This is a genomic window from Pseudomonas sp., assembly GCF_030147005.1.
GTDB lineage: Bacteria > Pseudomonadota > Gammaproteobacteria > Pseudomonadales > Pseudomonadaceae > Aquipseudomonas.
This window is the reverse complement of the sequence record NZ_JASLAW010000022.1, coordinates 1-46,564: the sequence shown is the minus strand read 5'-3', so window position 1 is coordinate 46,564 and position 46,564 is coordinate 1. Positions and strand designations below refer to the sequence as shown.

Sequence of the window (46,564 nt, the reverse complement as noted above, 5' to 3'; positions counted from 1 at the left end):
GAGGGAGCTTGCTCCCGTTGGGGCGCGAAGCGGCCCCAAAAATGGGACTGCTACGCAGTCCAGCGGGAGCAAGCTCCCTCGCCACAGGTCGCAGGTTTTTCTGCTTTAGCGCTTAACTGACCGGCATTAGGGCTTGCCCCCGATAGTGGCCTTACAGTCGACTCATGCATTGACTGATCCGCCGCCATTGGGAGCAAGCCCCCTCCCACTTTCGTTTGTGGCGTCTTTAGAGATATTTCTTGTCGCAGTTCTTTTTCAGACATTTGTTGCAAAGATCTACAATCCCGCCGCTTTTACCGCTAGTCTGCGGACATCTGCAATGCCGACCACAGCCTTCTACAAGAGCCCGGCGATGACTGATCTGTCCCGAATTCAGGGGCCTGCCGGCGCGGTGATTCCGAGCCTGGAAGGTCGTTTCTACAGGCCGCCACTGCCTGACGGCTACGTGCTGCGCCCCCGCCTGTGCGAACGCCTGGGTGCCGGCCTGCAAGGGCGATTGCTGCTGGTCAGCGCACCGGCAGGGTTCGGCAAGAGTTCCCTGGCGGTAGAGTTCTGCCAGAGCCTGCCCGCCCACTGGCAAAACCTGTGGCTGGGCCTGAGCCCGCGAGACAGCGACCCTGGCCGTTTTCTCGAGCGCCTGCTCGAAGGCTTGCGCCAGTATTTTCCGGATATCGGCGCGCAATCCCTGGGCCTGCTGAAAATGCGTCAGCGTCACCAACCCTTCGCCTTTGAAGAATGGCTCGACGGCCTGCTTGATGAGCTGACCGCGCACTTGTCCATCCAGGCGCCGCTGTTGCTCGTGCTGGATGACTACCACTTGGCCCAGGGGCCGGTGCTGGACCGTTGCCTGCAATTTTTCCTCAACCATTTGCCCGATGGCCTGGTGGTGCTGGTCACCAGCCGCCAGCGTCCGGACTGGCACCTGGCGCGCCTGCGCCTGTCGCGGCACCTGCTGGAATTGAGTGAGCAAGACCTGCGCCTGACCCATGACGAATCCCTGGCCGTGCTGGATCGGCACAGCAGTTCGTTGCGCGGTGAGGCCTTGGAAAACCTGATTCGCCGCAGCGAGGGCTGGGTCGCCGGCCTGCGCTTCTGGCTGCTGGCGGCTTCCGAAGCCGGCAACGACAGCGCCCTGCCGCAGGGCCTGAACGGTGGCGAAGGGCTGATTCGCGATTACTTGCTGGAAGAAGTCATCGACTGCCTGCCTGCGCAGGTGCAAGCGTTCCTGTATGACACCGCGCCCCAGGAGCGCTTTTGCAGCGAGCTGTGCGATGCGGTGCGCGAGGCCCATGACAGTCCGGAAATCCTGCGCTACCTGCAAGCCCATCAGGTGTTCCTGGTGCCGTTGGATGAACACGGTCATTGGTACCGTTATCACCATTTGTTTTCCGACCTGCTGCGCACTCGCCGCGAAAAGAGCGCCACGTTACCGCTGGCCAGTCTGCACCTGCGGGCCTGCCGCTGGTTCAATGCCCAGGGCTTGATCGATGAGGCAGTGGAGCAGGCTCTGCGGGCCGGTCATCTCGATGTGGCGGCGAACCTGGTGCAGAACCTCTCCGAGGAACAACTGCTGGCCGAGCAGAATATCGGCATGCTGCTGCGCTGGAAAATGGACTTGCCCGACAGCCTGCTGATCAGCACGCCGCGCTTGATCGTGCTTTATAGCTGGGCGCTGGGGCTGGCGTGCCAGTTGGATGCGGCGCAGGAATTATCCAGCTACCTGAGTCGCTTCCTGCCGGCGCCGTCGGCCACCGCGCAGAAATCCATGCTGGCGCAATGGCTGGCGCTGAGCGGGATCATCGCCCGTGGGCGAGGTGACCGCGAATTGACCCTGCGCTATTGCAACGAGGCGCTCGAGAGCCTGCCGCACAAGCGTTACGGCCAGCGGTTGATGTGCCTGTCGACTCTTTCCAACCTGGCGATCGTCGACGCCGATCTGTGGCGCGCCCGTGGCCTGAATCGCGAATCCCTGGAACTGGCGCAGCGCGTCGGTAACCCGCTGTTTGAAGCCTTGGCCCATTACGACCGGGCGCGGGTGTTGCAGGCGCGGGGCGAGATCCTGCGCGCCCTGGAGGAAGTGCGCCACGGTCTGCAGCGTCTGCACGGGCTGGCAGCCCAGCGGCTGTATGCCGTACGCGCACGCTTGTCGCTCTATGAAGGCTACTTGTTGCTGTTGCGTTACCAGCCCGAAGCCGGACTTGCACGTTTGCGTGCCGGCTTGATCGAAGCCCGCGCCTGCCGGGATATCAGCGTGCTGATCGGGCACTGCGTGATCGCCAACTTCGAAGGGCGGCGCGGCGATTTCGCCACGGCCTTTGCCGAGTTGGCCGAGGCTGAACGCTTGATGCACATCTGGGATGTGCCGCCGATCTACTACCTGGCGATGATCACCTTGATCAAATGCGAGCTGTGGCTGGCCCAGAGCCGTACCGATCTGGCCGATGCCTGGCTGACCCGGCTGGGGCAGACCTACACCGGCGAACAGGCCGCCGCCGCACCGGAGTTTCATCCACACTTGCCGCAACATGTGGAATTGCAACAGGCCGCGCTGGATGCCATTCGCCATCAACCCGACGTGGCGCTGCAACGGCTTGAGGACCTGGCGCAACAGGCGCTCAACAGCGGGCGCCAGATGATCGCCCTGATGGCGTTGGCCCAGCAGGCGCATTTGTTGCTGACATGTGGCCAGGAAGCCAAGGCCGGGCCGGTATTGGCCCGCGCACTTGAAGCCGCCGCCGGGGGCGCGTTGCAGCCGTTCCAGCGGTTGCTGGAGCAATACCCGGATTGGATGCGCGAGCAGTTGGGCAAGCACCCGCATGGCCTGCTCAACCAGGCTTTGCTGGCGCTGCTACCGGCAATCGCCGCCATTGGAGGCTCGCCTCACCCTGAAACCCTGAGCACACGGGAGCTGGCGGTACTGCAACTGATCGCCCAGGGGTGCTCGAACCAGGAGATCAGCAACCAGCTGTTCATTTCCCTGCACACGGTGAAAACCCACGCCAGCCATATCAACAGCAAGCTGGGCGTGGAGCGCCGCACCCAGGCGGTGGCGCGTGCCAAGTCGATGGGCTTGCTGGGCTGATTGCGCGGCCGCTCATTGGGCGTTCGGACACTGCTTCAGGGACGAGCCGGCGGCGCTGTTGATCAGTGCGGCGAAGCGCTTGAGGTTGTTCTGATGCGCCACTACCACATCATCGATGCTCGGGCCCGCTTGCGTTTGCAAGGTTGAGCGGCAGGTCAGCCCGGAGCGATCACCGCCGCCGGCCGGCCTGAGGCGCCAACGCACGTCGAGCAGCGCGTACTGCCCGGGCACCGAATCGAAGCGCTGCACCTCCACACGCAACGACACGGGTTGTTGGGCATCGCTGCTGGCCAACTGGTCCACCAGCGCGCTCCTCAGTTCATCGGCAAGGCTGGCGGCCCACCATTGGGTTTCCAGAATCGCCAGGCCGCTGTCGCCCTGGCGGATCACGATCTGCGCCCGGTCGACCTGAGGCGGCACGCTGATGCTTTCAACGCGGATGCCGCCGGTATCCGAGCGCGTGGCGTGATTCCAGTGCGCCGGGGTCAGGGTGTGGAATGCAATCGGCTCGCTGCGGCACGCCGCGAGCAGCAGCAGGGCGGTCACCAGGGTGATTTTCAACGGCAATGTCATGGCGGCTCCAATGGTCATTTGCGAGGTGGCCCTTGCAGGTCCAGGGGCGCGGCATTCTCGGCGCGACCGCGGATCAGCGACTCCGGATGCCGGCCCAGGTAATCCGAGAGTTCGCGCAAGGAGCGCGACATGCGCGCCAGTTCGTCCAGGGTCTGGGTCAGTTGCTCGCGTTGCGGCGAGTCTTCGGCCAGGGTTGAACTGGCCGACTGCAGGGTCTTGCTCACGTCGCCCAGGGTTGTCTGCACGCCGGGCAGGGTCTTGGCATTGAATTGGGCGAGACCCTTGCGCAGCTCGACGAGGCTGGCGTCGAGGTTGCCGGCGATGCGCTCGACTGGCAACTGGCTGATCTTGTTGACGATGCCTTCGAATTTCTCCTGCAGTTGTTCGAGGTTGCCCGGGAGAGTGGGAATGCCCACGGGGCGCTGGTTCGGGTCAAACGCGACTTTCTCGGCCTTGGGGTAAAAGTCCAGGGCGATGTAGAGCTGGCCGGTCAGCAGGTTGCCGCTGCGAGCCTGGGCGCGCAGGCCGTTTTCGATGAAACTGCCGATCAGGCGCACGCCGGCCGCCTCATCATCAGGTTTGTGGTTCATCGCCTTGAGCAGCTTGGTATGTGCCTGGCCAAGCAGTTGCGGATAGATCACGATGCCGACGTTGACCGGAAAGCTGCGTTTGCGGGCATCGAAATCCAGGTTGATCGAAACGACCCTGCCGAATTCAACACCGAGAAATTCCACCGGCGCGCCGACTTTCAGCCCGCGCAAGGCCTGATCAAAACGAAGCACCATGTATTGCCCTTCGCCATTGGGCGGGGCGAGGGCACTTTGCTGGTCTTCGAACAGCTCAAAGTTGCGACTTTCCTCGGCGGGCTTGTCGTTGGGGCTGTAGGGCGGTGCCAGGAAGGAGATCCCGCCCATCAACATGGACGACAACGATTCGGTCTTCATCTCAAAGCCGTTGGCACCGACGCTGAGATCGACACCGCTGGCGTTCCAGAAACGTGTGTTTTCGGTGACGTACGCATCATTGGGCGCATGCACGAACACCTCGATATTCACGCCCTTGCCTTCGCTGTCCAATTGGTAGGCAACGACCTGACCGACCGGGATTTTGCGGTAATAGACCGGCGAGCCGATATCCAGCGACCCCAGGTCCTGGGTATGCAGGGTAAAGCGTTTGCCGGGCTCGCCGTAGGTGATCGGCGGTGGGTTCTCCAAGCCGATGAACTGCCTGGCACGGGTATTGGATTGGCCAATATCCGCACCGATGTAGTCGCCGGACAGCAAGGTATCAATGCCGGACACGCCACCGGCACCGATGCGCGGGCGCACTACCCAGAACTTTGAGTCTTCACGGGTGAAGCTTTCGGCCTGCTTGACCAGTTCGACGGTGGCGTTGACGCTTTTCTGGTCATCGCTCAAGGCAACACCGGTCACCTGGCCGATGACCACGTTGCGGTACTTGACCTCGGTCTTGTTGGCGACCAGCCCGCTGCCGGTCTTGAAGTTGAGGGTGATGGTCGGCCCTTGTTGCAGCATGCTGTGAACCACCAGCGACAGACCCACCAGCACGGCGACAATCGGCACGATCCATACCAGCGAAACGCTGAAGCGACGTGTCTTGATCTCGGGTTGCCCTGCGGGTGTGTCAGCCTTGGACGAGCTCATCCGAGGTCTCCTCATTGTGTGGATTTTCCCAGATCAGCCGGGGATCGAAACTCATGGCCGCCAACATCGTAAACACGACCACCAGACCAAAAAACAGAATACCCAGGCGCGGCTCTATGGTGCCCAGCGCCTGGAACTTCACCAACGCGGCTACAAGCGCGACCACGATCACATCCAGCATCGACCAGTAACCGATCAGCTCGATGAACCGAAACAGCTTCGAGCGTTCCTTGCGCGCCCATTGGCTATTGCGCTGCACGGTGATCAGCAGCAACCCCAGTGACACGAACTTGATGCCGGGCACGGCAATACTGGCAATGAAAATGATCAGGGCGATGTCCCACGCGCCATGCTGCCAGAATTCCAGCACGCCGCTCATGATAGTGCTGTCCGCCCCGGAGCCGAGCATGGTGGTGTTCATCACCGGCAATACATTCGCCGGCACATAAAGGGCGAGCGCAGTGAGCAGGTAGGCCCAGGTGCGGGTCAAGGACTGAACCTTGCGCCGGTGCAAGGGAGCACCGCAGCGGTCGCACTCGGTGGGTTCGCTGCGCATGTCGCAGGGCTGGCCGCAGGTGTGACACAGGCACAGGTTGAGCTGGCGGGCGGTGGGCGGGGAATTCATAGGGTGTCCCACAGGTCGCGCACATCGCGCCCGGCGATGCGGATCAGCAAAAGGCTGAGGGCGGCCAGCGCGAACAGGCCTATGCCGGGTATCACCTCGAGCATGCCGGCCAGCTTGAAGACGGCCACCATCGCGCCCAACAGGCACACCTCCAGCATGCTCCAGGGCCTGAGTGCTTCCAGCCAGCGCATGCTCAACTTGAAGGCCGGTGAACGCCTGCCGACGAGGGCGAAACTCAACACCCAGATCAGCAACAGCAACTGAAAAACCGGCGCGATAATGATGGAAATCGCCGCCACCAACGCGATGAACGTGATTGGCCCCAGGCTCAGCGCCACCACCGAATCCCAGAGCGTCGCGCTGTTTTTCAGGCCTTTCAGGCTGATGCTCATCACCGGGTAAAAATTGGCGAACGCCCACAACACCGCAGCGGTGAGCGTCAACGCGAGGCGCTGTTGCACCGACAGGCCGTTATAGCGCTGCAATACCCCATCGCAGCGAATGCACAGGGCTTTTTGATGCTTGGCGAGGGCAACTTTCTGGTACACGCAGTCGCAGTGTTCGCAGATGACCTGCTGATTCGGCATAGGGGCTGCTCCAAAAGCGACTGGCTGCGGGGTTGGCCGTTGCCGGGGAGTCAGTCGCGTTTGCGTAGCTTAGCAGCGGATGCCGCTGTTTTACCTGTTACTCGGCATCATCTCCTTGCGGGTAGAAAACGTTGTGCGTATCTCACAACAAAATCGGCCTCGCGCTTGCTCGAGCCAAAGCTCTTCGGCTTTGATGAGCCCGCGCCGTGTGCCGCGCTCGATAAGTGAGTGCCTGTTTTTATCTCTGCTGTCTGCGACAGTGCTTATCGCCAGGACGCAAGTCTGATTGCCGGCCCCGTCTTAAAGGGGCGGCAATGCTGCGTCGGCATTGAGTGTAGCGACGGCGGTTACGCCGTCGCGGCGAGCATTGTTCGTCGCCATACAAGACGCGCCAATGTAATAGACCAGTTGCACAAGGCGACAACCAGGATGATATAGAGCAACGTCGACATGCCATGGTTGACGATTACTTTGCCGGCCAACAACGGAAACCCGAACACGCCGACAAAGTAGGAGAGACTGAATAAAACCAATGACTGCGCGGTTTGGCCGGCGGGTGCTTCATTGGCTGCCAGCCCGTTTATCACAGAGTAAGTCAGACCATAACCTACCCCGAGCACAATGGCGGCCAGCAAATATGCCGCCGACGAGTGTACGAAGAAGGTGAACATCAATACCGAAACCACCATGAGTGCACTCAACAGGCTGGACATCAGGTAGGGATCGCGCTTGACGATGTACCCCGCGACCAGCAGGCGACAGGAGATCGCCGCGCTCATGAAGCCCAGGAAGAACAGCGAGTAATCGAGATGGTTAAGCGCGGCATAGGAGGTCTGGAAACTTGAGAGCCCGCCGAAGATCGCGCCGCCGAGGCTGACCATGATGATGGCAAATACTGCCTTGGAACCCAGCACTGCCTGCGCTGCCCGGGCGCTGATCTTGCACACAGTCACCGGCCCAAGTCGCGCTTGTTGTTGCTTGATGTTCGGCCCGAGCAGGAAAAACACCAGCCCCCCTGCCAGGCTGGCGATAGCGGCCACTACAAACGCCGACTCCACGGGATGGCCCAGCGCCTCGGCGGCTCGCCCCACCAAAGGGCCCGTGCCTATGCCGCTCATCATGCTGCCCGACAGCAACGCAAAATACTTCACGCGCCGGGCAGGTTCTATGATCATCGCCACAATGATCGGGCCAAGGGTGTAGAACACGCCCCACCCAAAACCCAGGATCAAGCCGCTGGCCAACAGCGCTACTCCGAAAGCAGGCACGGTTGCGAAGCCCAGGCAAGCCGCTGCCAGCAACACGGCACCCGCCGCAATGGCTTTGGGAGCGCCGATCAGATCGGTCAAGTGGCCTGAAAATATGACTGCCAGGAACGTGCTGAGCATAGCAACCGAGATAATCGTACCGGCGTCGGACTCGCCGCCGCCACTTTCCCTGAGCTTCATGGCCAATAGAAACGTAGTGCCGTACGACAGGGAGAGTAAATAGCTGCCCAGGCAAAACAGGCCGAACAGCCCGTTGCCAGTCGCGTGGCTCGCGGACGATTGTGAAGACATGGGCTTCTTTCCTTGTGGAATCGAAAGTTTAATAAGTCAGAGGGGAAATCAATCGGCAGCGCGTTTTAACGCAGCGGTCACCCGATCAATATCTTCCTCTTGGGTCATCCAATTACTGATGGATAAACGCAACGCGTACTCACCTTTGTATGTCGTAGGGGTGATATACAGTTCGCCACTGCTGTTGAGATTGCTCAGCACCTGTTTATTGAGTTCAGCCAACGTGGTGGCGGAGCAACCGGCTTTGAAATAACGAAAGACCAGGAGATTCAATCTGACTTCACATAAAAGTTGAAAGCAGGGACTCTCATCAACCCATGAAGCGATACGCTGGGCATAACCGCAATGGCGCTCAATCAGTTCCCTGTACCCGGCCTTGCCATAGGCTATCAATGTCATCCACAACGGCAGTGCGCGATAACGTCGAGACTGTTCGACGCCACGGTTCATGAAAGCCGGGTAATTGCCCTTCCACGTTCGGATCGTCGACATTTCCATACGTCTTTTGGAAGCTCGACATCTATAGCAGATCCATTAAGGAACTCAAGTTACTGTCGCGGTATGGGCGCGACGCAAACATAACGATAGAAACGTGTGGGTGACCCCCCGAGTGACAGACCTGACACTATGAATTAAATGGTTAAAAGCGGGCGGGGAAGACATGTCCGTCTGCTATTGGCGGCCCCGGAACCGAGGCCGGTTAAACGAAAGCCATAGGGCCAAAATTTATGAACTAAACATTAGCCCTTTTTAAACACACCCCGGGTTCGATGTCTTCAGGCGTCAAGCGGTTGATCGCCGGCAGCTGTGTCTGACAAGCGTTGCAGCAAAACGCCGGCTCGTGTTCAGCCGGTGTCTGCTACGGTTAACGCAGAACTCAGAGTGGCTGGCGTTTTTATCGCTGCAAGGGCGGCGCACGCGGAATTTTTACCGCTTGTCGTGTTCCAAACCCCGCACAGGTCCATTGCCCATGTCCTCTGCATCACAGAATGCAAAAGTAGGAGCTTCCTTCATGTTCACTCCGCGTCGTCTGCTTGTTGTCGCCACCGCCGTAGCCCTGCTGTCCGGCTGCGCTTCACCTAATCCTTATGACGGCAGCCAGGGACAGGCCGGCAATGGTTCCGAAAGCGGCATGAACAAGACCGCCAAGTACGGCGGCCTCGGCGCGCTGGCCGGGGCATTGGCCGGTGCGGCCATCGACCATAACAACCGTGGCAAGGGCGCGCTGATTGGCGCAGTCGTTGCGGGTGCCGGCGCTGCCGGCTATGGCTATTACGCCGACCAGCAAGAGAAAAAGCTGCGCGAAAGCATGGCCAATACCGGGGTTGAAGTGCAGCGCCAGGGTGATCAGATCAAATTGATCATGCCCGGCAATATAACCTTCGCCACCAACTCCGACGCAATCTCCAGCAGCTTCTATACGCCGCTGAACAACCTGGCCAGCTCCCTCAAGCAGTTCAACCAGAACACCATCCAGATCGTTGGCTACACCGACAGCACCGGCAGCCGCCAGTTGAACATGGACCTTTCCCAGCGCCGTGCGCAGAGCGTGGCCAACTACCTGACCTCCCAAGGCGTCAGTGCCGCCAACCTGAGCGCTCGCGGTGCCGGCCCGGATAATCCGATTGCCAGTAACGGTGACGTCAATGGCCGTGCCCAGAACCGTCGCGTAGAAGTGAACCTTGGCCCGATCCCAGGCCAGCAATACGGCCAGCCGGGTGCTCAGCAGCAGGCGCCGCAACAGAACAATCAGTTCCAGGGCAACCCGTACTCGCAGTACCAGTAAACAATCGCCACGAAAAAGGGCGCCGTGCAGTCAATGCACGGCGCCCTTTTTTGTGGCTGACGGTTACATCAGTCGATGTATTCGAACACCTTCACGATTTTCTGTACGCCGGACACGCCCTGCACCAGGTTGGCTGCGCGAGTGGCTTCAGCCTGGGTCAGCAGGCCCATCATGTAGACGATGCCGTTGTCGGTGACGATCTTGATACGCGAGCCTGGAACGGCACTGTCGGTGAGCATCTGTGCCTTGATCTTGGTGGTCAGCAGGGCATCGTTGCTGATGGCCAGCAGCGTGATCGGGTCCATGACCTGCAATTCGTTGTGCACCTTCTTGACCCGCTGCACCGCCGAAGCAGCCTGTTCAGCCTGGGCCTTGAGGTCCTCGCGCGGGGTTTGCCCGGCCAGCAGTACGACGCCATTGAAGCTGGTTACCACAATGCGTGATGCGCCATTGCCCAAGTCTGTCGCCGCTTTGGCGACGTTGACCTTGACCTTGGTTTCGATCAGCGAGTCATCAATGGTGCTGCCGAAGGTGCGTGTGCCCCGGTCGTCCTGGATGGGGGTGTCCCGTGTAGCGGTGATTGCCGTGCTGCAGCCGCTGATGGCGAGGCACAGCGTGATGGCCAAAAGGCTGAGGCGGTTAACGGTCATTCTTCACTCCCGAACAATTGGCTGTCGATCAGATCGCACAGGCAGTGGATCGCCAGCAGGTGGACTTCTTGAATGCGTGCAGTGACATTGGCCGGGACGCGAATCTCCACGTCCTCAGGCAACAGCAACGAAGCCATGCCGCCGCCATCGCGCCCGGTCAATGCTACGACAATCATTTCGCGATCATGTGCGGCCTGGATCGCTTGAATGATGTTCGCCGAGTTGCCACTGGTGGAAATCGCCAGCAGCACATCGCCCGGCTGGCCGAGGGCGCGGATCTGTTTGGAGAAGATTTCGTTATAGCTGTAGTCGTTGGCGATCGAGGTGATCGTCGACGTGTCGGTGGTCAGGGCGATCGCCGGCAGGCTCGGGCGTTCGCGCTCGAAGCGGTTGAGCAGCTCGGAGGAAAAATGCTGGGCGTCACCGGCCGAGCCGCCGTTACCGCACGAAAGCATTTTGCCTTCGTTGAGCAATGCGTTGACCATGACCTGACTGGCTTGCTCGATGTGCGGTGCAAGTACGTCCATCGCCTGTTGCTTGGTGTCGATGCTGGCCTGGAAAAGCTGGCGAATTCGGGATTGCATGTCCATCTGTGTGACCTTAATTAGCGCGGCTGTTTGGCACAGAAATGTGCAGCCCGCAAAGCAAAGAGCAAAAGTGTGTGGTGAAGGTGCCGGGTGTATCAGCTGTCGAAGGCATCTTTGAGCCAATTCAGATCAGCAGGGCCCGACGGTGTGCTTTCTATGGCAACCACATCGAAACGGCAGGGGCTGTCGGCCCAGCGATGCTCTTTTATCAGGAAATACTGCGCAGCGAGTATCAGCTTCTGACGCTTGCGCCCGTCGATACTGGCGAGCGCGCCACCCCATTGTGCGTGTTTTCTGTAGCGGACTTCGACGAATACTACTGTATCGCCGTCAAGCATGACCAGATCAAGCTCTCCGCGTTTACATAACCAGTTCTGCGCCAGAAGGCGCAGACCCTGTTGTTGCAGATAGCTCAGAGCGTGGAGTTCGGCATCCTTGCCGCTTTGTGCACGGGACCGCTCGGGCATCAGCGCGGGGTATCCGGCAGGCGCTGGATCTCGCCACCCACGAACTTCGCCCAAGGCATCTGGCGATCAACACGCTGGTTGGCGCTGATGCCCAGGTTGCCTGAAAGGCCGTCGACACGGGTGTCTGGCAGCGCCTTGAGCTGGCCCAGGCGTGGCGCCAGGCGATAGGCATCGACGCCCATCGCGTACAGGCGGCCCAGGCTGCCATTGGCTTGCGGCCATTGCGCGGCGACCTGATTGCGCAGCGGGTCGGTGGTGTTAAGCAACCAAGGGGTTTCGCAAAACATCACGTTGGTCATGTCCAGGTACTGGTTGCGGTCGCCACTGGCGCTGAATACGTGGGACGTCGCGTAAACAGGCACATCACCGGCGTATTGGAAGTTCAGGGTGGGCTTGATCTGCTGGGCCAGTTGCGGGGTGACGGCCAGGAAGATGAACTCGATGTCCTGGCGACGCGAAGGCTGGGCGGCAACGTCGGTACCGACGGCGCTTTGCAGGCTCTTGGCGCGGCCTTCGCTTTTGCGCAACTGGAACAGGTCTGCGATCTGCTGGGCCAGTGCCACAGGCTGATCGACATACTCGACCCCCATGACGGTGCCGCCATTGGCTTCCCAATCCTGACGGAAAGCTTTGTAGACACGTTCGCCCCATTCGCCACGGGGCACCATGGCGGCGGCGCGATGCAGGCCGTCGGCACGGGCGCGGCGCGACACTTCGCGGGCTTCGTCTTCAGCCGCCAGGCCGAACTGGAACAACTGAGCAGGCCCTTGATCGGCCTCGCTATAGTTCAGGGCCAGGGTAGTGATCGGCAATTGCGGGCGTGCGCTGAGCTGTTTGACCAGCGGCTTTTCCAGCGGGCCAACCACCAGTTGCACGCCGGCAGCCTGGGCCTTGGCGTAGAAGTCGTCGATGGAGGTCAGGCGCGAGCTGTCGTAAAACTCAATCACAGGTGGCTTCTGCCCGGCCTGTTCGGCCTGGTAGTGAGCGGCCATGAAGCCTTCACGCAACGCCTTGCCGACCGACGCCAGGGCGCCTTCCTGCGGCAGCAGCAGGGCGATCTTGGTCAGGGGTTGGCTGGCCAGTTCCTTGAGTTTGGTCAGTGGCGTCGGTAACTGCACGGCTGCCGGATGCCCCGGGTTTTGCGCGCGCCAGGTATCGATGGCGGTTTGTTGCTGCTCCAGCGTGCCGGCGCCCTTGACCGCTTGGGCCAGGGTGATCCAGCCGTCCAGCGTCGAGTTGCCGGTGGCTTGCAGCTGCTCGGACGGGAGTGCGGCAATCAGCACCCAGATCGCTTCGTGGTTGCTGTTGGCGGCATCACCGGTGAGCAGAGGCGCCATGGCGACACGCTCCCGAGCCGCAGCCAGGGTCTGGCCGTCGGCCTCATAGGCTCGAGCATGCACGGTGCCGGTACGGATCTGTTGATCGGCCGGCAGCTCCTTCAGGCTTTGCAGGCTGGGGTGGTCCAGCGCCGTCAATGCCGCTTTGGGCTGGTTGCGGGCCATCGCCAGTTCGGCGGCCAGGGTGCTGGCAAATATTTGCGCGGCCGGTTTCAGAACATTCAGGGGCACTTGCGCAAGAATCTGCGAGGAGCGGCCAGGATTGTTCTGCTGGTACGCCAGATCAGCCGCACTCAGGCGCAGCAATGCCGCCTTTTCGGGCGTTTTGGCGGAGGTGGCTTGTTCGAGCAATTGCTCGATACTGGCGTCGGGCGTACGTGGCAGGTCGCCAAGGCTGGACGAGGGCGAGCTGGCGCAAGCGGCCAGCAAGGCAGCGAGGCAGAGGGCGGAGAGCAGCCGCAGGCAAGCGATCATGTAAGTGTTCCTGATACCGATCAAATTAGCGTTGAAGTGTACCCAAGCACTGGCCCAGGCGCGATGTTCGTGGCGTGAAACGGTGGATTTAGGTCGTGCAATTGTTGCGATTCACTGAAGGTGGCTGAAACGACATCCGCCTTGACGGCATATTTTCAGAGCGTTGACGCGCTACAATGTGGCTTTTGCCAACCATCGAGGTGTGCGTTTTGACTGCTCCAGGTCCTTTGAATTCCACTGCAGGCTCGCTTTTTGTCGTGGCGACGCCCATTGGCAACCTGGACGACATCAGTGCTCGGGCATTGAAGGTGTTACGCGAGGTTAAATTGATCGCGGCGGAAGACACGCGGCACTCCCAACGGTTGATGCAGCATTTTGGCATCAGTACGCCGCTGGCGGCCTGCCATGAACACAATGAGCGCGAGGAGGGCAGCCGTTTCATCACCCGCTTGCTGGCAGGTGATGATGTTGCACTGATCTCCGACGCGGGCACACCGCTGATTTCCGACCCTGGGTACCATCTGGTCCGCCAGGCGCGCGCCGCTGGTATCAATGTAGTGCCTGTTCCGGGAGCGTGCGCGTTGATTGCTGCATTATCTGCAGCCGGCTTGCCGTCGGACCGCTTTATCTTCGAAGGCTTCCTGCCCGCCAAGACGGTAGGTCGGCGCGCGCGTCTTCAGGCGCTGAAGGAAGAGCCGCGCACCCTGATTTTCTACGAAGCGCCGCACCGCATCCTGGAGTGTCTGCAGGATATGGAGCTGGTCTTCGGCGGCGCGCGCCTGGCGTTGCTGGCTCGCGAGTTGACCAAAACCTTTGAAACCCTCAAGGGCCTGCCGCTGGAGGAGTTGCGTGGGTTTGTCGAAGGCGACAGCAATCAGCAGCGCGGAGAGTGCGTAGTGCTGGTGGCCGGCTGGACGGCTCCAGAGGATGAAGATGCGGTCGGTAGCGAAGCCATGCGCGTCCTCGATCTGCTGCTCAAGGAAATGCCGCTCAAACGCGCCGCTGCCCTTGCGGCGGAAATTACCGGGGTGCGCAAGAATGTGTTGTATCAAGCCGCGCTCGATAAACAGAAAGCCGAATAGTTCCGGGGCCAGGCCGGTGTTTCGTCCGAACGTGATGGCAATGCTGCACTTTTAATACTTGTCCTGAGGCCGTCGTGCCGTTAACCTGCGCGGCGGAGAGTCGATTGGACAGTCGCTGCCCTCTATGAAAATTAGGGGGGGGAGGAAAGTCCGGGCTCCATAGGGCGAAGTGCCAGGTAATGCCTGGGGGGCGTGAGCCTACGGAAAGTGCCACAGAAAATAACCGCCTAAGCACTTCGGTGCCGGTAAGGGTGAAAAGGTGCGGTAAGAGCGCACCGCGCGACTGGCAACAGTTCGTGGCTAGGTAAACCCCACTTGGAGCAAGACCAAATAGGGTCCCAAGGCGTGGCCCGCGCTGGGACCGGGTAGGTTGCTAAAGATGTCCAGTGATGGCCATCGTAGACGAATGACTGTTCAAGACAGAACCCGGCTTACAGATCGACTCTCCACCTTTTTCCTTTCGCCCGAACCACGGGCGCAAAACCGGTAGCAACGCAAGAATCCCTCCCTGCCAAATCATTGGCAGATGCGTCTTCGTAATACCAAAAAAATCTTACTCTTAATAAATCACTTTAACTTTGAGCCATAGCTCTCTGAGCTATTTGCGCTTATTGAGTCAAAAACAACGCTGAAGTTGAGTTTCTCCTCCCGTTACGCTCGTAAATCTCCGTTCTGTAAGGCTTTTCCTTGTATCCGCGCCTTGACGGTGTGGTGGGCGCATTCCTATAGTGTGCGCAAGTGGCGGAAAGTGGCACAAAGTGGGTTTTTTGAACGTAAAACGCTAAAATTTGGAGAAACGCATCTGTGTTTCGCGGAGCTAACGCTATCAGTCTCGATGCAAAAGGCCGTCTCGCCATGCCGAGCCGGTATCGTGACGAGCTCATTTCGCGAAGTTCAGGGCAGTTGATCATCACGATTGACGCCGTTGACCCTTGTTTGTGTGTTTACCCCCTCGACGAGTGGGAGTTGATTGAAACCAAATTGCGCGCGCTGCCTTCATTGCGTGAAGAAAACCGCCGCCTCCAGCGTTTGCTGATCGGTAATGCCGTCGACCTTGAGCTCGATGGCAGCGGTCGTTTCCTGGTGCCTCCGCGTTTGCGCGAATACGCCAGGCTCGACAAGCGCGCAATGCTGGTAGGCCAACTGAACAAGTTCCAATTGTGGGACGAAGATGCCTGGGATGCTGTTTCTGCAGCTGACCTGGCTGCTATTCAACAACCGGGCGCCATGCCTGATGAACTGCGTGATTTGATCCTGTGACTATTGATAGCGGCTTTAACCACATCACCGTACTGCTTGACGAAGCCGTTGAGGCTCTCGCCGTACGCGCGGATGGCTGCTATTTGGATGGCACCTTCGGCAGGGGCGGGCACAGTCGGTTGATACTCAGCCAGCTCGGGCCCAACGGTAAGCTCCTCGGGTTCGACAAAGACCCTCAAGCGATTGCCACCGGGCAAGCGCTAGCGGCCGAAGACGGCCGCTTTGTCGTTGTGCAGCGCAGCTTTGCCGAGCTGGGGGCAGAAGTCGCCGAGCGCGGCATGGCGGGCAAGGTGGCCGGGGTCCTGCTCGACCTGGGCGTGTCTTCGCCGCAGCTCGATGACCCGGAGCGCGGCTTCAGCTTTATGAACGACGGCCCCCTCGACATGCGCATGGACCCCACCCGTGGTGTCAGCGCTGCCCAGTTCATCGCCACCGCACCAGTGGAAGAAATTGCCCGCGTATTCAAGGAATACGGCGAAGAACGCTTCGCCGGCCGCATGGCGCGTGCCGTGGTTGAGCGCCGCGAGATCCAGCCGTTCGAACGCACCGCTGACCTGGCCGAAGTGCTGAAGGTCGCCAACCCTGCGTGGGAGAAGGGCAAGAACCCGGCGACCCGCGCGTTCCAGGGCCTGCGCATTCACGTCAACAACGAATTGGGCGATCTGGAAGCCGGCCTCGAAGCCGCTCTGGATGCTTTGGAAGTGGGCGGTCGCCTGGTGGTGATCAGCTTCCACTCCCTGGAAGACCGCATCGTCAAACTGTTCATGCGCCGTCTGGTCAAGGGCGAGTCCGACAACCTGCCGCGCAACCTGCCGGTGCGTTTCGAAGCGTTCGTGCCGAAAATCAAAATCCATGGCAAAGCGCAGTTCGCCTCCGAAGCCGAACTCAAGGCCAACCCACGTTCGCGCAGCGCGGTCATGCGCGTTGCGGAGAAGTTGCGGTGAGCAAGCTTTTCGCCAAACCCCTGCCGGGCGGCAGCTTCTTTATGTTGCTGCTGTTTATCGGCGTGCTGGTGTCCGCGATTGCGGTGTCTTACAGCGCGCATTGGAATCGTCAGCTGCTCAATACCCTGTACGGGGAGTTGAGCGTGCGCGATAAGGCGCAGGCGGAGTGGGGCCGGTTGATCCTGGAACAAAGCACCTGGACGGCCCATAGCCGTATCGAAGTGCTGGCCACCGAGCAATTGAAAATGCACATCCCGGGCGCGGCCGACGTTCGCATGGTGGCGCCATGATGAAGCTTGAAGGCGCACTTTACCCATGGCGCTTCCGCCTGATGCTCGGCTTGCTGGCATTGATGGTGGGCGCGATCGTCTGGCGCATATTCGACCTCCAGGTCGTCGACCGCGACTTCCTGATCGGCCAGGGCGATGCCCGTAGCTTGCGGCATATCCCGATTCCCGCGCATCGCGGCTTGATTACCGACCGTAACGGTGAGCCTCTGGCCGTGAGTACCCCGGTGACCACCCTGTGGGCCAACGCCAAGGAGCTGCAGGTTGCCAAGGACAAATGGCCCGAACTCGCCGCCGCGCTGGGGCAAGACCGCAAAGCACTGACCGAGCGTCTGGAAGCCCAGGCCAATAAAGAATTCATCTATCTGGTTCGCGGGCTCACGCCTGAGCAGGGTCAGCAAGTACTCGACCTCAAGATTCCTGGTGTCTACGGCATCGAGGAATTTCGTCGTTTCTATCCGGCCGGTGAAACCACCGCGCATATGGTCGGTTTTACCGATATCGATGATCATGGCCGCGAAGGCGTCGAGCTGGCCTACGACGAGTGGCTGGCCGGCGTTCCCGGCAAGCGCCAGGTCATCAAGGATCGACGCGGCAGGCTGATCAAGGATGTACAGGTCACCAAAAACGCCAAGGCCGGCAAGCCCTTGGCGTTGTCGATTGACTTGCGTCTGCAATACCTGGCCAACCGTGAACTGCGTAACGCGATCATCGAGAACGGCGCCAAAGCCGGCAGCCTGGTGATCATGGACGTGAAGACCGGCGAGATCCTTGCCATGGTCAACCAGCCGACCTACAACCCGAACAACCGTCGTAACCTGCAACCGGCGATGATGCGCAACCGAGCGATGATCGACGTGTTCGAACCGGGTTCGACCATGAAAGCCATCTCCATGAGTGCCGCCCTGGAAACCGGGCGCTGGAAGCCCAGCGACAAGGTCGAGGTGTATCCAGGCACTCTGCAGTTGGGCAAATACACCATTCGTGACGTGTCCCGCACCGAGGGCCCGGTGCTGGACCTGACAGGCATCCTGATCAACTCCAGTAACGTGGGTATGAGTAAGGTTGCTTTCGATATCGGTGGCGAGACCATCTACCACCTGGCGCAAAAAATCGGCCTGGGCCAACCCACCGGGCTCGATTTCCCGGGTGAGCGCGTAGGCAATCTGCCGAACTATCGCGACTGGAAAAAAGCCGAGACCGCCACGCTGTCGTACGGCTACGGCCTGTCGGTAACCGCGATCCAACTGGCCCATGCTTTCTCTGTATTGGCCAACAATGGCCGGATGGTTCCGCTGAGTCTGATCCACGTCGACGAAGCGCCGAAAGCCACCCAGGTGCTCCCGGAGAAAGTCGCCAAGACCATGCAAGGCATGCTGCAACAGGTGATTGAGGCACCGCGTGGCGTATTCCGCGCCCAGGTGCCGGCCTATCACGTGGCCGGCAAGTCCGGTACCGCGCGTAAGACTTCGGTGGGCACCAAGGGGTATGCCGAAAACTCCTATCGCTCGCTGTTCGCCGGTTTCGGCCCGATGAGCGACCCGCGCTACGCCATCGTCGTGGTGATCGATGAGCCGAGCAAGGCCGGTTACTTCGGTGGCCTGGTGTCGGCGCCAGTGTTCAGCAAAGTGATGTCCGGCACCCTGCGCCTGATGAACATCACGCCGGACAATCTTCCGCCGACCCAGCAAGCGAACGCCGTACCACCGGCCGCTGCCGTAAAAGCCAATGGAGGGCGCGGCTGATGTCTCTTAGCCTGAACAAGATTTTTGCCCATGCCGGCCGCGATCTGCTGATTCGCGAGTTGAGCCTGGACAGCCGCAATGTGCGTGCCGGTGACCTGTTCCTGGCGGTGCCCGGCGGCAAGTTCGACGGCCGTGCGCATATCGCCGATGCCCTGCAACGTGGCGCTGCCGCCGTGGCCTATGAAGTGGACGGCGCAACCGTGCTGCCGATCACCGATGTGCCGTTGATTCCGGTCAAGAACCTGGCCGCTCAGCTGTCCGATATTGCCGGGCGTTTCTATGGCGAGCCAAGCCGCCACCTCAATCTGGTGGGCGTGACCGGCACCAATGGCAAGACCAGCGTGACTCAATTGGTTGCCCAGGCGCTGGACCTGCTCGGCCAGCATTGCGGCATCGTCGGCACCCTGGGCACCGGCTTCTATGGCGCACTGCGAAGCGGCCTGCACACCACGCCGAACCCGATCGCCGTACAGGCGACCCTGGCCGACCTGAAAAAGGCCGGTGCCAAGGCGGTTGCCATGGAAGTCTCCTCCCATGGTCTCGATCAGGGGCGCGTTACTGCATTGGCGTTTGATGTGGCGGTGATGACCAACTTGTCCCGCGATCACCTCGATTACCACGGCAGCATGCAGGCATACGCGGCGGCCAAGGCCAAGCTGTTTGCCTGGAATGATCTGAAATGCCGCGTAGTGAACCTGGACGATGAATTCGGTCGTGAGCTGGCTGCGCAAGACGGCGAGTCGCGCCTGATCAGTTACAGCCTGCAGGATTCCAGCGCGTATCTGTATTGCCGCGAAGCCCACTTCAGCGACGAGGGCGTTCGCGCCACGTTGGTGACGCCCCAAGGCGAACACCACCTGCGCAGCACCTTGCTGGGGCGTTTCAACCTGAGCAACGTCCTGGCTGCCATCGGTGCATTGCTTGGTCTGGATTACGCACTCGACGAAATCCTCAAAGTGCTGCCCAAGCTGGAAGGCCCGGCAGGCCGCATGCAGCGCCTGGGTGGCGGCAAGCAGCCGCTGGTGGTGGTCGATTACGCCCACACCCCTGACGCGCTGGAAAAAGTTCTCGAGGCCCTGCGTCCTCATGCCAAGGGCAAGCTCTTGTGCCTGTTCGGCTGCGGCGGCGATCGTGATCGCGGCAAGCGCCCGCTGATGGCCGAGATTGTCGAGCGTCTGGCCGATGGCGTGCTCGTGACCGATGACAACCCGCGCACTGAAGACCCGAGCCAGATTTTCGACGACATCCGCGCAGGCTTCAAAGACGTGTCCAAGGCTGCCTTCGTGGCCGGTCGCGGCGCAGCCATTGCCCAATTGATCGCCAGCGCCAGCGCGGATGACGTGGTGGTGCTGGCCGGCAAAGGGCATGAGGATTACCAGGAAATCAACGGCGAGCGCCATGCCTTCTCCGATCTGGTCGAGGCCGATCACGCCTTGACCGCCTGGGAGGTTGCCCATGCTTAAGGCGATGACATTCAGCGAACTGACCCAGGCGTTGTCGGCCCGCGTGCTGTCGAGCGATTGCACATTCGACGGCGTCAGCATCGACAGCCGCAACATCAAGCCGGGCCAGTTGTTCGTCGCACTTGCAGGCCCGCGTTTCGATGGTCACGACTACCTGAACGAAGTCGCCGCCAAAGGCGCCGTGGGTGCCCTGGTGCAGCGCGAAGTAGCGCACGCCACCTTGCCGCAGTTGCTGGTAGCCGATACCCGCTTGGCCCTGGGCCAGTTGGGCGCGTTGAACCGCGCCGCTTTCGATAAGCCGGTAGCCGCCATCACTGGCTCCAGCGGCAAGACCACTGTCAAAGAGCTGTTGGCCGGCGTACTGCGCACGCGTGGGCCGGTACTCGCCACTCGTGGCAACCTGAATAATGATTTCGGCGCACCGCTGACCCTGCTCGAACTGGCCCCGGAACACACCGCGGCGGTAATCGAATTGGGCGCTTCACGCGTCGGCGAGATTGCCTACACCGTGGCGCTGACCAAGCCCCACGTCGCGATTATCAACAACGCCGGTACCGCCCACGTCGGTGAGTTCGGCGGCCCGGAAAAAATCGTCGAGGCCAAGGGTGAAATTCTTGAAGGCCTTGACGCTTCGGGCACCGCTGTACTGAATCTTGATGACAAGGCTTTCGAGACTTGGCATGCGCGCGCTGCCGGTCGCAAGGTGCTGACGTTCGCCGTGCTGAACGCCACAGCCGATTTCCATGCCTCCAACGTCACCGTCGACGCTCGTGGTTGCCCGTCCTTCACCTTGCATACCCCGCAAGGCAATGAACATGTGCAGCTGAACCTGCTGGGCAACCATAACGTCGCCAACGCCCTGGCCGCCGCCGCTGCCGCACATGCCCTGGGCGTGTCGCTGTTCGGCATCGCCACGGGCCTGGGCGCGGTGCAGCCGGTCAAAGGCCGTACCGTGGCGCAATTGGCCAGTAACGGCATGCGCGTGATCGATGACACCTACAACGCCAACCCTTCTTCCATTAACGCCGCTGTGGACCTGCTCACAGGCTTTGACGGACGCAAAGTGCTGGTACTCGGCGATATCGGCGAATTGGGCGACTGGGCTGAACAAGGCCACCGCGAAGTCGGCGCTTATGCCGCCGGTAAAGTCGATGCTCTTTACGCTGTCGGCCCGAACATGGCTCACGCGGTAGACGCCTTCGGCCCCGGCGCGCGGCATTTCGCGACCCAAGTCGAATTGATCCAGGCGCTGGCTGCGGCTGAACACGACACACACACAACCATTTTGATCAAGGGATCGCGCAGCGCGGTGATGGAAAACGTCGTCGCAGCCTTGTGTGGCTCAAGTACGGAGAAACATTAATGCTGCTGCTGCTGGCTGAGTATCTGCAACAGTTCCACAAAGGCTTCGCGGTCTTTCAGTACCTGACCCTGCGCGGGATTCTGGGTGTACTGACCGCGCTGTGTTTGTCGCTGTTTCTGGGGCCGTGGATGATCCGCACCCTGCAGAACCTGCAAATTGGTCAATCGGTTCGCAATGACGGCCCGCAGTCGCACCTGTCCAAATCCGGTACCCCGACCATGGGCGGCGCGTTGATCCTGTCGTCCATCGGTGTCAGCACCTTGCTCTGGGCTGACCTGCATAACCGCTACGTGTGGGTGGTGCTGCTCGTCACCCTGCTGTTCGGCGCCATCGGCTGGGTTGATGACTACCGCAAAGTGATCGAGAAAAACTCCAAGGGCCTGCCAAGCCGCTGGAAGTATTTCTGGCAGTCGGTATTCGGCCTTGCGGCGGCGATCTTCCTGTACACCACCGCGCCAAGCGCCGTGGAAACCACCTTGATCATCCCGATGCTCAAGGACGCCAGCATTCCACTGGGCATCGGCTTCGTGGTGCTGACCTATTTCGTTATCGTGGGCTCCAGCAACGCGGTGAACCTGACCGACGGCCTCGACGGCCTGGCGATCATGCCGACGGTGATGGTGGGCGGCGCGCTCGGCATCTTCTGCTACCTGTCGGGTAACGTGAAGTTCGCCGAATACCTGCTGATTCCCTATGTGCCGGGCGCGGGTGAGTTGATCGTGTTCTGCGGCGCGCTGATCGGCGCCGGCCTGGGGTTCCTGTGGTTCAACACCTACCCGGCGCAAGTTTTCATGGGCGACGTCGGCGCACTGGCGCTCGGCGCGGCCCTGGGCACCATCGCGGTGATCGTGCGCCAGGAAATCGTGCTGTTCATCATGGGCGGTGTGTTCGTGATGGAAACCCTGTCGGTGGTCATCCAGGTGGCTTCCTTCAAATTGACCGGTCGCCGTGTATTTCGCATGGCGCCGATTCACCACCACTTTGAACTCAAGGGCTGGCCCGAGCCACGCGTGATCGTCCGTTTCTGGATCATCACCGTGATTCTGGTACTGGTCGGCCTTGCCACCCTGAAACTGAGGTAGAAACGAGTGTCCCTGATCGCTTCAGACCACTTCCGCATCGTTGTCGGCCTCGGCAAGAGCGGCATGTCCCTGGTTCGCTTCCTGGCGAACCGGGGCACGTCGTTTGCCGTGGCCGACACGCGGGAAAATCCACCGGAGCTGGTCACGCTGCGCCGTGACTACCCGCACGTGGAAGTGCGTTGTGGCGAACTGGATGTCGAATTTCTATGCCGCGCCGATGAGCTTTACGTGAGCCCTGGCCTGGCGCTGGCGACACCGGCCCTGCAAGCTGCAGCGGCGCGTGGCGTGAAGCTGTCCGGCGATATCGACCTGTTTGCGCGGAACGCCAAGGCCCCGATCGTGGCCATCAGCGGCTCCAATGCGAAAAGCACCGTGACCACCCTGGTCGGCGAGATGGCGATGGCGGCCGGCAAGCGCGTGGCGGTGGGCGGTAATCTGGGGATGCCTGCGCTGGACCTGCTCAGCGACGACGTCGAGCTATACGTGATGGAATTGTCCAGCTTCCAGCTGGAAACCACCCACGACCTCGGTGCCGAAGTGGCCACCGTGTTGAACGTCAGCGAAGACCATATGGACCGCTACAGCGGCCTGCCGGCCTATCACTTGGCCAAGCACCGGATTTTCCGTGGCGCCAGGCAAGTGGTGGTCAACCGTCAGGACGCCTTGAGCCGTCCGCTGATCGGCGATGGCCTGCCGTGCTGGACCTTCGGCCTGGGCAAACCCGATTTCAAGGCCTTCGGTATTCGCGAAGAGAACGGCGAGAAATACCTGGCCTTCGAATTCCAGAACCTGATGCCGGTGCGCGAACTGAAAATCCGTGGCGCCCATAACCAAGCCAATGCCCTGGCAGCCTTGGCGCTGGGCCACGCGGTTGGCCTGCCGTTCGACGCCATGCTTGCGAGCCTGCGCACCTTCGCCGGCCTCGAGCATCGCTGCCAGTGGGTGCGCGACCTGGGTGGCGTCAGCTACTACAACGATTCCAAGGCCACCAACGTCGGTGCTGCCCTGGCCGCCATTGAAGGCCTTGGTGCCGACATCGACGGCAAGCTGGTGCTGATCGCCGGCGGCGACGGCAAGGGCGCCGACTTCAAGGACCTCAAAGGCCCGGTGGCTGCGCATTGCCGCGCCGTGGTGCTGATGGGCCGCGATTCGGACCTGATCGCCGCCGCCCTGGGTGACACCGTGCCGAAAGTGCGCGCCACTTCCCTGGATGACGCGATTGCCCATTGCAAAGCCCTGGCCCAGCCCGGTGATGCGGTGCTGCTGTCGCCGGCCTGCGCCAGTTTCGACATGTTCAAGAACTATGAAGAGCGCGGCCAGCTGTTCGCTCGCGCCGTGGAGGCTTTGGCATGAGCCTCAACCTGAGAAATATCATCAAGCCCTACCCGTCGCCGATCATTACCGGGCGCGGTATCGACCTTGATTTCCCAATGCTCGCCGGTTGCCTGGCGCTGCTCGGACTGGGCCTGGTGATGATCACCTCGGCGTCCTCCGAAGTGGCCGCCGTGCAGTCGGGCAACACCCTGTACATGATGATCCGCCACCTGGTGTACCTGGTGATCGGCCTCGGCGCGTGCATCGTCACCATGATGATCCCGATCGCCACTTGGCAGCGCCTGGGTTGGCTGATGCTGATCGGGGCGTTCGGCCTGCTGATCATGGTGATCTTGCCGGGCATCGGGCGCGAGGTGAACGGTTCGATGCGCTGGATCGGCTTCGGTGCGTTCAACGTACAACCGTCGGAAATCGCCAAGGTGTTCGTGGTGATTTACCTGGCCGGCTACCTGGTACGCCGTCAGAAAGAAGTGCGCGAAAGTTGGATGGGCTTCTTCAAGCCGTTCATCGTGTTGCTACCTATGGCCGGCCTGCTGCTGATGGAGCCCGACTTCGGTGCCACCGTGGTGATGATGGGCGCAGCCGCGGCGATGCTGTTCCTCGGCGGCGTCGGCCTGTTCCGTTTCACCTTGATGGTGGTACTGGCGGTGGCGGCCGTGACCGTGTTGGTGCAGGCGCAACCCTACCGGATGGCGCGGCTGATTACCTTTACCGACCCGTGGTCCGACCAGTTCGGCTCCGGCTACCAGCTGACCCAGGCGCTGATCGCCTTTGGTCGCGGCGAGTGGCTGGGCGTGGGCTTGGGCAACAGTGTGCAAAAGCAGTTCTACCTGCCGGAAGCGCACACCGACTTCGTGTTCTCGGTGCTTGCCGAAGAGCTCGGTGTGGTCGGTTCGCTGTGCACTGTCGCGCTGTTTGTATTTGTGTGTGTACGTGCCATGTACATCGGTCTGTGGGCCGAGAAAGCCAAGCAGTTCTTTGCCGCTTACGTTGCTTATGGACTGGCGTTCCTGTGGATCGGCCAATTCCTGATCAATATCGGGGTGAACGTCGGGCTGCTGCCGACCAAGGGCCTGACCTTGCCGTTTCTCAGTTACGGCGGCAGTTCGTTGGTGATTTGCTGCGCCTGTCTTGGCTTGTTGCTGCGTATCGAGTGGGAGAGTCGCACCCACCTGGGCAGCGAAGAGATGGAGTTCAGCGAAAGCGACTTCGCCGAGGAGCCGACCCATGGGCGCTAACGTGCTGATCATGGCCGGCGGCACTGGCGGGCACGTGTTCCCGGCCCTGGCTTGCGCGCGCGAATTCCAGAACCGCGGCTACACCGTGCACTGGCTGGGCACGCCGCGTGGCATCGAGAACGAGCTGGTACCCAATGCCGGTTTGCCGCTGCACCTGATCAACGTCACCGGCTTGCGTGGCAAGAGCAAATTGTCGTTGCTCAAGGCGCCGTTCGTGTTGCTCAAGGCGGTCTTGCAGGCGCGTAAAATCATCCGTCAATTGCAGCCCGTGTGTGTGCTCGGCTTTGGCGGTTACGTGACCGGCCCTGGCGGCGTGGCGGCAAAACTCGCTGGCGTACCGGTGATCGTGCACGAACAGAACGCCGTCGCCGGTACCGCCAACCGCTTGCTGGTGCCCCTGGCCGCGCGGGTGTGCGAAGCGTTCCCGAACACCTTTGCCGCGTCGGGCAAACGCCGCACCACCGGTAACCCGGTGCGCACCGAACTGTTCATGGGCATTGCCCGTGAGGCGCTGGCCGGGCGCAAGGCACATCTGCTGATCCTCGGTGGAAGCCTGGGCGCCGAGCCGTTGAACAAATTATTGCCGGAAGCGGTGGCGCAACTTCCTGAAGACCTGCGCCCGGAGATCTTCCACCAGGCCGGCAAGCATCACGATGAAGTCACCGCCACGCGCTATCGCGAGGCCGGTGTGGAGGCAAATGTGCAGCCCTTCATCAAAGACATGGCCCAAGCCTATGGCTGGGCCGACCTGGTGGTCTGTCGCGCTGGTGCGCTGACCGTCAGTGAACTGGCCGCCGCCGGTCTGCCGTCGTTGCTGGTGCCTCTGCCCCATGCGATCGACGATCACCAGACCCGCAACGCCGAATATTTGGCCGGGGAGGGCGCTGCCTTCCTGCTGCCGCAAAGAACGACTGGCGCCGCCGATTTGGCCGCACGCCTGACCGAGGTTTTGATGCAACCGGAACGACTCAACAGCATGGCGAGCACCGCAAGCCGCCTGGCCAAACCTGACGCAACCCGCACCGTGGTCGATATCTGCCTGGAGGTGGCCCATGGTTGAGAATCAGAAAGCCATGCCGCAACCGGAAATGCGCCGCATCCGTCGCATCCACTTTGTCGGTATCGGCGGCGTGGGCATGTGCGGGATTGCCGAAGTATTGCTGAACCTGGGCTACCAGGTGTCCGGCTCTGACTTGAAAGAGTCGCCGGTCACCGAGCGCCTGAAGTCCTTTGGCGCACAGATTTTCATCGGCCACCGCGCCGAGAACGCCGCCGAGGCTGATGTGCTGGTGGTATCCAGTGCTGTGAATACCTCCAACCCGGAAGTGGCCACCGCCCTCGAGCGCCGTATTCCCGTGGTGCCGCGTGCCGAAATGCTCGCCGAGCTGATGCGCTATCGCCACGGCATCGCCGTTGCCGGTACTCATGGCAAGACCACCACCACCAGCCTGATCGCCTCGGTGTTCGCCGCCGGTGGCCTGGACCCGACCTTCGTTATCGGTGGCCGCCTGAATGCAGCCGGCACCAATGCCCAGCTCGGCACCAGCCGCTACCTGATCGCCGAAGCCGATGAAAGCGATGCGAGCTTCCTGCACCTGCAACCGCTGGTCGCCGTCGTCACCAACATCGACGAAGATCACATGGCGACCTACGACGGTGACTTCAACAAGTTGAAGAAAACCTTCGTCGACTTTCTGCACAACCTGCCGTTCTACGGGTTGGCCGTGGTGTGCCTGGACGACCCGGTAGTGCGCGAGATTCTGCCGCAGGTCAAGCGTCCGACCGTGACCTACGGCTTCAGCGAAGACGCCGACGTGCGCGCCATCAATGTGCGCCAGGCAGGCATGCAAACCTTCTTCACCGTGCTGCGCCCCGACCGCGAGCCGCTGGATGTTTCGGTCAACATGCCGGGCAACCACAACGTGCTGAACTCCCTGGCGACCATCTGCATCGCCACCGATGAGGGCGTCAGCGATGAAGCCATCGTTGAAGGCCTGTCGCGCTTTGCCGGTGTCGGCCGACGCTTCCAGGTCTACGGCCAACTGCCGGTTGAAGGCGGTGACGTGATGCTGGTGGACGATTATGGCCACCACCCGACCGAAGTCGCCGCCGTGATCAAGGCCGTGCGCGGTGGCTGGCCGGAGCGCCGTCTGGTGATGGTCTACCAGCCGCACCGCTACAGCCGTACCCGCGATCTGTACGACGACTTCGTCAATGTATTGGCCGATGCCAACGTGCTGCTGCTGATGGAGGTTTACCCGGCCGGTGAAGAACCGATTCCGGGCGCCGACAGCCGCAAGCTGTGCAACAGCATCCGCCAGCGCGGGCAGTTGGACCCGATCTACATCGAGCGCGGCGTGGACCTGGCGCCGATCGTCAAGCCGTTACTGCGTGCCGGCGACATCCTGCTGTGCCAGGGTGCCGGTGACATCGGTGGTCTTGCGCCTAAATTGCTGGCCAGCCCGTTGTTTGCGGCCGAGAAGGGGGCGTCGAAATGATCACTGACTACGCCTCCCTGTTCTCCACGGTCACGCCTGCCGACTTCGGCCGCGTCGCGGTGCTGTTCGGTGGCAAGAGTGCCGAGCGCGAGGTGTCGCTCAAGTCCGGCAACGCCGTGCTTGAAGCGCTGCAAAGCGCCGGTGTGAACGCGTTCGGCATCGACGTGGGTGATGATTTCCTCGCCCGTCTGCAGGCCGAAAAAATTGACCGCGCCTTCATCATTCTCCACGGCCGTGGCGGTGAAGACGGCAGCATGCAGGGCTTGCTCGAGTGCGCCGGGATTCCTTACACCGGCAGCGGCATCCTCGCGTCGGCGCTGGCGATGGACAAGTTGCGCACCAAGCAGGTGTGGCACAGCCTGGGTATTCCGACCCCACGTCACGCCGTGCTGTGCAGCGAAGACGATTGTATTTCTGCGACCAAGGAACTGGGCCTGCCTTTGATCGTCAAACCTGCCCATGAAGGCTCCAGTATCGGCATGGCCAAAGTGAACTCGGCCGCCGAATTGATCGACGCATGGAAAGCGGCAAGTACCTACGATTCGCAAGTGATGGTGGAACAGTGGATCCAGGGTCCCGAGTTCACCATCGCCACCCTGCGTGGCCAGGTATTGCCGCCTATCGCATTGGGCACGCCCCACACTTTTTACGATTACGACGCCAAGTACGTGGCTTCCGATACCCAGTACCGGATTCCATGCGGTCTTGACGCAGCCAAGGAACAGCAATTGATGGATCTCACGGCGAAAGCCTGTGAGGCGCTGGGTATTGCCGGTTGGGCGCGGGCAGACGTGATGCAGGATGACCAAGGGAATTTCTGGTTTCTGGAAGTCAACACCACACCGGGGATGACCGACCACAGCCTGGTACCTATGGCCGCCCGCGCCGCCGGCCTGGATTTCCAGCAGTTGGTGCTGGCGATTCTGGCCGACAGCATTGAGCCAAGAGGCTAAGCACATGAAAGGCGCATCGCTTCGTCATCAGCCCCCACAAGCACCGAGCCGCAAGCCGGTGCCACGGGGTGCAAGCCGCATGGTGGCCAAAGAGCCGATGTCGGCGCGCCTGCCCAAAGCCAATTTTGGCTTCATCAAGGCGCTGTTCTGGCCGGTGTTGCTGGTGGTGCTGGGCTTCGGCACCTACGAAGGCGCGCAGCGTCTGTTGCCGTATGCCGACCGGCCGATCACCAAAATCAGCGTGCAGGGCGACTTGAGCTACATCAGCCAGCAAGCGGTACAGCAACGCATCAGCCCGTTCCTGGCGGCGAGCTTCTTCACCATCGACCTGGCCGGCATGCGTGCCGAGCTGGAACAGATGCCATGGATCGCCCACGCCGAAGTCCGCCGCGTATGGCCGGACCAGGTGACGATCCGTCTGGAAGAGCAACTGCCCGTGGCCCGTTGGGGCGATGGTGCGCTGTTGAACAACCAGGGGCAGGCGTTTGCGCCGCGTGAAGTCGCGAACTATGAGCACCTGCCGCAGTTGTTCGGGCCGCAGCGGGCGCAACAGCAAGTGATGCAGCAGTACCAGGCCTTGAGCCAGATGCTGCGGCCACTGGGCTTCTCCATTGCACGCCTGGAGTTGCGTGAGCGGGGCAGCTGGTTTCTGACGACCGGGGCAGGCAGTTCCGGCCCGGGCATCGAGTTGTTGCTGGGACGCGACCGCTTGGTGGAAAAGATGCGCCGCTTTATTGCCATCTATGAAAAAACCTTGAAAGAACAGATTACGAACATTGCAAGCGTCGACCTGCGTTACGCCAACGGCCTGGCCGTCGGTTGGCGTGTACCGGCGGCGCCCACGGCAGCACAACCCGCTGTCGCGAAGAATTAAGAAGAGGCAGGACCCATGGCAAACGTGCAAAGCGGCAAAATGATCGTCGGTCTCGATATCGGCACCTCCAAGGTGGTGGCGTTGGTGGGCGAGGTCGGTGAGGACGGCACTATCGAAATCGTCGGTATTGGCACGCATCCGTCCCGGGGCCTGAAGAAGGGCGTGGTGGTGAACATCGAGTCCACCGTGCAATCGATCCAGCGCGCCATCGAAGAAGCGCAGCTGATGGCCGGTTGCCGGATTCACTCGGCGTTCGTCGGCGTGGCCGGCAACCATATCCGCAGCCTGAACTCCCACGGCATCGTGGCGATCCGCGATCGTGAAGTCAGCTCGGCCGATCTCGAGCGCGTGCTTGACGCCGCCCAGGCCGTGGCGATCCCGGCTGACCAGCGCGTACTGCACACCTTGCCGCAGGACTACGTGATCGATAATCAGGAAGGCGTTCGCGAGCCGCTGGGCATGTCGGGCGTGCGTCTGGAAGCCAAGGTCCACGTGGTGACCTGCGCCGTCAACGCCGCACAGAACATCGAAAAATGCGTGCGTCGCTGCGGCCTGGAAATCGACGACATCATTCTCGAGCAGCTGGCTTCGGCGTATTCGGTGCTCACCGACGACGAAAAAGAACTGGGTGTGTGCCTGGTGGACATCGGCGGCGGTACCACCGACATCGCGATCTTCACCGAGGGGGCGATTCGTCACACCGCCGTGATCCCGATTGCCGGCGACCAGGTCACCAACGATATCGCCATGGCGTTGCGTACACCGACCCAGTACGCCGAAGAAATCAAGATCCGCTACGCGTGCGCCCTGGCCAAGCTGGCTGGTGCCGGTGAAACCATCAAGGTGCCAAGCGTCGGCGACCGTCCACCGCGCGAACTGTCGCGCCAGGCCCTGGCCGAAGTGGTCGAGCCGCGTTACGACGAGCTGTTCACCTTGATCCAGGCTGAGCTGCGCCGCAGCGGCTACGAAGATTTGATCCCGGCCGGCATCGTGCTGACCGGTGGCACCTCGAAGATGGAAGGCGCGGTCGAACTGGCCGAAGAGATCTTCCACATGCCGGTGCGCCTGGGCGTGCCCCATGGCGTCAAAGGCCTGGGCGATGTGGTGCGCAACCCGATTTATTCCACCGGTGTGGGCTTGCTGTTGTACGGGCTGCAAAAGCAGACCGACGGCATTTCCCTGTCGGGCCCGAGTATCCGCGACAGCTACCGCAGCGATGACGAGGCGAAAGCGCCGTTGTTCGAGCGGCTGCAGGCTTGGGTAAAAGGCAATTTCTAAAGATTTACCGCGACACCGCAACACCCGTAATAAGCAGTAGGCGAAAAAACTAGAGAAAACGAAAGGAGAGGGAACATGTTTGAACTCGTAGACAACATCCCCGCTAGCCCGGTTATTAAAGTAATCGGTGTCGGCGGTGGCGGCGGCAACGCTGTCAACCATATGGTCAAGAGCAACATTGAAGGCGTTGAATTCATCTGCGCCAACACTGATGCCCAGGCGCTGAAAAGCATCGGCGCGCGGACCATCCTGCAATTGGGCACAGCCGTGACCAAGGGCCTCGGCGCAGGCGCCAATCCGGAAGTCGGCCGTCAAGCCGCCCTGGAAGACCGCGAGCGTATTGCCGAAGTGCTGCAGGGCACCAACATGGTGTTCATCACCACCGGCATGGGCGGCGGTACCGGTACCGGTGCAGCGCCGATCATTGCCGAAGTGGCCAAGGAAATGGGGATTCTGACCGTCGCTGTAGTGACCCGTCCGTTCCCGTTCGAAGGCCGCAAGCGCATGCAGATTGCCGACGAAGGTATCCGTCTGCTGTCTGAAAGCGTCGACTCGTTGATCACCATCCCCAACGAGAAACTGCTGACCATCCTGGGCAAGGACGCAAGCCTGCTGTCCGCGTTCGCCAAGGCTGACGATGTACTGGCCGGTGCCGTTCGCGGTATCTCCGACATCATCAAGCGTCCAGGCATGATCAACGTCGACTTTGCCGACGTCCGTACCGTGATGAGCGAAATGGGCATGGCGATGATGGGCACCGGCTGCGCCAGCGGTCCGAACCGTGCACGCGAAGCCACCGAAGCGGCCATCCGCAACCCGCTGCTCGAAGACGTGAACCTGCAAGGCGCACGCGGCATCCTGGTAAATATCACCGCCGGCCCTGACCTGTCCCTGGGTGAGTACTCCGACGTGGGTAGCATCATCGAAGCCTTCGCGTCCGAACACGCCATGGTCAAGGTCGGTACCGTTATCGATCCGGACATGCGCGACGAGCTGCACGTGACCGTGGTTGCGACCGGCCTGGGTGCGAAAATCGAGAAGCCTGTGAAGGTCATCGACAACACCCTGCATAACAGCCAGGCCAGCCACGCCAGCCAAGCGGCTGCCGCTCCAGCGTCTTCGCGCCAGGAACTGCCGTCGGTGAACTACCGTGACCTGGACCGTCCGACCGTGATGCGCAACCAGGCTCAGGCCGGTGCTGCGGCGTCCCGTAGCCCGAATCCGCAAGACGATCTGGACTACCTGGACATCCCGGCATTCCTGCGTCGTCAGGCCGATTAATGGAATGTATCAGGGCTATGAAGGTGATTGGTGTTCAGCAAAGGTATGGTCTGCTATTATCGCCAGCCTTTGTTGATACCAGTTCGCAATTTGCGCTGAAGCGGTCCAAGCCATGATTAAACAACGCACCCTGAAGAATATTATTCGTGCCACAGGTGTAGGTCTGCACTCCGGGGAGAAGGTATACCTGACCCTCAAGCCTGCACCTGTCGACACCGGCATCGTGTTTGTGCGTGCCGACCTGGACCCTGTGGTGCAGATTCCTGCTCGCGCGGAAAACGTTGGCGAAACCACGATGTCGACCACGTTGGTCAACGGTGACGTCAAAGTGGATACGGTGGAGCACTTGCTCTCGGCCATGGCTGGCCTGGGCATCGATAACGCCTACGTCGAGCTCTCCGCGTCCGAAGTCCCTATCATGGATGGCAGCGCCGGACCCTTCGTATTCCTGATTCAATCTGCCGGCCTGGAAGAACAGGACGCAGCCAAGAAGTTCATTCGCATTCTGCGGGAAGTGACAGTAGAAGACGGCGACAAGCGCGCCACCTTCGTCCCGTTCGAAGGCTTTAAAGTGAGCTTTGAGATCGATTTCGATCACCCGGTATTCCGTGACCGCACCCAAAGTGCAAGCGTGGATTTTTCCAGCACTTCGTTCGTAAAAGAAGTCAGCCGCGCCCGTACCTTTGGTTTCATGAGTGACATCGAGTACCTGCGCAAGCACAACCTCGCACTCGGCGGCAGCGTTGAAAACGCCATTGTGGTCGACGCGGATGGTGTACTGAACGAAGACGGCCTTCGCTACGAAGACGAGTTCGTGAAGCACAAGATCCTCGATGCAATCGGTGACCTCTACCTGCTGGGCAATAGCCTGATAGGCGAGTTCAAAGGCTTCAAGTCGGGCCACGCCCTTAACAACCAGCTGCTGCGCAAGTTGATTGAGCAGACAGACGCTTGGGAAGTTGTGACCTTCGAAGATGCCAGCACCGCACCGATCTCTTACATGCGTCCCGTTGCGGCGGTGTAAGTAACAACTCTCTTTCTTTAGTTTTTAAAGGCTGCCTCCGGGTGGCCTTTTTTTATGTCCGAACGCAGAGCTGTTCAGCATCCACAATTCGATCGCGCCCAGTGTGCTTGGCTTCGTACAGCGCCTGATCGGCCTTTAGCAGCAAATCTTCAAGGGTATTACGGCTGTGTTTCTGCCAGGTACTCATGCCGATGCTTACCGTGATCGGCTGGTCATCCCCGGCCATGCGTGGCAAGTGCTGGACGCTCTGGCGGATACGCTCGGCAATCACCCACGCGCCCTTGGCATCGGTGTGGGGCAGTATTACCGCGAATTCTTCACCACCATAACGCGCCGCCAGATCGGCCGGGCGGCGGATATTGCTGTTGATCACCTGCGCCACGGTGCGCAGCGCATCATCCCCGCCTTGGTGGCCATGGCGGTCGTTGAAGGCTTTGAAGTGGTCCACGTCAATCATCAGCACCGTCAGCGGCTCGGTCGAGCGTTGTGCGCGGTCCCATTCCAGGCGCAGTCGCTCGTCCAGTGTGCGGCGGTTGGCCAGGCCGGTGAGGGCATCCGTACCTGCCAGTTCTGACAGCACCTGCTCGACCCGCTGGCGCCGTCGCAGCTCCATGCACAGCGCCCAGGTCAGCCACAACAGGCCAATGCATAACACCCCCGTCGCGAAGCTCACCAGCCACGCTGCGCGTCGCCATGGCGCAAATACTTCGTCGCTGGCCAACGCCACCGCGACGATCAACGGCAAATTGCCCACGCTCGAGAAACTGTAGAGCCGCCCTCGGTGGTCGACACTGGATACGCTGCGAAAATTGCCGTTCCGCTCGCGCAGCATGCGGGCCACATTGGGGCGCAGACTCAGGTCCTTGTTGATCATGTCCGCTTCCAGCAAAGGCTCTTGTGCCAGCAGGATGCCTTGATGGTTGAGCAGACTGATGGTGCTGCCCGTGCCGATATTCAGGCTGCTGAACAGTTGATGGAAGTACGAAAGGCGCATGGAGGCGACCGCCACCCCCTGAAAACGCCCGTCCGGTGATGAAACGCGGCGGCTGAACGCAATGCGCGATGGGTCTTCGCATTCACAACGGGCCATGAACGGGCGACTGATATACAGCCCTATGTCGGGATTGCTGCGATGAATCTGGAAATAGTCGCGGTCGGCGAAGTTGCCGGTCTTTGGCGTGAGCACGGACGAATCGGCAAGTACCTCGCCGCTTGGCCCCAGCAGCAGGATGTCGCCCTTGTACGGCGCTGCGTCGGAACGGTCGAACAGCACCAGATGCCGGATGCTTGCAGATACGCCCTGCAGGTCGGTGCGCTCGGTCGCGGCGATCAGGCCTTTGAGGGCCATGTCATAAAGCTCGACGTTGCGTAGCACATCGGCGTCGATCAACTGAGTGATGGTATTGGCGGTGCGCTTGGCCGTCTGCAGGGTGTTGGCGTGTTCACGAATCAACAGCGCGGTGACGATGCCCACGATCAGCAACACCGTGAGGGTGCTGCCCAGAATCAGCAGGCGCTCCGGACGGCGGGTAGGGCGGGCAGGGCTTGAGCTCATCGGATGTACTTCTGCTCTGAGGATGCCCTTAGCGTAGTAGCAACTCTGGAATATGGCGCAGCACAAAAATGTGGGAGTGGTGTGCTCCCACACTGGATCTGCACTGTCAGTCAGGCCCTGGTCAGAACACGTTGATCGGATAGTCGACAATCACCCGGTACTCATCGACATCCCGATCCACCGCCGAATAACCATCGCCCCCTCGGTGGGTCGCCCATTGCAGGCGCACCGCCAGGTCTTTGGCCTTGCCGTCTTGCACCACGTATTTCAGGTCGATATCGCGCTCCCAGTGCCTGGCGTTCTTGCCATCGGCGCTGTACCAGGCGCTGTAGCCACGGCTATTCGGGTCGACGGTGGTCAGGTCGGTCTTGCCGCTGATATACGACACGGCGGACGTCAGGCCGGGCAGGCCGAAACCAGCAAAATCATAGGCATACTTGAGCTTCCACGAACGCTCGTTGGGGCCGTTGAAGTCCGAGTACTGCTGGGAGTTGTCCAGGTACACGCTGTCGCCCTGGGTGATGTAGTCGAAGGGCGTGTTGCCGTTGACCCGCTGATACGCGGCGGTGACGCTGTGGTTGCCCACGCCTACGGTGACATGCAGGCTGTAGGTGTTGTTGTCGATATCGCCCAGCAGTGCCTGGCCGGTGTCCTGGGTGTGGTAGTAATGCAGGCCGGGGGTCAGGCTGACCAGGTCGTTGAGTGCATAGGTGTATTCAAGGTCGTAGTAATACTGGTGCCACACGTCCTTGAGCTCGGCGGCGTACAGGTTGCTGGTCAGCCCGGGAATACCGCTGAACGATGCGCCGGCCCAGTTCAGGTGCTGGCTGTCGGCGTTGGCCGGCAAGGCGCCGTAGCTGGTGCCGATGCGGCGGTGGCCGCTCTGGTTGTAGGGCTTGGTGAAACTCGCCTGGCCGCCTTCGAACATCCAGCCGTCGAGGCTGTGGTTGGTCAGGCTCGCGCCGCGAAATGTCTGGGGCAGCATGCGGGTCATGCCGCCGGCGATCACTGGGTTGTTGAGAAACAGGTCGCCGGCCTTCAACTCGGTATTGAACGCGCGCATTTTTAACGTGCCGCCAGCGGTGGAGAACGCGCCGGGCGCCTTGCCGTTGCCACTGCCATAAGGAAGGATGCTGGAGCCGTCGGTGCCGCCACCGCCGTCGAGTTTGAGGCCGAGCATGGCGTTGAGGTCCAGGCCGAAACCGAGCGTGCCTTGGGTGTAGCCGGATTCGAAGGTGCCGATAAAGCCTTGGCCCCATTCCTTGCTGTCATCGGTGTGAATGTCGCGACGGTCGCGGTTCATGTAGTAGTTGCGGGTGTTGACGGTGAGGTGCGAGCCCTCGATGAAACCTTCGGTGGGCGTGGCGTCTGCCGCGTGGGCAAGAGGAGCGATCGTTGCTGCGATTGCGAGGAATAACGGGGTAAACGTCAGCGAGTTCTTCACCGATGGAGCTCCTTTGGTCAATCATGAACGGCCAATGTCGTGGGGTGTGCCTGGCCTTTTTTCACGGCAAAAAAAAGCCGCTGAAGTCAGCGGCTTTAAGACAGATTCCCAGTGTAGAGCCCTGGAAATAAGTCGAGGGAAATTCGGGTGAGCGGGTTAGCTGCCTTTGCCGTCGCGCTCATCGATGCGTCAAAGTAACGCAGGCGAGCGGTGCGATACAGAGTGTAACAAGATAATGACTGTTGCCCAAACCGCAACAGTCATCGATGCGCTTGAGTCAGTTAGACGGGCAGGGTGATGCCAAACGTATTGCCACCGTGCTCGCTGCGCACGAACACATCGCCGCCATGCATCAGCGCAATCGCCTTGACGATCGCCAGCCCCAACCCGTGATTCGCCCCGCTGTTGCGGCGCGAGGCATCCACTCGATAGAAACGTTCGAACAGGCGTGGCAAGTGCTCGCCGGCAATTGCCTCGCCGGGGTTGGTCACACCGATCGCCACCTGTTGCGCCTGCACCTCAATGCGCACGTCGATGACCTGCCCCGGCGCGGTGTGTTGCACGGCGTTACTCAGCAGGTTGATCAACGCACGCCGCAGGTGAGCCTTTTCGATCTGTACCAGGGCATCACCGTGTACGCGTACTTCGACCTGGGCGTCTTCGAGGATGAAGTCCAGGTAGTCGAGGGTGGTCGCGACTTCATCGGCCAGGGAGCTTTCGATCAGCTTGGTGGCCTTGCTGCCCTGGTCGGCACTGGCGAGGAAGAGCATGTCGTTGATGATCGAACGCAGCCGTTCCAGCTCTTCCAGGTTCGATTGCAGTACTTCGAAATAATGCTCGGCCGAACGCCCGCGGGTCAGCGCGACCTGGGTCTGGCCGATCAGGTTGGTCAGTGGCGAGCGCAGTTCATGGGCCACGTCGGCATTGAACGATTCCAGGCGTGAGTAGGCGTGTTCGACGCGGTCGAGGGTGGCGTTGAACGAATTGACGAACTGGCTCAGTTCGGGCGGCAGCGGCGACAGTTGCAGGCGCCCGGAGAGTTTCGGCGGCGCGAGTTTTTGTGCTTCGGCCGAGAGTTTTTCCAATGGCTTGAGGCCGATGCGCGACACCCAGAAGCCCAGCAACGAGGCCATGACCACGCCGGCCAGCGCCAGGCTGATCAGTGCCACCAGCAGATGGTGCTGGGTGGTGCGGAAATTCTCGGTGTCGATGGCGATCATAAAACGCAGCGGTGGGCGTTGCTCCTTGGCGGCAAACTGGCTTACCAGCACCTTGAATGGGTAATCGTGGCCGGGCAGGCGCAGGTCGCGTTTACCGGTCGGGCCCTGGGCAAAGGCGCGAATCTGCGCATCCGGTTCACCGTATTCGTAACTCGGGTCGCTGCTGACCACCCAGAAGCGAATGCGCTTGTCTTCTTCGCCCAGCAGCTTGAGCTTGGCCTTTATCTTGACCCAATGCTCCGGCGTGCCGAAGCGGTTCACCGAGGATTCGAGGACGCTGTAGCGCGCATCCAGCTCGGCCCCCGGCAACAACCCCAGGCCACGGTCCACTTGCTGGTACAGCGCACCGCCGATCAGCACGAAGATCAGCAGCGCCACCAGCGTGAACATGCCGCTCAGGCGCAGGGCGATGGAGTTAGCCGGCACTGCGGTTCTCCAGCACGTAGCCCATGCCACGAATGGTGTGCAGCAGCTTGTGCTCGAACGGCCCATCGAGTTTGGCGCGCAGGCGCTTGATCGCCACTTCGACCACGTTGGCGTCGCTGTCGAAATTGATGTCCCAGACCATCTCGGCAATCGCCGTTTTGGACAGGATTTCCCCCTGGCGCCGCGCCAATACGCTGAGCAGCGAAAACTCCTTGGCGGTCAGGTCCAGGCGCACACCGTTGCGACTGGCCTTGCGGCTGATCAGGTCGATCCACAAGTCGGCAACCGTCACCTGCACCGGCTCATGGCCGCCGCTGCGCCGGGTCAACGCTTGCAGGCGCGCCACCAGTTCCAGGAAGGAAAACGGCTTGCCCAGGTAGTCGTCGGCGCCTTCGCGCAGGCCACGAATGCGGTCTTCCACGCGCTCGCGGGCGGTGAGCATGATCACCGGCGTCTGCTTGCGTGCACGCAAGGCGCGCAATACGCCAAAACCATCGAGTGCCGGCAGCATCACGTCGAGCACGATCACTGCGTAATCGTTCTCCAGCGCCATATGCAAACCCTCGACGCCTTCGCGCGCCACATCGACGGTGTAGCCTTGCTCCGTCAGGCCGCGGTGCAGGTAGTCCGCGGTTTTTTCTTCATCTTCAATAATCAGGACGCGCATGCCCGCCTCAGTGTGTGGTCGCCAGCGCCAACGCTGGTTTGGGCCTGTGGAAAAACCGTTCAAGGTACACGTATATGACCGGCGTGGTGAACAGCGTCAGCGCCTGGCTTACCAGCAAGCCACCGACCACCGCAATGCCCAGCGGTTGGCGCAGCTCCGCACCGGGGCCTGAGCCGAGCATCAACGGCACGGCGCCGAGCAAGGCGGCGAGGGTGGTCATGATGATCGGCCGGAACCGCGTGACGCAGGCTTCATAAATGGCCTCCTCCGGGCGCAGGCCGCGTACGCGCTGGGCCTCCAGGGCGAAGTCGATCATCAGGATGCCATTTTTCTTGACGATACCGATCAGCAGCACCAGGCCGATCAAGGCCATGATCGAAAAGTCCTGGCCCAGCAGCCACAGCATGATCAGCGCGCCCAGGCCCGCCGAGGGCAAGGTGGATATGATCGTCAGCGGGTGCACGAAGCTCTCGTACAGCACCCCCAGAATAATGTAGACCGCGACCAGTGCCGCAAGAATCAGCCACGGCTGGCTGGCCAGCGAACTCTGGAATGCCTGGGCCGCGCCCTGGAAGTTACCGATGATCGTACTGGGCATGCCGATATCGTTCTTGGCCTGGTTGAGCATGATCACTGCATCGCCCAGCGCCACGCCGGGCGCCAGATTGAACGACAGGTTGGCGGCGGGGAACATGCCGTCATGGCTGATGGACAACGGCCCCACGGTAGGCGGTTCGACCCTGGCCAGCGCCGACAGCGGCACCATTTCGTTGGTCAGCGGCGAGCGCAGGTAAAAGTAGTTCAGGCTCTCGGCCTTGCCGCGCTGTTGGCGGTCCAGTTCCAGCACCACTTGGTACTGGTTGATCTCGGTCTGGTACTCGTTGATCTGGCGCTGGCCGAAGGCGTCATACAGCGCCTGATCGACGTCGGTGGCGGTCAGGCCGAAACGCGCGGCGGCCTGGCGGTCGATGTTGATGTGCGTGATGCTGCCGCCCAGTTGCAGGTCGTTGGACAGGTCGCGAAAGGCCGGGTTGGTGCGCAGTTTTTCGGTGAGGCGCTGGGTCCAGGTGTTCAGTGTCAGGCCGTCGTTGCTCTTGAGCACATATTGGTACTGGGCGCGGCTGGGGCCGGAGCTCAAATTGATGTCCTGGCCGGCGCGCAGGTACAACACGATGCCCGGCACCTTCGCCAGTTGCGGGCGGATGCGATCGATGAACTGGCTGGCGGACACGTCGCGGTCGGCGCGGTCTTTCAAGGCAATCCAGAAGCGGCCGTTGGCGATGGTCTGGTTGCTGCCGGTGACGCCTACCGAGTGGGAGAAGGCTTGCACCGCCGGGTCAGCCTTGACGATGTCGGCCAGTGCCTTGTGCTTGGCGACCATGTCCGGGTACGACACATCGGCGGCCGCCTCGCTGGTGCCCAGCACAAAACCGGTGTCCTGTACCGGGAAGAACCCTTTTGGGATAAATACGTAGCCGACCACGGCCAGGGCCAGGGTCACCATGAAGATCGCCGCCATGCTGCGTTGATGGGCCAGGGCGCGGCGCAGGTTGCGCGCATAGCCGGCCAGCAGGCGGTCGCTGAAGGTGGGTTTGGCGTGGGCATGATGGGTTGGCGCACGCATGAACAGTGCGGCGAGAGTGGGAGCCAGGGTCAGTGAGACCACGACCGAAATCAGGATGGTCGAGGTGGCCGTCAGCGCAAATTCCTTGAACAGCCGCCCGACCACGCCGCCCATGAACAGCAGCGGAATGAATGCCGCCACCAGCGAGAAGCTGATGGACACCACGGTAAAACCGATTTCGCCCGAACCTTTGATCGCGGCTTCGCGCTTGCCCAGGCCGGCCTCCAGATGCCGGTGAATGTTCTCCACCACCACAATCGCATCGTCCACCACAAAGCCCACGGCAATCACGATGGCGACCAGGGTCAGGTTGTTCAAGCTGAAGCCCATCACATACATCAGCGCGAAACTGGCCACCAGCGACACACCGAGCACGGCAGACACAATCAACGTCGCCGACAGCTGACGCAGAAACAGCGCCATCACCGCCACCACCAGCAGGATGGCGATCAGCAGGGTCATTTCCACTTCATGCAGCGAGGCGCGGATGGTCTTGGTGCGGTCGCTCAACACGCTGACCTGCACCGAGGCCGGCAGCATTGCCTGCAGGCGTGGCAGTGCCTGCTGGATACGGTCGACGGTGTCGACGATATTCGCGCCCGGCTGGCGTGAAATCACCAGGTTGACCCCCGGCGTATCGCCGGACCAGGCCTGCACGTAGGCGTTTTCCGAACCGTTGATGACCTTGGCGACATCACGCAACTGCACCGGCGCGCCGTTCTTGTAGGACACAATCAGCTGGCCGTAGTCGTCGGGGTGAAACAGTTGATCGTTGGTTGACAGGGTCGACACGCTGTTGGCGCCGTAGATCGCACCTTTGGCCAGGTTCAGGCTCGACTGCTGGATGGTCAGGCGGATGTCCGCCAGCGTCAGGCCGACCGCCGCGAGTTTATCGGGGGATGCCTGCACGCGGATCGCCGGGCGTTGCTGGCCGGTGATGTTGATCTGGCCGACACCGTCGATCTGGCTGATCTGACGCGCCAGCAGGGTTTCCACGTAGTCGCTCAGTTCGGTGCTCGGCATGCTGGCGGAGCTGACGCTGAGGATCAGCACCGGGCTGTCGGCCGGGTTGACCTTCTTCCAGGTCGGCAGGCTCGGCATATCGCTGGGCAGCTTGCCGGAGGCGGTGTTGATCGCGGCCTGGACTTCCTGGGCGGCGGTGTCGATGCTTTTGTCCAGGGTGAATTGCAGGGTCAACAGGCTTGAGCCCAGCGCACTGCTGGAGGTCATCTGGGTCATGCCGGGGATGGCGCTGAACTGCACCTCCAGTGGCGTAGCCACCGAGGAGGCCATGGTGTCCGGGCTGGCGCCGGGCAGTTGGGCGGTGACCTGGATTGTCGGAAATTCCGCTTCCGGCAGTGGCGCGACGGACAGGCGCGGGAAGGCAATTATCCCCAGCAGCACCAAGGCAAATGTCAGCAGCAGGGTGGCGACCGGGTGATCGACGCACCAGGCCGAGGGCGAGCGACTGCCACTCATGGCTGCACCTTGACGTCAGCGGTCTGGATTATCGGTGGCGGTTCCTTGAGCACCTCCACCTGGGCACCGGCCTTGAGCCGCGACTGGCCATCGCTGACCAGCACGTCCCCGGCCTGCACGCCTGTGATGATGTTCACCTCGCTGTTCCGGTAGGTGACTTGCACGGGCACCACGTCTACGTGGTCGCCGTTGAGCCGGTACACGAAATGTGAGTCCAGGCCTCGCTGCACCACCGTCGGCGGTACCACCAGGGCGTTCTTGTCGACGGCGGTCTGGATCTTGATGGTCACCAGTTGCCCCGGCCACAGCGTGTGCGCGCTGTTCGGGAACTCGGCCTTGGCGCGCAGGGTGCCGGTGGTGGAACTGATCTGGTTGTCGATCAGGCTCAAATGGCCTTCACCCAACAGGTCCCCGGTCCGGCCGTCGGTATCGGCTCCCAGGTAGGCATCCACGCTGGCTTTTTCAGGGGCGGCAACCAAGCCTTGCAGGGTCGGCAGCATGTGCTGCGGCAGGGAGAACTCCACGGCGATGGGATCGATCTGGGTGACGGAGAACAACCCTTGGGTATCGCTCATACGCAGGAAGTTACCTTCATCCACCGTGCGAATGCCGACGCGACCACTGACGGGCGAGCGAATCTGGGTGTAGGAAAGCTGTACTTGAGCCGCATCGATCGCAGCCTGATCACCTCGGGCGGTAGCCTTGAGCTGGTCCACCAGGGCTTGTTGCTGGTCGTAGGTCTGCTTCGACACGCCGTCATCGACGCTCAGTTCCTTGTAGCGCTTGAGGTTGACCAGCGCCACTTGCAGCAGCGCCTGGCTCTGCCCCAGTTGGGCCTTGGCCTGCTCGAGGCCGGCACGGATCGAGCGGTCGTCGATGGTTGCCAGCAAGTCGCCGGCCTTCACCCGTTGGCCTTCCTTGACCAGCAACCGAGTGAGAATGCCGTCGATCTGTGGGCGGATCACCACGCTGTGCAACGACAGCACCGAGCCGATGCCGCTGACGAACCGAGGGACATCCTGTTGCGCCACGCTCACCACGCGTACCGCAATAGCGCTGGGTGCCGCCAGCCTGGCCTTGACGGGCCGAGTCAACGTCCAGGCCACCATTGCCAGAACCAGAAGGGCGCCCACCAGCAGGGCGGTGTTTCGTTTTATGTGCATAGGGATGGCGCCGGGCAAAGGATCAGAGGCGTGAAATGACCGTTATAGCCCTCTGATCGGGTCAGCACACTGACGGCTATCTGACAGCGCTGTCAGTTAAGCGGCGACCATTCGTACGACGGCGCTTAAAGATCCAGGGCGCGCAGGTATACTGCGCGCCAATGTGGCCCGCTTGCCGGGCCCGCTTCATCTTCTGCGCACCTCGGAGCACCCATGACTTCCCCGATCCAACCTCACGTTGAAGCGGTCGACAGCGTCGATTCGGTCGACGCCGACGGCGTTGAAAAAGCCGACATCCCCGCGTTCAAATTCCCCTTCAAACCGGGTGAGCTGGCTGGCGCCAAGCAGGCCGGCCAGCCGTGGTACAAGGGTGGCGCCAAGAATGGCCATACCAAGACGCCGGGCATGGCGCCGCCGGGTACGCGCCGTTCGATGGGTAAACGTTGAGTTGATGCTCATGCGCGGCATATAGGCAATTGCCTACAAATCGCGTTGATATTTCTACTTGTAGGTCCGCAACCGTTTCTTGAAAGCTTGCCCAGCATCGCCTGGCCCTGATCATCCGTATCGGGACATGGCGACGCCGCTCTCTCCGGAAAAGGACGTTTCTTGTGGCCCTGATACATCTCTGTGTGGCGCTTATCCTCCTGTTGTCGGTGCAGGCCGCGTTCGCCGCCGAGCCGCCGCGACGCGAAATCCGCTTCGCTGTTGCCGCGCATTTTCCGCCCTTTCAAAGCCGTGATCGGCAAGGGCGATTGGTGGGGCTCAATATCGAACTGGGCAACGCCCTGTGCGTGCAGCTCAATGTGCAATGCACCTGGGTCGACCAAGTGGTCATGGAAAACTTCCCCGCCCTCGACGCCAGGCAATTTGACGCGATCATGGGGATGGCACCGACCTTGAGTCGGCAGCAATGGGTCAACTTCAGCGATGACCTCTACCCGATCACCACCCGGCTGGTGGCACGCAGAAGTTCAGGCTTGAGCCCGAACAGGCGGTCACTCAAAGGTAAGCGGGTCGGGGTTTTGTTAAGGAGCAATCGCGAAGCCTTCGCCCTGGCGCAGTGGGCGCCGGCGGGTGTGATCATCCAGAGCTACTGGCTCAATGACCAACTGGTGCGCAGCCTGGTGGCGGGCGAGATCGATGCGACGCTGCAAGGTGCCGTGGAAATCCGAGAAGCGTTACTCGATAGGCCCGAAGGTATGGATTTCGCTTTTATGGGCTCCCCGGTGTCGTCCGACCTGTTGGGCGCGAGTGTCGCGATTGCACTGCGCAAAACCGATACGGTGTTGCGTACCGAACTCAACCACGCCCTTGAACAACTCAAGCAAAACGGCGAATACGAGCGCATCCTCCAGCCCTATCGCCTCGACCCAACGCCCATCAATCCCTCAAGCCTCAAGCCGCACGCAACGGGATAAACGCGTAGTTGGCCGGCACCTCGGTGGCAATCTGCGCCCCGGCGTCGAGCAGTTGTTCGGCGATCTCCATCCCGGATACATGAAACACCCACTCATTGGCCGTGATCGGCTGGGCCGTTGCCAGCCCAATGGCTTGAGCAAACGCATTCATATCCGGCAGGTAGGCCGTAAAGCCGTCGCCCTTGAGCGCGGTGGTACGGATCCCCAGCAACGCACACACAGCCTCCTTGGTCTGCACATCGTCACGGTCGGCCTGGCGCGAACGGCGGATCAGTTCAGCCAGTTCGGCATCCACCAACTCACCGCCGACGATCAACGCCGGCCCCTGTTCCCAGGACTCCGGTGGGCAATCTTTGGCGCTCGGGTTCAGCGGGATGTGCGGATTGATCTCCATCGGATAGATCCGGCACACCAGCGGGCGTCGTTCGTAGATGCCGCAGCGATTGTCTTCGTCAAGATTCCGGCAGCGCCCGGCGTTATAGGCGGCGAAGGTGATTGCCACAAATGCCTCGGTGTTGCCGCTGGGCACCACCACGGAACGGCGTTCGGCATGTTCACGCTGGTGCATGGGCAAACCCAGGCCACCGGCGAGGAAACCTTCGACCAGAACAATGACATTGCCGCCGTCCGCCGCCCAATGCCGGGCTTCGTCGAGGGTCAGGGGCACGTGGTGATCGGAGCAGCATTTGCCGCAACCAACGCAGGAGAAGTGAGTATTCATAGCAGATCTGTCACCAGGCAATGTCAGAGGACGAGCTTGAGCAGTGACGGGTTTTTACCTCTGTCCACCGCTTGGGCTTCTCTGGAAGCAAGTTATGCGCCAGTGAGCGTCAGTCCTCAGGCACCACGTCGCGTAGGACGAATCGCATGCCCGCGCTTTCATACAGCTGCCGCGCGCGCAGATTGCTCTCCAGCACCTTGAGATCCACATAGGGTTCGCCGCGCTGCTTGAATACGTGGAAGGCATGCAGCAACAACGCTCGGCCCAGCCCCTGGCCCTGAGCGCAGGGATGGACCGAGAGATTTTTGATAAAGGCGCTGGTCCAGCATTGGGCCACGCCGAGGACGCCATCGGCACTACTGGCCACCAGGCACAGTGAGGGGTCGAACTCGGCATCGGCCGCAAATTGCAGGCGCCATTGCTCAAGGCCCGCGACACGGCCACCGCCCTGATCCTGGGTCATGCGCAATACCGCGTGAATCGCCGAGGCCAGATCCTCGCGGTAATGATCCAGCTGCGTACCGGCCGGCCACTGCGGCGCCGGCAGGCTGCCGGTAAGGTCGCGTCGCAGCAGCAGGAAATACTCAGGCAAGGCTTACAGACCCTTTTGCGCCACGGATTGCGCAGCGATCACCAGGCACTTGGTCAACTCGGGGGACGAAAACTTGGTCAGCACCGAATCGGCGCCGGCCAGGCGGGCTTTCTCGCTGTTCATCGCGCTGTCCAGGGAGGTGTGCAGCAATATGTAGAGATGCTGGAAGTCCGGGGTTTCGCGCAAGGTGCGGGTGAGGGCGTAACCGTCCATCTCGGACATTTCGATGTCCGACACCACCACATTGATTTGTTCGCCGGTGCCTTGCAGCTCCAGCAGCACATCGATGGCCTCTTTGGCGCTGCGCGCGGTGTGACAGGTCAGGCCGAGATTGCGCAGGGTGTGCACCGATTGCTGCAACGCCACCTGGCTGTCGTCGACCACCAGGATGCGCGCATGGCCGAGCACTTCGGCTTCTTCCATGGTCAGGTCGGTCGGCGCGACTTCTATCGGCGCCGGGGCGATGCCATGGATGACTTTTTCGATATCCAGCACTTGCACCAGGCCGCCTTCCACCTGGGTCACCCCGGTAATAAACGCACGATTGCCGCCGGAGCCATAGGGCGGTGGGCGGATATCGGTGGTCAGGCAATGCACGATCTTGCTCACCGCCTGCACGTGCAAGCCCTGCTTGGAACGGCTGACATCGGTGACGATCAGGCAGCCACCGTTCGGGTCCAGCAACGGCATCTCGCCCAGGGCGCGGCTCAGGTCGATCACGGCCAACGAGTTACCGCGCAACGTGGCGATGCCTTTGACGTGAGGGTGCGACTCCGGCAGTTTGGTCAGCGGAGGGCAGGGGATGATTTCACTGACTTTCAGCAGGTTGATCGCCATCAGCTTGCCGCTGCGCAAGGTAAAGAGCAGAAGCGAAAGTGAGTCTGCGCGGGCTTTGGTGGTGGACATAAAAACCTTCTGTGGATCAAGGAAGACGATCTATACACCGTTATCGACCCTGGCCCCGAAAACTGTAGGGTGAGCGGCAGTGGCGAGGGAGCTTGCTCCCGCCGGGCTGCGAAGCGGCCCCAAAAAAGCCTGGGAGGCTGCGCACTCCGGCGCGAGCAAGCTCGCTCGCCACAACAGCTCGCTCCTGCAATGGGGCGTGTCAGCCGTTCCACACCTGTGGGTTCACCAGATCCTGCGGGCGTTGGCCG

Annotated in this window: 40 protein-coding genes and 1 other RNA gene; 22 read left to right on the top strand and 19 right to left on the bottom strand. The window is 61.2% G+C overall.

Annotation, left to right across the window (positions count from 1 at the left end; translation table 11 throughout):
- Nucleotides 1-352 precede the first annotated feature (352 nt).
- Nucleotides 353-3,082, top strand: a complete 2,730-nt coding sequence (locus Q1V60_RS01740; protein ID WP_300626934.1) for a LuxR C-terminal-related transcriptional regulator — start codon at nt 353-355, stop codon at nt 3,080-3,082.
- Between the two features lie 12 nt (nt 3,083-3,094).
- Here the strand turns inward: Q1V60_RS01740 and Q1V60_RS01735 are convergent, their stop codons facing one another.
- The 6 genes from Q1V60_RS01735 to Q1V60_RS01710 all read right to left on the bottom strand — a co-directional run bounded on the left by Q1V60_RS01735 (nt 3,095) and on the right by Q1V60_RS01710 (nt 8,582).
- A complete protein-coding gene (locus Q1V60_RS01735; protein WP_300626931.1) occupies nt 3,095-3,655 on the bottom strand; it encodes a PqiC family protein in 561 nt (186 codons plus the stop codon).
- Between the two features lie 14 nt (nt 3,656-3,669).
- A complete protein-coding gene (locus Q1V60_RS01730; protein ID WP_300626930.1) occupies nt 3,670-5,319 on the bottom strand; it encodes an MlaD family protein in 1,650 nt (549 codons plus the stop codon).
- On the bottom strand, nt 5,300-5,944 hold the full coding sequence (locus Q1V60_RS01725; protein ID WP_300626929.1) for a paraquat-inducible protein A: 645 nt from the start codon (nt 5,942-5,944) through the stop codon (nt 5,300-5,302). Before Q1V60_RS01725 ends, Q1V60_RS01730 begins: the two co-directional genes overlap by 20 nt.
- Nucleotides 5,941-6,531 carry a paraquat-inducible protein A gene (locus Q1V60_RS01720; RefSeq protein ID WP_300626928.1) on the bottom strand — a complete coding sequence of 197 codons (591 nt, stop codon included), beginning with the start codon at nt 6,529-6,531 and terminating at the stop codon, nt 5,941-5,943. Before Q1V60_RS01720 ends, Q1V60_RS01725 begins: the two co-directional genes overlap by 4 nt.
- A 347-nt stretch (nt 6,532-6,878) precedes the next feature.
- A complete protein-coding gene (locus Q1V60_RS01715) occupies nt 6,879-8,090 on the bottom strand; it encodes an MFS transporter (protein WP_300626927.1) in 1,212 nt (403 codons plus the stop codon).
- A 48-nt stretch (nt 8,091-8,138) separates the two neighbouring features.
- Nucleotides 8,139-8,582, bottom strand: a complete 444-nt coding sequence (locus Q1V60_RS01710) for a pyridoxal-dependent decarboxylase (RefSeq protein WP_300626926.1) — start codon at nt 8,580-8,582, stop codon at nt 8,139-8,141.
- Nucleotides 8,583-9,102: 520 nt separating this feature from the next.
- Between Q1V60_RS01710 and Q1V60_RS01705 the strand changes: the two genes are divergently transcribed.
- Nucleotides 9,103-9,876: an OmpA family protein gene (locus Q1V60_RS01705; RefSeq protein WP_300626925.1), complete on the top strand. Its 774-nt coding sequence runs from the start codon at nt 9,103-9,105 to the stop codon at nt 9,874-9,876.
- A 68-nt stretch (nt 9,877-9,944) separates the two neighbouring features.
- On the opposite strand, the gene Q1V60_RS01700 is transcribed toward Q1V60_RS01705, so the two are convergent.
- The 4 genes from Q1V60_RS01700 to Q1V60_RS01685 all read right to left on the bottom strand — a co-directional run bounded on the left by Q1V60_RS01700 (nt 9,945) and on the right by Q1V60_RS01685 (nt 13,391).
- Nucleotides 9,945-10,526: a BON domain-containing protein gene (locus tag Q1V60_RS01700; protein WP_057724611.1), complete on the bottom strand. Its 582-nt coding sequence runs from the start codon at nt 10,524-10,526 to the stop codon at nt 9,945-9,947.
- Nucleotides 10,523-11,116: a phosphoheptose isomerase gene (locus tag Q1V60_RS01695; RefSeq protein WP_003216190.1), complete on the bottom strand. Its 594-nt coding sequence runs from the start codon at nt 11,114-11,116 to the stop codon at nt 10,523-10,525. Before Q1V60_RS01695 ends, Q1V60_RS01700 begins: the two co-directional genes overlap by 4 nt.
- Before the next feature lie 92 nt (nt 11,117-11,208).
- A complete protein-coding gene (locus Q1V60_RS01690) occupies nt 11,209-11,580 on the bottom strand; it encodes a YraN family protein (RefSeq protein WP_300626924.1) in 372 nt (123 codons plus the stop codon).
- Nucleotides 11,580-13,391, bottom strand: coding sequence for a penicillin-binding protein activator (locus Q1V60_RS01685; RefSeq protein WP_300626923.1), 1,812 nt, complete (start codon nt 13,389-13,391; stop codon nt 11,580-11,582). Before Q1V60_RS01685 ends, Q1V60_RS01690 begins: the two co-directional genes overlap by 1 nt.
- 176 nt (nt 13,392-13,567) lie before the next feature.
- On the opposite strand from Q1V60_RS01685, the gene rsmI reads away from it, so the two are divergent.
- From rsmI to lpxC, 18 genes are all read left to right on the top strand, one after another.
- Complete coding sequence (gene rsmI, locus Q1V60_RS01680) at nt 13,568-14,473, top strand: 16S rRNA (cytidine(1402)-2'-O)-methyltransferase (protein ID WP_300626922.1); 906 nt, start codon at nt 13,568-13,570, stop codon at nt 14,471-14,473.
- A 96-nt stretch (nt 14,474-14,569) separates the two neighbouring features.
- Nucleotides 14,570-14,923: RNase P RNA component class A (gene rnpB / locus Q1V60_RS01675), an RNA gene on the top strand.
- 354 nt (nt 14,924-15,277) lie between these two features.
- Nucleotides 15,278-15,733, top strand: a complete 456-nt coding sequence (gene mraZ / locus Q1V60_RS01670; RefSeq protein WP_004371993.1) for a division/cell wall cluster transcriptional repressor MraZ — start codon at nt 15,278-15,280, stop codon at nt 15,731-15,733.
- A gap of 2 nt (nt 15,734-15,735) precedes the next feature.
- Nucleotides 15,736-16,677 (top strand): 16S rRNA (cytosine(1402)-N(4))-methyltransferase RsmH, encoded by a 942-nt coding sequence (gene rsmH, locus Q1V60_RS01665; RefSeq protein ID WP_124388924.1) that lies wholly within the window; start codon nt 15,736-15,738, stop codon nt 16,675-16,677.
- Nucleotides 16,674-16,967, top strand: coding sequence for a cell division protein FtsL (gene ftsL, locus Q1V60_RS01660; protein ID WP_124361353.1), 294 nt, complete (start codon nt 16,674-16,676; stop codon nt 16,965-16,967). The genes rsmH and ftsL overlap by 4 nt, the downstream gene beginning before the upstream one ends.
- Entirely contained in the window at nt 16,967-18,709 is a 1,743-nt protein-coding gene (locus Q1V60_RS01655; RefSeq protein WP_300626933.1) for a penicillin-binding protein 2, read from the top strand. The genes ftsL and Q1V60_RS01655 overlap by 1 nt, the downstream gene beginning before the upstream one ends.
- The gene (locus Q1V60_RS01650) at nt 18,709-20,172 is read left to right on the top strand and encodes a UDP-N-acetylmuramoyl-L-alanyl-D-glutamate--2,6-diaminopimelate ligase (protein WP_300626921.1); all 1,464 of its coding nucleotides are present in this window, start codon (nt 18,709-18,711) and stop codon (nt 20,170-20,172) included. Before Q1V60_RS01655 ends, Q1V60_RS01650 begins: the two co-directional genes overlap by 1 nt.
- Nucleotides 20,165-21,535, top strand: a complete 1,371-nt coding sequence (murF, locus tag Q1V60_RS01645) for a UDP-N-acetylmuramoyl-tripeptide--D-alanyl-D-alanine ligase (RefSeq protein WP_300626920.1) — start codon at nt 20,165-20,167, stop codon at nt 21,533-21,535. Before Q1V60_RS01650 ends, murF begins: the two co-directional genes overlap by 8 nt.
- Nucleotides 21,535-22,617, top strand: coding sequence for a phospho-N-acetylmuramoyl-pentapeptide-transferase (gene mraY / locus Q1V60_RS01640; protein ID WP_057724619.1), 1,083 nt, complete (start codon nt 21,535-21,537; stop codon nt 22,615-22,617). Before murF ends, mraY begins: the two co-directional genes overlap by 1 nt.
- A 6-nt stretch (nt 22,618-22,623) precedes the next feature.
- Nucleotides 22,624-23,970, top strand: coding sequence for a UDP-N-acetylmuramoyl-L-alanine--D-glutamate ligase (gene murD / locus Q1V60_RS01635; protein ID WP_300626919.1), 1,347 nt, complete (start codon nt 22,624-22,626; stop codon nt 23,968-23,970).
- 8 nt (nt 23,971-23,978) lie between these two features.
- On the top strand, nt 23,979-25,190 hold the full coding sequence (gene ftsW / locus Q1V60_RS01630) for a putative lipid II flippase FtsW (RefSeq protein ID WP_300626932.1): 1,212 nt from the start codon (nt 23,979-23,981) through the stop codon (nt 25,188-25,190).
- Nucleotides 25,180-26,250, top strand: a complete 1,071-nt coding sequence (gene murG / locus Q1V60_RS01625) for an undecaprenyldiphospho-muramoylpentapeptide beta-N-acetylglucosaminyltransferase (RefSeq protein ID WP_300626918.1) — start codon at nt 25,180-25,182, stop codon at nt 26,248-26,250. The genes ftsW and murG overlap by 11 nt, the downstream gene beginning before the upstream one ends.
- On the top strand, nt 26,243-27,688 hold the full coding sequence (gene murC, locus Q1V60_RS01620; protein ID WP_300626917.1) for a UDP-N-acetylmuramate--L-alanine ligase: 1,446 nt from the start codon (nt 26,243-26,245) through the stop codon (nt 27,686-27,688). The genes murG and murC overlap by 8 nt, the downstream gene beginning before the upstream one ends.
- Nucleotides 27,685-28,641 carry a D-alanine--D-alanine ligase gene (locus Q1V60_RS01615; protein WP_300626916.1) on the top strand — a complete coding sequence of 319 codons (957 nt, stop codon included), beginning with the start codon at nt 27,685-27,687 and terminating at the stop codon, nt 28,639-28,641. Before murC ends, Q1V60_RS01615 begins: the two co-directional genes overlap by 4 nt.
- A 4-nt stretch (nt 28,642-28,645) precedes the next feature.
- The gene (locus tag Q1V60_RS01610) at nt 28,646-29,515 is read left to right on the top strand and encodes a cell division protein FtsQ/DivIB (protein ID WP_065885829.1); all 870 of its coding nucleotides are present in this window, start codon (nt 28,646-28,648) and stop codon (nt 29,513-29,515) included.
- Between the two features lie 15 nt (nt 29,516-29,530).
- Nucleotides 29,531-30,793, top strand: coding sequence for a cell division protein FtsA (ftsA, locus tag Q1V60_RS01605; RefSeq protein ID WP_137199717.1), 1,263 nt, complete (start codon nt 29,531-29,533; stop codon nt 30,791-30,793).
- 75 nt (nt 30,794-30,868) lie between these two features.
- Entirely contained in the window at nt 30,869-32,074 is a 1,206-nt protein-coding gene (ftsZ, locus tag Q1V60_RS01600; RefSeq protein WP_122686133.1) for a cell division protein FtsZ, read from the top strand.
- 112 nt (nt 32,075-32,186) lie between these two features.
- The gene (lpxC, locus tag Q1V60_RS01595) at nt 32,187-33,098 is read left to right on the top strand and encodes a UDP-3-O-acyl-N-acetylglucosamine deacetylase (protein ID WP_003171886.1); all 912 of its coding nucleotides are present in this window, start codon (nt 32,187-32,189) and stop codon (nt 33,096-33,098) included.
- 52 nt (nt 33,099-33,150) lie between these two features.
- Here the strand turns inward: lpxC and Q1V60_RS01590 are convergent, their stop codons facing one another.
- From Q1V60_RS01590 to Q1V60_RS01565, 6 genes are all read right to left on the bottom strand, one after another.
- Nucleotides 33,151-34,653, bottom strand: coding sequence for a diguanylate cyclase (locus Q1V60_RS01590; RefSeq protein ID WP_300626915.1), 1,503 nt, complete (start codon nt 34,651-34,653; stop codon nt 33,151-33,153).
- Nucleotides 34,654-34,774: 121 nt separating this feature from the next.
- Entirely contained in the window at nt 34,775-36,097 is a 1,323-nt protein-coding gene (locus tag Q1V60_RS01585; RefSeq protein WP_300626914.1) for an OprD family porin, read from the bottom strand.
- 281 nt (nt 36,098-36,378) lie between these two features.
- Complete coding sequence (locus Q1V60_RS01580) at nt 36,379-37,743, bottom strand: heavy metal sensor histidine kinase (RefSeq protein ID WP_300626913.1); 1,365 nt, start codon at nt 37,741-37,743, stop codon at nt 36,379-36,381.
- Nucleotides 37,733-38,410 (bottom strand): heavy metal response regulator transcription factor, encoded by a 678-nt coding sequence (locus Q1V60_RS01575; protein WP_300626912.1) that lies wholly within the window; start codon nt 38,408-38,410, stop codon nt 37,733-37,735. Before Q1V60_RS01575 ends, Q1V60_RS01580 begins: the two co-directional genes overlap by 11 nt.
- Before the next feature lie 7 nt (nt 38,411-38,417).
- Complete coding sequence (locus Q1V60_RS01570; RefSeq protein ID WP_300626911.1) at nt 38,418-41,513, bottom strand: multidrug efflux RND transporter permease subunit; 3,096 nt, start codon at nt 41,511-41,513, stop codon at nt 38,418-38,420.
- A complete protein-coding gene (locus Q1V60_RS01565) occupies nt 41,510-42,676 on the bottom strand; it encodes an efflux RND transporter periplasmic adaptor subunit (protein ID WP_300626910.1) in 1,167 nt (388 codons plus the stop codon). Before Q1V60_RS01565 ends, Q1V60_RS01570 begins: the two co-directional genes overlap by 4 nt.
- A 213-nt stretch (nt 42,677-42,889) precedes the next feature.
- On the opposite strand from Q1V60_RS01565, the gene Q1V60_RS01560 reads away from it, so the two are divergent.
- Together Q1V60_RS01560 and Q1V60_RS01555 are read left to right on the top strand one after the other, a co-directional pair.
- Entirely contained in the window at nt 42,890-43,123 is a 234-nt protein-coding gene (locus Q1V60_RS01560) for a hypothetical protein (protein WP_300626909.1), read from the top strand.
- A gap of 164 nt (nt 43,124-43,287) precedes the next feature.
- Nucleotides 43,288-44,097 carry a transporter substrate-binding domain-containing protein gene (locus Q1V60_RS01555; RefSeq protein ID WP_300626908.1) on the top strand — a complete coding sequence of 270 codons (810 nt, stop codon included), beginning with the start codon at nt 43,288-43,290 and terminating at the stop codon, nt 44,095-44,097.
- Here Q1V60_RS01555 and Q1V60_RS01550 read toward each other — a convergent pair.
- The 3 genes from Q1V60_RS01550 to Q1V60_RS01540 form a co-directional block, all read right to left on the bottom strand.
- Entirely contained in the window at nt 44,075-44,818 is a 744-nt protein-coding gene (locus tag Q1V60_RS01550) for a YkgJ family cysteine cluster protein (protein WP_300626907.1), read from the bottom strand. The genes Q1V60_RS01555 and Q1V60_RS01550 overlap by 23 nt on opposite strands.
- Before the next feature lie 109 nt (nt 44,819-44,927).
- Entirely contained in the window at nt 44,928-45,410 is a 483-nt protein-coding gene (locus tag Q1V60_RS01545) for a GNAT family N-acetyltransferase (protein WP_300626906.1), read from the bottom strand.
- Nucleotides 45,411-45,413: 3 nt separating this feature from the next.
- Entirely contained in the window at nt 45,414-46,316 is a 903-nt protein-coding gene (locus Q1V60_RS01540) for a chemotaxis protein (protein ID WP_300626905.1), read from the bottom strand.
- Nucleotides 46,317-46,564: the final 248 nt, after the last annotated feature.

Bases quoted from the DNA above. Each gene is read 5' to 3' on its own strand.
- Q1V60_RS01550 (WP_300626907.1), bottom strand. From the start codon at position 44,818: ATGAATACTCACTTCTCCTGCGTTGGTTGCGGCAAATGCTGCTCCGAT.
- Q1V60_RS01690 (WP_300626924.1), bottom strand. From the start codon at position 11,580: ATGCCCGAGCGGTCCCGTGCACAAAGCGGCAAGGATGCCGAACTCCAC.
- Q1V60_RS01655 (WP_300626933.1), top strand. From the start codon at position 16,967: ATGAAGCTTGAAGGCGCACTTTACCCATGGCGCTTCCGCCTGATGCTC.
- Q1V60_RS01615 (WP_300626916.1), top strand. From the start codon at position 27,685: ATGATCACTGACTACGCCTCCCTGTTCTCCACGGTCACGCCTGCCGAC.
- Q1V60_RS01730 (WP_300626930.1), bottom strand. From the start codon at position 5,319: ATGAGCTCGTCCAAGGCTGACACACCCGCAGGGCAACCCGAGATCAAG.
- ftsA (WP_137199717.1), top strand. From the start codon at position 29,531: ATGGCAAACGTGCAAAGCGGCAAAATGATCGTCGGTCTCGATATCGGC.
- Q1V60_RS01590 (WP_300626915.1), bottom strand. From the start codon at position 34,653: ATGAGCTCAAGCCCTGCCCGCCCTACCCGCCGTCCGGAGCGCCTGCTG.
- murC (WP_300626917.1), top strand. From the start codon at position 26,243: ATGGTTGAGAATCAGAAAGCCATGCCGCAACCGGAAATGCGCCGCATC.
- Q1V60_RS01705 (WP_300626925.1), top strand. From the start codon at position 9,103: ATGTTCACTCCGCGTCGTCTGCTTGTTGTCGCCACCGCCGTAGCCCTG.
- Q1V60_RS01725 (WP_300626929.1), bottom strand. From the start codon at position 5,944: ATGAATTCCCCGCCCACCGCCCGCCAGCTCAACCTGTGCCTGTGTCAC.
- Q1V60_RS01570 (WP_300626911.1), bottom strand. From the start codon at position 41,513: ATGAGTGGCAGTCGCTCGCCCTCGGCCTGGTGCGTCGATCACCCGGTC.
- Q1V60_RS01650 (WP_300626921.1), top strand. From the start codon at position 18,709: ATGTCTCTTAGCCTGAACAAGATTTTTGCCCATGCCGGCCGCGATCTG.
- Q1V60_RS01740 (WP_300626934.1), top strand. From the start codon at position 353: ATGACTGATCTGTCCCGAATTCAGGGGCCTGCCGGCGCGGTGATTCCG.
- Q1V60_RS01715 (WP_300626927.1), bottom strand. From the start codon at position 8,090: ATGTCTTCACAATCGTCCGCGAGCCACGCGACTGGCAACGGGCTGTTC.
- Q1V60_RS01695 (WP_003216190.1), bottom strand. From the start codon at position 11,116: ATGGACATGCAATCCCGAATTCGCCAGCTTTTCCAGGCCAGCATCGAC.
- Q1V60_RS01610 (WP_065885829.1), top strand. From the start codon at position 28,646: ATGAAAGGCGCATCGCTTCGTCATCAGCCCCCACAAGCACCGAGCCGC.
- murG (WP_300626918.1), top strand. From the start codon at position 25,180: ATGGGCGCTAACGTGCTGATCATGGCCGGCGGCACTGGCGGGCACGTG.
- Q1V60_RS01575 (WP_300626912.1), bottom strand. From the start codon at position 38,410: ATGCGCGTCCTGATTATTGAAGATGAAGAAAAAACCGCGGACTACCTG.
- mraY (WP_057724619.1), top strand. From the start codon at position 21,535: ATGCTGCTGCTGCTGGCTGAGTATCTGCAACAGTTCCACAAAGGCTTC.
- murF (WP_300626920.1), top strand. From the start codon at position 20,165: ATGCTTAAGGCGATGACATTCAGCGAACTGACCCAGGCGTTGTCGGCC.
- ftsZ (WP_122686133.1), top strand. From the start codon at position 30,869: ATGTTTGAACTCGTAGACAACATCCCCGCTAGCCCGGTTATTAAAGTA.
- Q1V60_RS01685 (WP_300626923.1), bottom strand. From the start codon at position 13,391: ATGATCGCTTGCCTGCGGCTGCTCTCCGCCCTCTGCCTCGCTGCCTTG.
- lpxC (WP_003171886.1), top strand. From the start codon at position 32,187: ATGATTAAACAACGCACCCTGAAGAATATTATTCGTGCCACAGGTGTA.
- Q1V60_RS01560 (WP_300626909.1), top strand. From the start codon at position 42,890: ATGACTTCCCCGATCCAACCTCACGTTGAAGCGGTCGACAGCGTCGAT.
- Q1V60_RS01735 (WP_300626931.1), bottom strand. From the start codon at position 3,655: ATGACATTGCCGTTGAAAATCACCCTGGTGACCGCCCTGCTGCTGCTC.
- Q1V60_RS01540 (WP_300626905.1), bottom strand. From the start codon at position 46,316: ATGTCCACCACCAAAGCCCGCGCAGACTCACTTTCGCTTCTGCTCTTT.
- Q1V60_RS01720 (WP_300626928.1), bottom strand. From the start codon at position 6,531: ATGCCGAATCAGCAGGTCATCTGCGAACACTGCGACTGCGTGTACCAG.
- Q1V60_RS01710 (WP_300626926.1), bottom strand. From the start codon at position 8,582: ATGTCGACGATCCGAACGTGGAAGGGCAATTACCCGGCTTTCATGAAC.
- Q1V60_RS01700 (WP_057724611.1), bottom strand. From the start codon at position 10,526: ATGACCGTTAACCGCCTCAGCCTTTTGGCCATCACGCTGTGCCTCGCC.
- Q1V60_RS01565 (WP_300626910.1), bottom strand. From the start codon at position 42,676: ATGCACATAAAACGAAACACCGCCCTGCTGGTGGGCGCCCTTCTGGTT.
- rsmI (WP_300626922.1), top strand. From the start codon at position 13,568: ATGTGGCTTTTGCCAACCATCGAGGTGTGCGTTTTGACTGCTCCAGGT.